The sequence below is a fragment of the Azospirillum sp. A23 genome (assembly GCF_042938965.1).
In the GTDB taxonomy this organism is placed as follows: Bacteria; Pseudomonadota; Alphaproteobacteria; order Azospirillales; family Azospirillaceae; genus Azospirillum; species Azospirillum melinis.
In genome coordinates this window covers 1,512,542-1,569,896 of record NZ_CP170667.1, presented here as the reverse complement: position 1 = coordinate 1,569,896, position 57,355 = coordinate 1,512,542, and the positions used below count along the sequence as shown (strand labels likewise).

Below are 57,355 nucleotides of genomic sequence, written 5' to 3'. Positions count from 1 at the left end.
CCTGGCTCTGTGTCGGTTCGCCGGACCACCTCGATGGTGAAGTCGAGGAAGGCAGCCTTGTCCATCAGCTTCTTGCGATCATAGGCGCTGTCGGCGAAGAGATGCTTCATCCACGGCCAACGCTTGCGCATCGCCTCCAGAATTTTCTGGGCTCCGGCAGAGTCGGAGATGTCAGCCTTGGTCAGGTTCACCATCAACAGGCGGCCATCGGTGTCGACCGCGATGTGCCGCTTGCGCCCATTGATTTTCTTGCCCGCGTCATAGCCACGCTCCGCGGTGGCGGCGGGAGCTTTCACCGATTGGCTGTCCACAACCCCGGCGCTCGGACTGGCCTCGCGTCCAGCCCGTTCACGGTCGATCATCAACGCCACGTCGTGGATCGTCTGAAACAGCAAGCGCCGCAGGAGATGCCGAAACCACCAATACACCGTCTGCCACGGTGGGAAGTCCTTCGGTAAAAGCCGCCAGCCACAGCCCGTCCGAGCCAAGTAGCGCAAGGCATTCAAGATTTCCCGAAGGTCCACCGACCGCGGACGGCCGGTGTTGGCCTTCTGCGGCATCAGCGGCTCTATCAGACACCATTCCTCATCGGTCAGGTCCGTCGAATACCGCTTCGCCTTCTTCTCGATCCTGGCCATTCGGCTGCGCGTCGCTTCGGTCCACATCCGAAGTTTGAATCATATCACGCCGGCACAGCCAACCCTTTTCAAACGGTCTCTAAGAGCGCCTAACAAAACGGGATTTGGGCTGTTGGGAGGGGCATGGCTGCACCTCTCGTCTCCGACGCCCTGTGGGCGCTGATTGAACCGCTGCTCCCTCCGGAGCCGCCCAAGCCGAAGGGCGGGCGACCCCGGCTGGACAACCGCGCGGCGCTGACCGGCATCCTGTTTGTACTGCGCTCCGGCATTCCCTGGGAATTGCTGCCGGTGGAGATGGGCTGCGGCTCAGGCATGACATGCTGGCGCCGGCTGCACGAATGGCACCAAGCCGGTGTCTGGGAACGCCTGCACCGTGTCCTCTTGGATCGGCTGGGCTATGCCAACGCGATCAACTGGGAGCGAGCCGCCGTGGACAGCGCCGCAGTCCCGGCAAAAAGGGGGGCGCCGGGCCGAACCCGACGGACCGTGGCAAGCCGGGTTCCAAGCGCTACATCCTCGTTGATGCCAACGGCATCCCGCTGGCCGTGAGGATTTCTCCAGCCAACCGGCATGACAGCAAGTTGTTGGAGGAAGTCGTCGATGCCGTGCCGGCGATCCGGCAATGCGCGGGTCGCCCACGACGACGCCCAACCAAGTTGCACGCTGACAAGGGCTATGATTTCGCCTTCTGCCGGCGGGCGTTGCGACGGCGGGCCATCATTCCGCGCATCGCCCGCCGCGGCATCGAGAACAGCGAGCGCCTGGGCCGACACCGTTGGGTCGTCGAGCGTACCTTGGCCTGGTTTGCCCGCTTCCGCCGCCTCGCCGTCCGTTACGAGCGGTGCGCCGACATCTTCACCGCCTTCCACCACATCGCCGCCAGCCTCATCTGCTGGCGCTTCGTCCAGAGATGGTTCTGTTAGGCGCTCTTAGCCTCGGTCGTCCGCTTGGAGGGCGGGGTGGAAACGAGACTTGTCTGCTGCTTTTCCATCGATACCGTGCATCCGGTCGCCAGGACAAAGGCGACGACGACCATTCTTCGTTTCATTGTTATCAACCTGTCGGTCAGCCGTGGGAATGTCGTTAGCGTAGGAGGGGCTCCAGGTTGGCCGCGAGACGATCCAGCAAAGAATTGCAGGTTTCCCGAACGAAGCCGCTTTTTTTATGAATAAGCTGAATTCGCTCGGTGGTCAAATACCTTAGCCGGCTGTGACACTTCCGGCGATGATCGAGGATCTAAAACGGCGTGTTGGGAAGCGGCTACGGGCTTTGAGAGAGCGCCGCGGACTCACGCAAGAGCAGTTGGCCGAAGCCGTCGACTGCAGCGTCGACACTGTTGGGAACATTGAGCGTGGTCGGACCATCGCCGCATTGGAAACACTGGACCGACTATCGCGTCATCTTGCAGTGCCAATATCGGACTTTTTCGATGATGGAATTCCGATGTCACCGACGAGAGCCGGAACGGAAGCGCAGATTCGCGATGTGCTCCGCACTCTCAATGACCGAGAAGCGGAAGCAGCATTGAGGTTAATCGAGACCCTGCTTTTGGTCCGATCGGACCAGACCAAGCGGTCTCGCTGAGCGGCATGTAGAATATAATTTTGAGCACCTAATTATCCCGTGATTTAGGGGCCGAGACGGGGACGAGTTTGCTTACGACGGGGTAAGGGTTTTACTTATAGACCGCTATCTTCGTTGCCATTTATGCCAAGAGCTGCATAGAGCGCGGTCTTTCCGACCTTGATCCGCGCAGCGACTTCACGAACCGTGAGACCTTGAGCGAGGAGCGCCTTTGCTCGGCGGAGCTTCTCCTCTGTCACCACTGGCGTGCGCCCGCCCTTCCGGCCACGAGCGACAGCAGCGACCAAACCGGCACGGGTCCGTTCCCGGATGAGATCACGCTCGAACTGGCCGAGAGCGCCGAAGATGTGAAACACCAGCCGGCCGCCGGGTGTGGTCGTGTCGATCGCTTCGGTCAGCGACCGAAAGCCGACGCCACGAGACTCCAGCATGTTCACCGTTTCGATCAGGTGCGGAAGAGATCGGCCGAGACGGTCCAGCTTCCAGACCACCAGACTGTCGCCGACCCGTGCGAAGGCGATGGCTGCCGCCAACCCAGGTCGATCAGCCTTGGCTCCGGATGCTTGATCCTGAAAGACCCGCTCGCAGCCTGCCTTGGCCAAGGCGTCGAGTTGCAGAGCCGGATCCTGATCAGCGGTCGAGACTCTGGCATAGCCGATGTTCGCCACCGCCCGCTCCGTTTGTCCGGAAACCCGTCCGACAAACTATGTGTCCGAAAAGCCGTCGTCAACGCGGGTTTCCGGACACTTTGGTGCTTGACCGTCAAACGGCGAGATACTGTTGGCGAATCATTTAAAACGAATTCGTCAGGGATCTTCCTGAAGTTCAGCCGCATACCGAGGCGTAACAGACTGGATGGCGCAGGCTGCGGGACGGAGTCAGGGAGCAACGGTTGACGCGGGTGAAGTGATTGGAAATTTCGCCATGTCGCTGCACTCCCAGCCGTCTGTCCCCTTGATCCCGGAAGAAACCGCCCGTGTCGCCCGCGCCGCCTTTCCGAGGGGAAATCCTTATCTGACACTGCGCGATGATCTCGGTCCAGCTTTCATGGACAGGGACTTCGATGACCTCTATCCCAAACGCGGCCGGCCGACCTATCCCCCCTGGCGACTGGCGCTGGTGACGCTCCTGCAGTTCCGCGAGGGGCTGAGCGACCGCCAGGCGGTCGAGGCGGTGCGGGCCCGCATCGACTGGAAATACCTGCTCGGCCTGGATCTGACCGACGCCGGCTTCGATCACAGCGTCCTGACCGAGTTCCGCGGCCGGCTGCTGATCGGAGGCGCCGAGGAACGCCTCCTGGAACGGGTTCTCGATGCCGGCCGGGCGCAGGGCCTGCTCAAGGCCCACGGGCGACAACGGACGGACTCGACCCATGTGCTCGCCGCCGTCCGGGACCTGAACCGGTTGGAACTTCTGGGCGAGACGTTGCGCGCAGCACTCAACGCCCTCGCGGCCAGGGCCCCCGCGTGGCTGCGCGGTGTGGCGCTCCCGGTCTGGTATGAACGCTACAGCCGGCGGATCGAGGACTTCCGGTTGCCAAAGACGCCGGCCGAGCGGGCGGCCCTCACCGGTGAGATCGGCGATGACGGCGTTCGGCTTCTCGCCGCGCTGGACGGCCCGGAAGCGCCACCGGGGGTGGCGGCCATGCCGGCCATCGAGGCGCTCCGGACGGTCTGGCGCCGCCATTTCGAGAAGACGCCGGATCCCGGCGATCCATCGGGGGCCGGGCGGGCACGATTGCGGCCCGTGAGCGGGCGAGGTGGCGAGGACCGGCTGGAATCCCCCTACGACACCGACGCCCGGTACCGCAGCAAGAACGGCATGGAGTGGACCGGCTACATGGTCCATCTCAGCGAGACCTGCGATGACGACGCGCCGCGCTTGATCGTGCATGCCGATACCACGGCGGCCAACGTTCACGAAGCCATGCGGACCGAGCCGATCCACGTGGCCTTGGCGGCCAAGGGGATCGCGCCCGCCCTCCATCTGGTGGATTTGGCCTACGTCAGCGCGGCCCACCTCGTGACAGCCCGGGAGATGTTCGCGATCGACCTCGTCGGTCCACCCCGGAAGAACCTGAGTTGGCAGCAGCGCCAGGGCAGCGGCTTCCGCGCCGCCGATTTCCGGATCGACTGGGAAGCGAGGCGTGTCCTCTGCCCGCGCGACAAGCAAAGCCAGAGCTGGCGCGACTACAGGGACAAGTCGGGGAGCCCCTATGTCAAGGTCCGGTTCAATCCTGCCGACTGTCGGGCCTGCGAGGCGCGCGCAGTGCACCCGAGCGACCGGTGAGACGTGGGGGCGCACTCTCAGGCTACGGCCGCGTGACGAGCACGAGGCGTTGGCGGCAGCCCGGGCGCGGAAGGAAACAGGCAGTGAACAGCCACTCTACGCCTTGCGCCAGGGCGTGGAAGGCACCTTGTCCCAAGCGGTGCGCGGCTTCGGGCTGTGCCGCGCCCGGTACAGGGGTATCGCCAAGGCCCATCTTCAGCACGTGGCCGTCGCGGCGGCCCTCAACCTCGACCGGATCGCCGCGTGGCTGCGAGGGCGGCCACTCGCACCAATCCGCCGCTCCCGCTTTGCCGCACTGGCCGCTTGACCGACTGACCTTGTCCTATTCTCGTACAATTTCTTGTTCAATTCGTTTCAAATGATTCGCCAACAGTATCCGGCGGCTTGACGGACGGTATTCGAAGTCGCGGGTGGCAATCATTCGCCAGGAGCGCCATCTGCATTGCGGCAAAAGGATCTCAGTACCCCTCCATTGGGAGTGTACAGGCGGATATGAACGAGAAATCCATTTGGCCGCGAAATGTTCAAGTGGCAAGCTTTGCCTTTCCGCGGCTCCAGCGCCAAGCACGGAGCAGCAATGGGAGTTTGGAAACTCAACCTCTTTGGCGGCTTTGACCTTAGAACGCCAGCGGGCTCGCCGATTGCCCTGACCGTCAGGAAGGCCATGGGCCTGCTGGCGTACTTGGCTCTGCGTCCGGATCGGGCGCTCTTCCGTGAAAAGCTGGCCGGCCTGTTGTGGGGGGACAGCCCAGACGCCCAGGCACGGAGCAGCTTGCGCCAGGTGATCGCCACCCTGCGCCGGACGCTCACCGACGACGGCGCGCCGGTCCTGAATGTGCAGGGCGAGCTGGTGGCGCTGGCTCCCGGCACCATCCAAACCGACGTAGCAGCGTTCGAGCGCGCAGTAGCCGAGGGAACGCCGGAGACACTGGATGAGGCCGTCGCCCTCTACCGTGGGGAATTGCTCGATGGCCTGTCATTGCAGGCGGAAGCCTTTGACGATTGGCTGATGGTGGAGCGGCAGCGCCTGCGCGAATTGGCGCTGGCCGCGCTGGGGCGGCAGCTCGACCATGCGCTGGCGGGCGGCGCCACCGAGGCCGGAGTGCGCACCGCCTTGCGCCTGTTGACGCTCGATCCGCTTCAAGAGACGGCGCATCGTGCGCTGATGCAGCTCTATGGTCGCCAGGGGCGGTACACGGTGGCGCTGAAGCAGTATCAGCTCTGCCGTGCCATGCTGGAACAGGAACTCGGCGTCCTGCCCGAGCCGGAGACCGAGCGCGTGTATCGTGCGATCCGCGAGCGCCGTAACGCCCGTGCCCGGCAGGAGCATGCAAGTCCAGTAGTTCCAGGTCCGGCAGTGCCGTTGCCGATGGAGGCGCCGCCAGATGCTCCCCCACTGTCCGGAGCGCTTGGCCGCGGGATGCGGCACGGGACGATCCTCTGCGTGTCCCTGGCCGGAATGGAGCAGGCTGGCGCGACGCTCGATCCGGAGGAGGCGCACGCCTTCGCCAGCAGCCTGTTCGACCGCATCGGCGGCATCGTCGCCGATTATGGCGGCGAGACGCTGCGGCACGTGGGGGATGTCGCCCTGGCCGCCTTCGGCATGCGGCGAGCCTTCGGCGACGAGCCATGGCGCGCGGTGCGCGCCGCCATGGAGATCCACGCCAAGCTTGGGGGTATGGCTGGAACACACATGGTGACGGTGCGGGCAGGGGTCGCCTGCGGCATGGTGGTGGTGGACGGCGCGGGCGGGCACAGCGTCACCGGACGGGCCATGCACGACGCGCCCCGTCTCGCCGCACAGGCCGCGCCGGGCAAGACGCTGGTGTGCGACGGGGTGCGCGGTGCATTGGACGGACGGATCGCTGTGGCGCCGCGCGCGCCGTCCGATGACGGGCGGGACGCCTGGCTGCTGACCGGCCTGCACAGCGTGGATGTGGAGCTTCCGCAGCGTCCACTGATCGGGCGTCAGGCGGAACTGCGCCAATTCGGCGCGGCGCTCGCCGCTTGCCGGGAAACCGGTGGCGGCACCACGATCCACCTGCGCGGTGAGCCGGGGATCGGCAAGAGCCGTCTGATCGAGGAGTTCAAAAGCATCGCGGCGGCGCAGGGCGTGCGCTGCGCCGCCGGAGCGGTGATCGGTGTCGGTGTCGGCCGCGGCCAGGACGCGTTGCGGTCGCTGATGCGCAGCCTCGCCTCGCCGCCGAACGACCTCGACCGGCTGATCGCCGAAGGGCGCCTGCCGGAGAGCGCGCTGGTCCATCTTCTCCCGCTGATCGACCGGCCGCAGCCACCGGACCTGCGCCGGATGTACGAGGCCCTGGACCACCCCGCGCGTGACCGTGGCCGGCGCGCCGCCATGGGCGACCTCGTACGGGTGCGCAGCGCCGGGCAACTCGTGCTTCTGGTGGTGGAGGACGTCCACTGGGCGGACGCGCAGACGCTGTCCTATCTGGCGATGCTGGCGGGGGTCGTTGCCGATTGTCCGGCCGTGCTGACGCTGTCGACACGGGCCCAGGGGGATCCGCTGGGCGCGGAGTGGCGCGCCCAGGTCGCCGGCGGGCCGGTGCTGACGCTCGATCTGGCACCGTTGCGCCGGAACGAGGCGCTGAAGCTTGCGGCGCTCTACGCCGACCCTTGCGATCCGCATACCGAGAGATGCGTGCAGCGGGCCGGCGGAAACCCGCTGTTCCTGGAACAGCTGCTGCACAGCCGGGACAACTCCGCGGCCGTGCCCGGAACCATCCACGGCATCGTGCTCGCCCGCACCGACGCGCTGGCCCCGCGCGATCGGCAGGCGTTGCAGGCGGCGTCCGTCCTCGGTGCGCACTTCGCGCCGGACACCCTGCGGCACCTGATCGACGACCCCGATTACAGCTGTGCGTCGTTGATCGAACAGGCGCTGCTCCGCCCCGATGGGGAGTCGTTTCAGTTCGCCCACGCCCTGGTGCAGGAAGCGGTGTACGGGGCACTGCTCCGCTCACAGCGCACCGACTTGCACAGGCGTGCCGCGCTCTGGTACGCGGAACGCGATCCGGTGTCGTACGCCGAGCATCTGGACCGGGCCGAGGACCCGGCCGCCGCCACGGCCTACTGCCAGGCGGCCGAGTCCTGCGTTGCCAATTTCCGCTTCGAGCGGGCTATGGCGCTGACGGAGCGCGGGCTGGGGTTGGCCGCCACGCCGCAGGAACACTTCGCGCTCGCCTGCCTGCAAGCCGAGGTTCTGGATTGCCTTGGCGAGGTGCTCCGGGCGTCGGAGGCCTTCGCCGCAGCCCGTTCGCTGGCCACCGGCGACGCCGAACGCTCCCGCGCCTGTCTTGGACTGGCGACGGCCAAGCGGGTGAGCGACGATCTGGACGGCGCCATGTCGGCGCTGGCCGAGGCGGAGGAGGCGGCGGTGCGTGCCGGGCTTCCGGCCTATCGGGCGCGCATCCATAACATGCGCGGCAATCTGTGCTTTCCCCGTGGTGACCTGGAGGGGTGCCTGCGTGAGCATCAGGCGGCGCTGGATTGGGCAAGGCAGTCGGGCGACGCGGAACTGGAGACGGCAGCGTTGGGCGGGCTCGGCGACGCGCATTATGCCCACGGCCGCATGGCGACGGCGCACGAGCACTTCACCCGCTGCGTTGCCCTGGCGCGTCAGCAGGGTCTGCGGCGGGTCGAGGTGTCGAACCTCTACATGGTCGCGATCACGCGCCTTTACCTCAACGACCTGCACGGTGCCGTCGAGGATGCCCGTACGGGAGCGCGCGCGGCGCAGGCCATCGGCCACCGCCGGGCCGAGCTGCTGTCGCACATCTGCACTTACGAGATTCTCTTCGAACTGGGGGAGGTGGGCGCCGGACGTGACCATCTGGCCCGGGCGTGGGCCTTGACGCAACAACTTGGCGCGCGGCGGTTCGAGGCCGAGCACCTGCTGTACGAAGCGAGGCTGGAACGCGCCGCCGGCAATCCGGGAGCGGCCTGCCCCCTGCTGAATCGCGCTCTTGAGATGGCCCACGAAACCGGGCCGGGTTACATCGGGCCGTCCATCCTGGCGGAGTTGGCATTGTGCGGCGACGACCCGGCGGCCCAGCGTGCGGCACTCGCCGAGGGGGAGGGGTTGCTGGCCTGCGGCAGCGTCGGTCACAACCACCTGCAGTTCTACCGCGAAGCCATCGACACCGCGTTGGACCTTGCGGATTGGGCACTGGCGGATCGCTATGCCGACGCATTGGAGGAGTATGGGAGCAACGGGCGAATGCCCTGGTGCACGCTGTTCGCGGCGCGCGGCCGGGCGCTCGCCGCCTGGGGGATTGGCCGGCGCGACGCGGAGGCCCGCGCGGCACTCCTCCGCGTGCTGGAGGAATGCCGGCGCCTCGGCTACGTTCCGCCCGTCGGGCGGCTGGAGGCGGCATTGCGCGGTTAGGCCCGCGTCAGGTGCGCGCGTGGTACAGCAGCGCCTCGCCGGTGTGGCGGATCAAAGCATGCGGGACCACGGCGCGGCGGTCCGTCACCATGAAGCCCTGTTTCTGGAAGAGGCGCCGCGAGGCCGTGTTTGCCGCGAAGACGATGGCGCTCATCCCGTCCAGCGCCTCGGCTCGCGCCCGCTCGCGGGCGACGGCCAGCAGGCGGGTGGCGATGCCGCGCCGACGGAATCCGTCCTGCACGCCGATTCCGGCAATGTACAGGCTGCCGGGAAGCTCCAGTTCGGCGTAGGGGCGGAGAATGGGATCGGCCTCCGTCTCCACCGCGTTGGCACGCGGCGGCATGGCAAAGGCGAGCAGAAAGCCGACGACCGCGCCGTCGTGTTCGGCCAGTACGGCGTTGCCATAGCTGAACCCCACACCCTCGCGGGCGTAGCGTCGCGTGCCGACATCGAGCAGGTCTTCGTCGGGAGCGGCGAGCGTGCTCCAGATGTAGTCGGCAACGCCGTCCGCGGCAATGCGGATCAATTCGGCGATGCGGCGGCTGTCCTCGCGGTGCGCCGGCCGGATGATGAGTGCGGTGAGGGGTGCGGTTTCGCTCAGCATGGAAGAGCCTCCGTTCGACGGTTCGATGCTCCGGGTTGCGATGCTCCGTCTTGCCGGACCTCGCGTCAGCCCGGCGTGCGCGTCGCCGTGAAGCGAGCGTGAAAACGCGTTCCCGGGCACGGAGAGTGAACTTTCACGCTCCGCTCCGCAGCGGTTTCACGCCCGGGTCACGCCACCTCGTCAGAAAGGCAGCAACCGCAACGTTTTTCAGGAAGTGATGACCATGACGCTGCACGACACCCGCGGCCTTGCCGTGTCCACCCGCAACCGGTCCGCGCTGGAGCGCTACGAGGCCGCCGTCGACCTGCTGAACGGCTATTACCTCGACTTCATGGCCGTCATCGACGGGGCGTTGGAGGAGGATCCGGGCTTCGTGATGGGCCATTGCTTCAAGGCAGGCGTCTACGCCACCTGCAATGAGGCTGCCGTCCAACCCGAACTGCGCCGTTGCGTCGAGGCGGCGGAGGCGTTGTCGGCTGGCGCAACCGATCGCGAGCGTGCCCATATTGCCGCAGCACGGGCGTGGCTGGAAGGCGATCTGGAGCGTTCCGCCGCCCTCTACGGCCGGATCGTGCAGGAGCACCCGCGCGACATCCTGGCTCTGCAGATCGCCCACGTGGCCGATTTCTTCCTGGGCGAATCCCGTATGCTGCGCGACCGTGTGGCGCAGGTTCTGCCGCACTGGGACGAGAGCGTGCCGGGCTTCGGCTATGTGCTGGGCATGCACGCCTTCGGGCTGGAACAGACCAACCTTTACGGCCGTGCCGAGGAGTCCGGACGGTGGGCGCTCGCCCTCAACGACCGCGACCCGTGGGCAATCCACGCCGTGGCGCACGTGATGGAAATGCAGGGCCGGATCGGCGAGGGTGTGGAGTGGCTGGAGACCCGGCGGGCGCAATGGGCCGACAACAATGCCTTCTCTTACCACAACTGGTGGCATCTGGCGCTGTACCACCTGGAGCAGGGCGAAACGGAGCGGGTTCTGTCGCTCTACGACATGCACATCCGGTCGAACCCGGCATCGACAGCGTTGGAACTGGTCGATGGGTCGGCCTTGCTCTGGCGCCTGCATTTGCGCGGTGTCGATGTGGGCGACCGCTGGCGTGACGTGGCCGATTGTTGGGAACGGGCCGCCGCCGACGGCTTCTACGCCTTCAACGACACGCATGCCATGATGGCGTTCGTCGCCGATGGCCGTGATGACGCCGCTGATCGCACCCTCGCCGCCCAGGAGCAAGCGGCACGGCGCGGCCAAGCCACCGGTGCCATGATGGCGCGTGATGTCGGCTTGCCGGTGTGCCGGGCTCTGCGGGCGTTCGGCCGGGGCGAGTACCGGACGGCGGCCGAGTTGCTCTACGCGGTGCGCACCCGCGCCCACCGTTTCGGTGGCAGCCACGCGCAGCGCGACATCCTCGACCTGACGCTGGTCGAGGCGGCGATCCGCAGCGGCGACCTGCCGCTCGCCCAGGCGCTGACCGCCGAGCGCAGCGACCTGAAGCCCTCCAGTCCGGCAAACCGCTCGCTCACCGCGCGGGCGATGGGGATGGCCGAAGGTCGCGGCAGCACCGGACAGCCCAGCAGGACGGTGCTGCCTCAAAACTGCGTGGTCATGTAAAACTGACGGCAGGAAGCATGGTCCGGAGACGCAATTTACGCCTCCGGACCTTTGGCTGACCTGACATCCGACTCGTTCCCATGAAGGCTGTCCGTCAAAGGGTGGGATACTGTTGGCGAATCATTTGAAACGAATTGAGCAGGAAACTGTACACGAATAAGGCAGGGTCGGTTGATCAAGCGGCCAGTGCGGCAAAGCGGGAGCGGCGGGTCGGGGCGAGTGGCCGCCCTCGCAGCCTACCGCAAGGCACTGATGAACAACGGAATCGTCCAATCGATGAGCCGTAAAGGCAACTGCTGGGACAACGCCCCGATAGAAAGCTTCTTCGGCAGTTTGAAAGCGGAACTCGTTCATGGCGCCCGCTATCCAACGCGCGACGCCGCTCGCAGGGACCTGTTCGCCTACATCGAAGGGTATTACAATCGCCAGCGACTGCACTCGGCTCTCGGCTACATCACCCCGGACCAAGCCGAGCTTCGAGCCGCTTAACCCGGCGTCCTTTCTGCCGGGGAAAGGTCAATACGCTCGCCGACCATTCCGGCGGGCGGCATGATGGCCCCCCCCCCCCAGGTTTGAGACGGTTTCGTCGCAACTATAGCTGTGCGCTGTCCTGTTTTCTCAGCCACGTTTCGATCACAGACGGATTGACAACGTATTCAGGCACCCGCCACTCTGCCACCGCTAGAAGGTTCTCGCAGAATGCCTCCGGCAGGCGCATCTGAGACTCTACCGTATGTCCTACCATGTGTGGGGTAAGGATGGCGTTTGGAAGGTCGCGCAGCGGACTATTCTCTTTCAACGGCTCTGGGTCGAACACATCGAGGGCGATGCGCATAGCAGGTCGCTCTGCGGCGAGCGCGGCGAGTGTATCGTCGGGGACGATGCCGCCCCGCGTGATGTTGACAAACACCACGTCCGGTTTCATCCGGCGCAATGCGTCAAGATCCAGCATTCCTCGTGATTCAGGATTGAGCGCAGCCGCCATGATAACGACATCGCTTGTCGCGAGCACCTCATCGAGGCTCTGCGCGGCGACATATGCGGGCATCGGTCGCGTCGTGCGCACCGAGGCGACGAGCCTCACACCCCATGCAGACAGCCGTTCCGCGATAGCCTGTCCAATTTTGCCAAAGCCTATCAGGCCAACTTTCTTTCCCATGAGCATCCGCGCACGGACCTGCGAGGGACGCGGCAGGTTTTCGCGAAGGTAGCGCTCAGTGCCATGAAGGTCATAGAGCGAAGCCAGCGTGAAGAGAACTGCGGCCTCGGCCATGCTGACGGAGTTTTCCGTAATTTGGCCATTCGCCACGAGTATGCCGTTTGCTGTCGCGGCCGAAACATCGAACCCTTCGACCCCTGTGACCGGGGAAACCAATGCGCGCAAACGCGGCATCTTGGCAAACAACTCCCGGTCGGCTGTAAAGCTTGAGGACGCGCCAAGGATTTCCAAAGACTGCAGCGCGTCAACTGCGGCAAGCAGGTCCTTTCGCGTTAAGAACCGCGCCACAATATGGCCGCGCCGTTGCAACTCGTCATGGGCTAGATTGAAGAATCGATCAAAGGATGACGCTCCTACTAAAGCAACAATCAAGATTTTAGCCTCCACATGAGTTACCCGGACAATCCTAGTTTGCGGGTTCAACCACTCAAGACCGAGATGAACGTTATAGTTGTAGACCGCAAAAAGACCTGTCTAAATCGCACATCTTCGTTTGGTGTGTACGAACACAGAAATCCAGTGGATCTCACGGCCGATCACCCCGTCGTCCATGAAACCTATTTCGCCACCTCGCCGAGCCACTTATCAGCGGCAACGTCAATGTGATCCACCACTGTTCCGAAAAAGAACTGTCAACGAGTCATATTTTGTCGACACCGCCTTGATTGTCCCGCGGGACAAGATCGATTTTCCTGCCGCCGTTTCCGGCGACTGGCTTTTTTGCCCTGCTAACCCTTGCAATCGGCACGAGAAGATGGCAATCCCGAAAAATCCAGCTTCTAAGCCAATTCATTTAATCTAGTACCGGCGACCTCGCGCCTCACCTTCGGGCCATGATTGGCTGGAGAACTCAAAGCATCTGCTGACCTATAGAAACGGATAGCTCGGCTCCTGATCAACGGACTTAATTTACCACAACTGCACCGTCTATCGATACCTGTCCTGGTGGCTGAAACCGTCTCAAACCTGGGGGGCTGAGGTGGCCCTGGAAATTCGGTTCTCCCGCACTTTTCGTGGATCAGGCTGCGAGCAGGACGCGACGGCGCAGCAGATTGAAGCTGGCGCGTCCATACATCTGCCGCTTGATGAGCTTCAGCTTGTTGACTTGTCCCTCCGCCTGTCCGCTGCTCCAGGGCATGGTGAGCGCCGCCTTGACGGCTGCCTCGTCCTGCCTCACGCCGGCGGCGAAAGTTTCGACGGCTGGGATGCCGCAGGACAGTGCGTCAGTAAGCCAATTGTCCAAAATGGCGGAGGGGTTGGCAGGACGCGCATCCGATCGCACTCCACAGCGTCCGATCAGTTCAGCGAAGCGGCGAACCAAGTCGCGCCCCTTGGCGACCTCCGGGTCCTGCGAAATCCGGGCGAGGGCCTCAGTTGTGGCGGTGTCGATGCCCTGCGGCGCCTGCACCAGCCGCCATGCCAGTTGCCGGGGCGAGATCAGGGCGGGGAATGGACCGGTAGCGGAGGTTGATGCGGTTTCGGTGGGGCCGGGGCGCCACTTGTGCGGCGTGAACTTGGCAGGAGTGGTCCGCCGCTGGTTCAGCCAGCGGCGGACCTGCTTGGCCGATCCGGCAAAGCCGCGGTCTTGGAGTTCCCGCCACAGCGCCGCGGCATTCTCGTTGCCCTCGGCCAGACGGGCTTCAAGGTACTCACGATGCAGGGCGAGGATACCAAGCCCGGACTCCCGCACGACCCGCTCAGGAAACTGCTGCGCGTGGGCGTAGCTGCGCACAGTACCGCGGGCGAGCCCCATCGTCCGGCTGATCGTCAGCAGCTTCTCGCCAGCCGCGACACGCCGCCGAACCTCCTCATACAAGGCATGTCGCCGGGCACGACTGTCCGCCGTCGCGGCGGCTTCGGCCCGACTGCGCGGATAGCCCCCAACGCGCCGTGCCACGGCTCCGCCCGAAACCGGCGGCAGGCGGCGCAAACGGCCGTAAACGCCGGCTAGCCAGCGTTCAACCATCTGCCGCAGGTTTTTGGAGCAGGTGCCACCGATCAGCCACCTGAACCGCCCGGGGAGCGCCCAGGGCACTGCCGCGGGCATACTCGGTGGAACGGTCGCGGGCGATCACCGTGACCGTGCCACGGTCGTTGAGCCACTCCGTCAGCGTCTGGGCTGTGCGGTCGGGCAGCAGATCAACCACGCGGTGTGTCTCCAAATCAACCAGGATAGTGCCGTAGCTCCGCCCTTTCCTCAGCGCCCAATCATCCACGCCCAGCACGCTGGGCAGCGCGTACTCCGGCAGGGGAAGTGCGCGTACCAACCGCAGCACAGTGTCGGCGCTGCTCGGCATGCCGAGACAATGCAGCAGTCTTGCGCCGGCTTCCCCGCACAGGTGGCGCCGACCCGCGCTTGCGCGCCGGCGAGCCGCCGGGTGCGGCGTGCTCTCGGCGACAGAAGCTCCGGCACCGGTTCAGCGAAGGTCCGGCGTGGGCAGATCGGGTTGCGGCAATAGAAACGACGAACGAGAAGGTCGATGTGGACGGCGCTCCCCAGGCTCGGAAGGTCAGCTGGATGCCGATGGTACCGGCTGTGAACGGATTGGCTCGGCTGTTGACAGGATGGACAGCATGCATGGGAGTACTTGACCTGGGCAGCCACATGAAGACCAGCCGCACCAACAGGTTCAACTGTTACGACACGGCAGTCCGGGATCACAAAAAGCTCTTGCATGCTTCATTACATGGGATCTCCGGATGGCGCCGGCTCCAACGTCATCAGCCTGATCCACGAAAAGTGCGGGAGAACCGAATTTCCAGGGCCACCTCAGAACTCTTGGAGAACCGGCGCAAGCGCATGAGTTCCTTGCTTGCCCATGCCGACACGGCGGTCAAGGCGTGGGCGGAAGGAGCAGATAGGAAGCTCGCGCAGTGGGCGGATGCCGAACGCAAAGCGGAGCGGGAGCGCAGCCAGCGTGAGCAATCCTTCGAATGACGGAGCCGCGGTCCTTGAGACCATCGCTCGCCGGCAAACGCATTCGAAGATTAGGAGGGCAGTCCCCTAAAATGTGAGGAAGCGGGGGCTCTGCCCCCGCACCCCCGGGGTATTTCGACACCGACCTTGACTTAATGTCTCTTCAAGCAAAACATGAGGTGCGGTACAGGCTGGGGAGCCGATGACCGCCACCGACCTTGACGCCCCCTGGCCAGAGTGCCAGGGGCGTTTGGTCCGACTCCCGCTTTTTACATTGCCTTGTACTGGACCGCACGGGTCCATTCTGGAGATTGTTCCGGAATGGGCGCCGTAACTCTGCACAACAATTTCTAGGCTGTTTGATGCTGCGATTGGCCGTCGTCGGCCTGTGTAAGCTCGAGGCTTGAGATAAGTAAGGTCTGCCATCTAGCGACCGCTATCGTGAACAGCAGATGCTAAAAAGCTGCATCCGAGATAACCACGGCATCCACCGTGTGCCAATGCGACCGCTGGCCGGCCTTCAGCAGGAAATAGATGGCCGTCACCGCCCCGCGCCCGCCATCGCCCGGCGCACGGTAGGTCTCGGCGTAGAAGCCCCCTTCCGGATGAGGCTGCAACCCCAGCAGGTCGATCAGCCGTTCGGCGGTCGGCGCATCGTCCGTCATCGCGTGCTCCGCGCCGCCATGCCCAGCCCCTCGCGCAGTTCGGGCAGCAGCATCGCTCCCAGCATGGCGATCACCGGCAGCACCGCATAGTCGCCCTGGGCCGCCGCGTCGATCAGTTCGCGGGCGCTGTGCAGCTCGATCCGCATGTCCTCCAGATCGCCCTGATCGGGTTCCGCCACCTTGCGGGCGCCCTTGGCGTGGAACATGTGGCAGGTGCTGCCCCTTGAGTTTGCCCCGACGACGAAGCCGCCCAGCGCCGTCCAGTCGTCGGCGGCATAGCCGGTCTCCTCCAGCAGCTCGCGCCTGGCGGCGGTCAGCGGGTCCTCGCCGGGCTCGATGGCGCCGGCGGGGAAGGTCAGGCTGACGCGGCGCGGCCCATGCTTGTAGGTGCGCAGCATCACGACCTTGCCGTCCTCGGTCTCCACATACATCAGGGCGAAGTCGGGCTGGTCGATCTGGTAGAAATTCTCCACCGTCCGCCCGTCCGGCAGCTGGACCGTCTCCGCCCGCACCTTCAGGTACGGGCTGGCGTCCAGCAGCTCGCGGCTGCCGAGCACGTCCCAAGGCTTCTGGTCGCCCTGCTTCTGGTCGTCACCCTTCCGGTCGTCGCTCATGCGGCGCTCCCGTAAGGCGGCTGGGTGTAGCCGGCGGGGGAGAGGGTAAAGATCTCGCAGCCGTCCTCGGTGATGCCGATCTGGTGCTCGAACTGCGCCGACAGCGAGCGGTCGCGGGTGACCGTGGTCCAGCCGTCGGACAGGATCTTCACCTCCGGCCGGCCGGCGTTGATCATCGGCTCGACCGTGAAGACCATGCCGGGACGCAGCTCCACGCCGGTGCCGGGCTTGCCGAAGTGATCGACGTGCGGGGCGCCATGGAAGACCTGCCCGATGCCGTGGCCGCCGAAATCGCGCACGACCGAGCAGCGCGCCGCCTCCGCCATCGTCTGGATGGCATGGCCGATGTCGCCCAGATGGTTGCCGGGCTTGGCCTGGGCGATGCCGGCCATCATGCAGCGCCAGGTCAGGTCGACCAGCTTGCGCGCCTTCACACCGATCTTCTCGCCGACGAAATACATGCGGCTGCTGTCGCCGTACCAGCCGTCCAGGATCACGGTGACGTCGACGTTGACGATGTCGCCCTCGATCAGCTTCTTGTCGTCGCTGGGGATGCCGTGGTTGACGACATGGTTGGGCGAGATGCAGCTGCAGGCCGGATAGCCCTGATAGCCCAGCGTCGCCGGAATGCCGCCGCGGTCGCGCTGGAACTCCTCGATCAGCTTGTCGAGTCGCCCTGTGCTGACGCCCGGCACCACGAAGGGCGCGATGTAGTCCAGCGTCTCGGCCGCCAGCCGGCAGGCCTTGCGCAGCGCCGCGAACTCTTCCGGACCGTGCAGAACGATCCGCCGTCCATCCCTGTCCATCAAACCGTCATCCGTCACGTAAATCCTCTGACCATCCTTCGGCTGCTGCGACCATCCGCAGACAGCGAAACAAGCTATCACGGCACCCGTCTGAAAAAAGCCCCTGCATTCCACCCCTGCAATCGTAGGATTCGGCGGAACGGCTTGCTATATGTGGCGGGCCCTATCCCCATTGGACTACCAGACCTTTGGCGAAGCCCACCACCCGATATGTCTGCCAGGCCTGCGGCGCTTCCTTCCCCAAATGGGCGGGCAAGTGCGACGCCTGCGGCGAATGGAACAGCCTCGTCGAGGAGGCCGCGCCCGACAGCGCGCCCAAGGGGCTGGGCGCGGCCCGCGGCCGCCGCATCGACTTCGTCGGGCTGCACGGCTCCAGCGAGGCACCGCCGCGGCGCATGACCGGCATCGCCGAGTTCGACCGCGTCTGCGGCGGCGGGCTGGTCCCCGGCTCGGCCATCCTGATCGGCGGCGATCCCGGCATCGGCAAATCGACCCTTCTGCTCCAGGCGATGGCCCGGCTGTCGCAGGACCACCGCTGCGCCTATGTCTCGGGCGAGGAGGCGGTCGATCAGGTCCGCCTGCGCGCCCAGCGGCTGGGCTGCGCCACCGCCCCCGTCGATCTGGCGTCGGCCACCAGCGTGCGCGACATCGTCGCCTCGCTGGACGACGCCAAGGGTCCGGAGGTGATCGTCATCGATTCGATCCAGACCATGTATATGGACAATCTGGACAGCGCCCCCGGCACCGTCGCCCAGGTCCGCGCCAGCGCGCAGGAGCTGATCCGCGTCGCCAAGCGGCGCGGCGTCGTCCTGCTGCTGGTCGGCCATGTCACCAAGGAAGGCATGATCGCCGGTCCCCGCGTGCTGGAGCACATGGTGGACACGGTGCTCTATTTCGAAGGCGAGCGCGGCCACCAGTTCCGTATCCTGCGCGCGGTGAAGAACCGCTTCGGCCCGACCGACGAGATCGGCGTGTTCGAGATGGGCGACGCCGGCCTCGGCGAGGTCGCCAACCCGTCCGCCCTGTTCCTAGCCGAACGCCGCGGCGACGTGTCGGGTGCCGCCGTCTTCGCCGGGATGGAGGGCACCCGCCCCGTGCTGGTCGAGGTCCAGGCGCTGGTCGCCCCGTCGCCGCTCGGCACGCCGCGCCGCGCCGTGGTCGGCTGGGATTCCGCCCGCCTCGCCATGGTGCTGGCGGTGCTGGAGGCGCGCTGCGGCGTGCAGATCGGCGCCAACGACGTCTATCTGAGCGTGGCGGGCGGCCTGCGCATCACCGAACCGGCCGCCGACCTCGCCGTCGCCGCGGCGCTGGTGTCGTCGCTGACCGGGGAGCCGGTGCCGGCCGACACGGTGGTGTTCGGCGAACTCGGCCTGTCGGGCGAGGTCCGCGCCGTGAGCCAGACCGACACGAGGCTGAAGGAGGCGGCGAAGCTCGGCTTCTCTTCCGCCATTTTCCCGGCCCGGCGCACCGGCAAGAAGAGCAGCCGCGGCGACAACGGCTTAAAGACGGTCGAACTCCAGCAGTTGGGTGAGCTGATGCCGCTGTTCCAGCCGCAGGGTTCCTCCGGCCGGCCGCCGTCGCGCCGCGGCCATGACGACAACGACACGCGCCGCTCGCGCGACGACGAGTACATCTGACCAACCATCCGCCATCAATCGGCACCTCATCAATCGGTACAGGCAATCGGCACAGGGGTCATGGACACTCTTCCCGTCAATCCGGTGGACATCGTCGTCATCGCCGTGCTGCTTCTGGCCGCACTGCTCGCCTTCAGTCGCGGCCTCGTCGCCGAACTGGTGTCGGTCGCCGCCTGGGCCGGTGCGGCGATCGTCACGCTCTACGCGCTGCCCCATGTCCTGCCCTATGCGCAGATCTACATCCGCTTCGAGATGCTGGCCTATGCCGCCTCGGCGGTCGGCATCTTCATCGTCGCGCTGATCGTGCTGTCTCTGCTGGGGCGCAGCCTGTCGCGCGGGGTGCAGGCGTCGGCGCTGTCGGCGCTGGACCGCACGCTGGGCTTCGCCTTCGGTCTGGTGAAGGGTGGGATTCTCGTTTCCATCGCCTACCTCTTCTTCCTGTGGCTGGTGCCGAACCAGGCCGAACAGCCGGTCTGGCTCCAGCAGGCTAAGACCCGGCCCTTCCTGGCGATGGGGGCGGAAACGCTCTACGCCTTCGTGCCGGAAAATCTGCGCAAGGAAGGTCTCGGCCAGATGGACATGGCGCGCGACCGTGCGCGTCAGGCGATGGAGGCCAAGCAGGCGCTCGACCGCCTGTCGACGCCGGTGCCCAGCCCCGCGAAGACCGGGGGTGCGCAGGCGCCCGATACCGGTTATAAGGACCGCGATCGCGCCGATCTTGAAAGGCTGATGCAGAACAACGCCCGCTGAGCTTGACCGCTCGGTTTTGGCGCGATCGACGTTTGTGGGACCGTAGTTTTTTCCGTTGCATGTGCTGACGCGCGCCGACGGCGCCTCTTGGACGAAGGACTTCTGGTGATGCTGACGACGCATCCGTTCGACGACGACAAGCTGCGCGAAGAGTGCGGCGTGTTCGGCATCTACGGCAACCCGCAGGCGGGCGCCATCACGGCGCTGGGCCTGCATGCCCTGCAGCACCGCGGGCAGGAGGCGGCGGGTATCGTCAGCTTCGACGGCGGCCGTTTCCACCTCCAGCACACGCTGGGTCTGGTCGGCGACCATTTCAGCTCCGAGGCGATCATCGCCAAGCTGAAGGGCGGCAGCTCCATCGGCCATGTGCGCTACGCCACCACCGGCGACACCTCGATCCGCAACGTCCAGCCGCTCTATGCCGACTTCGAGTTCGGCGGCTTCGCGCTGGCCCACAACGGCAACCTGACCAACGCCCAGGTGCTGCGCCGCCAGCTGGTCCGCCGCGGCTGCCTGTTCCAGTCCTCCACCGACACCGAAGTGATCGTCCACCTGATGGCGACCGCCCGCGGCGGTTCGCCGGTCGACCGGCTGATCGAGGCGGTGCGTCAGGTCGAGGGCGCCTTCTCCCTGGTGGCGCTGACCTCCAAGGAGGTGATCGGCGTGCGTGACGCGCTCGGCGTCCGTCCGCTGGTGCTGGGCCGGCTGGGCGACACCTACATCCTGGCGAGCGAGACCTGCGCCTTCGACATCGTCGGCGCCGACTATGTCCGCGACGTCGAGCCGGGCGAGATGATCGTCATCGACGACAGCGGCCTCCACAGCCTGCGCCCGTTCCAGCCGCAGCAGCGCCGCCTGTGCATCTTCGAATACATCTACTTCGCCCGTCCCGACAGCGTGATGGAGGGCACCTCCGTCTATCAGGCGCGCCAGCGCATCGGCCGTGAGCTGGCCCGCGAGGCCGGCGTGCCCGCCGACGTGATCGTGCCGGTGCCGGACAGCGGCGTGCCCGCGGCGTTGGGCTACGCCCAGGAAGCCGGCGTGCCCTTCGACCTCGGCATCATCCGCAACCATTATGTCGGCCGCACCTTCATCGAGCCGACCGACCAGATCCGCCATCTCGGCGTGAAGCTGAAGCACAACGCCAACCGCGCGATGATCGAGGGCAAGCGCGTCGTGCTGGTGGACGACAGCATCGTCCGCGGCACCACGTCCAAGAAGATCGTCGAGATGGTGCGCGCCGCCGGGGCCAAGGAGGTGCACATGCGCATCTCCAGCCCGCCGACCTCGCACCCCTGCTTCTACGGCATCGACACGCCGGAGCAGGGCAAGCTGCTGGCCCACCGCATGACGGTGGAACAGATGCGCGAGTTCATCCAGGCCGACAGCCTCGCCTTCATCTCGCTCGACGGCCTTTACCGCGCTATGGGCGACGAGAAGCGCGACCCGGCGAAGCTCGGCTACTGCGACGCCTGCTTCACCGGCGACTACCCGATCCCGCTGACAGACGCGCTGGACCAGCCGCCGGTCGAGTCGAACGTCCCGGTCCGCGCCTGACGATCATCCCTCTCCCGGCCACGGGGGAGGGATTTTCATATGTAAACGAACAATAATCCCAGGAAACGAGTCGTCCCCATGTCCCGTCTCTCCGGCCGCATCGCCCTCGTCACCGGCGCCTCGCGCGGCATCGGCGCCGCCGTCGCCAAGCGTTTCGCCGCCGAAGGCGCCCATCTGGTTCTGGTCGCCCGCACGGTCGGCGGGCTGGAGGAGACCGACGACGCCATCCAGAAGCTCTCCGGCCAGTCGGCGACCCTGGTGCCGATGGACCTGCGCGACTACGACAAGATCGACCAGCTCGGCCATGCGCTCTACCAGCGCTTCGGCAAGCTGGACGTGGTCGTCGGCAATGCCGGCGCGCTGGAGGCTCTCGGCCCGGTCGCCCAGTACGATCCGAAGCTTTGGTCGCGGGTGATGGACCTGAACGTGACGGCGAATTACCGGCTGATCCGCTCGATGGACCCGCTGCTGCGCGCGTCGGGCACCGGCCGCGCCATCTTCGTGACGTCGGCCGCCGCCAAGGCGCCGCACCATTACTGGATGCCCTACGGCGCCAGCAAGGCGGCGCTGGAGATGATCGTGAAGACCTACGCGATGGAGGTCGCCTCCTCCACTGTCCGCGTCAACCTGCTCGACCCCGGCGTGGTGGCGACCAAGCTGCGCACGCAGGCCTTCCCCGGCGAGGACCCGACGAAGGTCGCCCAGCCCGACGACGTGACCGAGCGCTTCGTGGAGCTGGCCGAGGCGGGGTGCGAGCGGCATGGAGAGTTGGTGCTGGGTCAGTAACAACTCACCTCCCCAAATCCCCCTCTCCCCCCGGGGAGAGGGTCGGGGTGAGGGGGAAGCACCTGCCGCACGTCTTCGGCTCCGCCGAACCCCCTCATCCTAACCTTCTCCCCGCTTTCGGCGGATCTTCGATCCGCCTGTCGCGTCAGCGCAAACGAAGTTTGCGCGTGAGCAGGGGGGAGAAGGGATCTCCGAGAAATCAGCGCACCATCCCGCGCAGCCGGTACAGTTCCTCCAGCGCCTGCCGCGGCGTCAGGCTGTCCGGGTCGATCCCCGCCAGAGCCTCTTCCACCGGCGACGGCCCCGCAGGCGTCGCTGCCACCGCCGCTTCGGCCTTCGGCGCCGGCCGTTTCAGCGCCGCGCTGAACAGCGGCAGATCCTCGGCCAGCCGGTGGATCGTCGCGTTCTGGTCGCCCGATTCCAGCAGCTTCAGCACCTCGTCGGCCCGCCCGACCACCGCCGGCGGCAGGCCGGCCAGCTTGGCGACGTGGATGCCATAGCTGCGATCCGCCGCGCCCGCCGTCACCTCGTGCAGGAACACCACGTCGCCCTGCCATTCCTTGATGCGCATGGTGTGGCAGGACAGCGCCGGCAGCTTCGACGCCAGCATCGTCAGTTCGTGATAGTGCGTGGCGAACAGCGCCCGGCAGCGGTTCATGTCGTGCAGATGCTCGACGCAGGCCCAGGCGATGGACAGCCCGTCGAAGGTCGCGGTCCCGCGCCCGATCTCGTCCAGAATCACCAGAGCCCGCGCGCCCGACTGGTTCAGGATCGCCGCCGTCTCCACCATCTCCACCATGAAGGTCGAGCGCCCGCGCGCCAGATCGTCGGCGGCGCCGACGCGGCTGTAGAGCCGGTCGACCACCCCGATATGGGCCTGTTCCGCCGGGACGAAGCCGCCCATCTGCGCCAGGATCGCGATCAGCGCGTTCTGCCGCAGGAAGGTCGATTTACCGGCCATGTTCGGACCGGTCAGCAGCCACAGCCGGTTGTCCGTCGCCAGATCGCAGTCGTTGGCCACGAACGGCCCGCCATGGGCGGCGTCCAGCACCGCCTCCACCACCGGATGCCGCCCGCCCTTGATCGAGAAGGCGAGGCTGTCGTCCACCAGCGGCCGGCTGTAGCGCCGTTCCTCCGCCAGTTCGGCCAGCGAGGTGGCGACGTCCAGCGCCGCCAGCGCATGCGCCGCCTGGGCGATGGCGTCGGCCTTGCCGGCGACCACCTCGACCAGCCCGGCGAACAGCTCCAGCTCCACCGCCAGCGCCCTGTCGGCGGCCTCCGAAATGCGCCGCTCCAGATCCGACAGCTCCACCGTGCCGAAACGCACGGCGTTCGCCATGGTCTGGCGGTGCATGAACACCTCGCGGCCCCGCTCCGACATCAGCTTGTCGGCATGAGCGGCGGTGACCTCGATGTGATAGCCCAGCACATTGTTGTGCTTGACCTTCAGCGACGGCACCCCGGCGATCTCGGCATATTTCGTCTGGAGGCCGGCGATCAGCCGCCGGCTCTCGTCGCGCAGCGTCACCAGCTCGTCCAGCGCATAGCTGTAGTCCCGCGCGATGAAACCGCCGTCGCGGGCCAGCAGCGGCAGCTCCGGCGCCAGCGCCTGGGTCAACTGGTCGACCAGTTCCGAATGCGCGCCCAGCCGCTTGTCCAGCGCCGCCAGCCCGTCCGGCAGCGGCATGGCCCCGGCCAGCAGATCCCTGATCAGCCCGGCCTGCCGCAGCCCGTCGCGGATCGCCGCCAGATCGCGAGGCCCCCCCCGGCCCAGCGTCAGCCGCGACAGCGCCCGCTCCAGATCGGGACAGCTGCGCAACGCCTGCCGCAGCTCGGCCCGCAGCCGCTCACCCATCAGCGCGAATTCCACCATGTCGAGCCGGCGGCCGATGGCGACGGGATCGGTCAGCGGCGAGGTCAGATGGGCGCAGAGCAGCCGGGCGCCGGCCCCCGTCACCGTGCGGTCGATGGTGGCGAGCAGGCTGCCGCGCCGCTCCCCGCTCAGCGTCCGCGTCAGTTCCAGATTGCGGGCGGTGGAGGCGTCGATCTCCATCACCGCCCCCGGTCCCAGCCGGCGCGGCGGCGACAGCCGGGGCACGCGCCCCTTCTGCGTCAGCTCGACATAGCCGACCAGGGCGCCGGCCGCCGCGACCTCCGCCCGGCTGAAAGTGCCGAAGGCGTCCAGCGTGCCGACGCCATACTGGGTCAGCAGGCGCTGCTTGCCGTTCTCGCTGTCGAATCGCGGGTTGGGCTGCACGGTCAGCCGCGACTTCCAGTCCGTCCACAGCTCGAACAGCTCCGGCGTCTGGCTCAGCTTCTCCGAGATCAGCACCTCCTGCGGGTCGAGCCGCCCCAACGCGGCTCCCAGCCCGGTGCGTTCCACCGGCTGCACCACCAGTTCGCCGGTCGACATCTCCAGCCAGGCCAGCCCCAGCCCGCCGGCCGTCTCCGCCACCGCCGCCAGCCAGTTGGAGGAGCGGGCGTCGAGCAGGCTGTCCTCGGTCAGGGTGCCGGGGGTGACGATGCGGATGACGCCGCGCTTCACCACCGATTTGCCCCCGCGCTTCTTCGCCTCGGCCGGGTCTTCCATCTGTTCGCAGATGGCGACGCGGAAGCCCTGGCGGATCAGGCGCTGCAGGTAATTCTCGTGGGAATGCACCGGCACGCCGCACATCGGGATGTCTTCGCCCAGATGCTGACCGCGCTTGGTCAGCGCGATGTCGAGCGCCGCCGCGGCATTGACCGCATCCTCGAAGAACATCTCGTAGAAGTCGCCCATCCGGTAGAACAGCAGGCAATCGGGATGCGCCTGCTTGATCTCCAGATACTGCGCCATCATCGGCGTGGCGTCGGGCGGGATGACGATTTCTGCGATGTCGGACACGGGAACCACGGAGCCTTGGATGGGTGTTGTTTCGGATGCGCACCCTATCACGGGATATGCAGCCGCGGGATAGGCGGCTTTGCCGAGCCTGGGACAATGGCACGTGGGACAATAGGGCGCGCACGAACGACTCGGGTCCAGGTCCCTGTTGCGGTTGACGGGCGCGCGCAGTCGGTCGCTACAATAGGGAAAGCTGAAAAATAGGGAGACGGCCATCATGACGCAATCGACCGGGCAGACCGTGCCCGCCGCCACACCAGCCGAGGTGCGGGAGGTCGTTGCCCTCTTCGCCACCCGCGCCGCGTTCGACCGCGCGGTGGAGGCCCTGCTGGCGGCCGATTTCGACCGCGCCGACCTGTCGGTCCTGGCCAGCCACACCTCGCTGGAGGCCGCCGACCCGAAATACCGGCCGCGCGACGAGGCGCTGACCGGTCTGGTGGGCGAGCTGAAATACGCCTTCCCCCTGACCACTGCCGGCCTGATCGCCATCGTCGGCGGCCCCATCGAGGCGGCGCTGGCGGCGCTGGTCGCGGCCGGTGTCGGCGGCGTGGCGATCAAGGACTATCTGGACGAGCTGACCAGCCATCCCAAGCCCGACGAGTTCACCCGCGCGCTGGAGGCCGGCGGCATCATCCTGTGGGTGCGGGTGGAGACGGCGGAGCGCGAGGCCCAGGCCTCCGCCCTGCTGGATCGCGAAGGCGGTGGCAACGTGCATGTGAGCGTCCGCGGCGCCTGACGGAGGGACGGGCAGGGGGTAAGGCAGGCGGTGTAAGGCAGGCGGCGTCAGGCGGTCAGGTTCATCACGGCGCCGCGCTTGGCGTCCTGTCCCGTCAGCTTCCGCTTCAGCTCCTCGGCGATTTCCTTCTCGACCGCCTCCCGCTTGTCCGACGGCATCGACTTCAGGTCGTCCTCGGTCATCTTGTGACGGGCGAGCCAGTCGTCGCGGATCCGCTCGGCCGGCGTCTTCTTCGATTCCTTCAGGAAGGCGTTGACCGCGTCGGTGTCGGTGGTGGGCCCGGCACTGCTGCCCCAGCCCTTGCGCTCGGCCGCCGTCTGCGACTGGGTGTAGAGGGAGTTCGAATAGCCGCTGTAGCCGTTGACTTGCATCGCGGTGGTCCCGCTGTCGGTTGCGCCGCCGCCGGACAGAACCTGCCGGCAGTGCAGAACGCGATGCAATTTCAACGCCGAACGGAAAATCTTTCCATTTCAGGGGCTTGAGGGGTCTTCCGGGGCGGCGGAACCTGCCGCCGGGCAAGTTCTGCCGGCCCATTCCTGCCGGTTCCTGCCTTCGCGGACCCTTCCCGTCAAGCCGCGGCGGCCTGCCGGCGTTTCGGGGTGTCGACCATCCGCAGCCCGTGCGCCCGGTACTGTGCCTGGACGATGGACGCCCATCCCATGCGGATCAGCGTCAGCTTCACCCCGTCCGACAGGTCGTCGCCGGTGACGAGGTCGGTCACCTGCCACATCAGCGTGTCGTCCACCGACCGCGGGAACATCGCCGCCACCCGCAGCAGCCGCGCCATCAGCGCCGCCACCGTCTGCCGACCCAGCCCGCGTTCGGCCAGCGCCAGCGCGTCGTTCAGCGCCGCCAGCTCCCGCCGTCCCTTCAGCGATGTCTCCTTCGCCGATGTCTCCGCCGCGCGTCCCGTGCTCGTCCGGCCGGTCATGGCCCGTCTCCTGCGATACCGTCCATGGTGACCAGTCTGGCCCCGCAACCGGGGAGGCGCTGTGACGGCCGTCACAACCGGGGTCACATGCAGGGGCCGGGACCCTGGTTTTCCAGTGCGGGCGTGCTACCTGAAGGCTTTACCGCTATAGTGCGGCCGTTGCGGCCATCCGGATCGCCTGCACGCCGCTTTAGAAGCCGAGGTTTTTCCCGACCGATGCTGTCCCGCTCCAAGGCGTTGCCCCCGCCAGAGTCGCCCGCGCCCGCCATCCCGAACAAGCGCGCCATCATCTCCCGCCGCAAGCTGTCGGGGGAGCTTGAGGATCTGGTCGCCGAGCACGGCACCGGCGACAAGCTGCGCCCGGCGCTGATCGCCTGCCTGCGCAAGTCGCTGGCCGAGGGCAGGGCGGAGGTGCGGCGGCGCTTCGACGCCGGCGGCTCGGGCGAGCAGTGCGTGCGGGAAAACTGCTACCTCGCCGACCGCGTGGTCGGCACGCTGGCCGACTTCACCGTCCGCTTCATCTTCCCCACCGCCAATCCGACCTCGGGCGAGGTGTTCGACGTGGTGGCCACCGGCGGCTACGGCCGCGGCGAGCTGGCGCCCTTCTCGGATATCGACCTGCTGTTCCTGCTGCCCTACAAGCGCACGCCGCGGGTGGAGCAGGTGGTCGAATACATGCTCTACATCCTGTGGGATCTGGGGCTGAAGGTCGGCCATGCCGTGCGCAGCATCGACGAGTGCATCCGCCAGTCCAAGGCCGACGTCACCATCCGCACGGCGATCCTCGAATCCCGCTATCTCTGGGGGCCGGGCAAGCTGTTCGCCGAGTTGCGCAAGCGCTACGACAAGGAGGTCGTCGCAGGATCCGGTCCCGAATTCGTCGAGGCCAAGCTGGCCGAGCGCGACAACCGCCACCTGAAGATGGGCGACAGCCGCTATGTGCTGGAACCCAACCTGAAGGACGGCAAGGGCGGCCTGCGCGATCTCCAGACCCTGTTCTGGATCGCCAAGTATCTCTACCGGGTCGAGGGGGTGGACGAGCTGGTCGGCAAGCATGTGCTGACGCCGGAGGAGGCGCAGCGCTTCGCCAAGGCGCAGAACTTCCTGTGGACCGCGCGCTGCCACCTGCATTACCTGACCGGCCGGCTGGAGGACCGCCTGACCTTCGACGTCCAGACCAGCATCGGCGCCGCCATGGGCTACACCGACCATGCCGGCACCAAGGGCGTCGAGCGCTTCATGAAGCATTACTTCCTGGTCGCCAAGGATGTCGGCGACCTGACGCGCATCTTCTGCGCGGCGCTGGAAGCGGAATCGAAGCGTCCGCCCAAGTTCAACCTGCTGCGTCTGGCCTCGGTCGCCCGGCGCAAGGACGTGGACGGCTTCATCGTCGACGGCGAGCGGCTGAACGCCCGCAGCGACAAGCAGTTCAAGGAACAGCCGATCGACATGATCCGCCTGTTCCACACCGCGCAGATGAACGACATCGACATCCACCCGGCGGCGCTGCGCTCCATCACCCGGTCGCTGTCGGCCATCGGCCCGAAGCTGCGCAACGATCCGGATGCCAACCGGCTCTTCCTCGACATCCTGACCGGACCGAAGGATCCGGAGATCACGCTGCGCCGCATGAACGAGGCGGGCGTGATGGCCCGCTTCATCCCCGATTTCGGCCGCGTCGTCGCGCAGATGCAGTATGACATGTACCATGTCTACACGGTGGACGAGCACACGCTTTTCGCGCTCGGCATCCTGCACAAGATCGCGTCCGGCGAGCATGCCGACGAGCTGCCGCTGTCGACCGAGGTGATCCACAAGGTCGTCTCGAAGCGGGCGCTCTATGTCGCCGTCCTGCTGCACGACATCGCCAAGGGCCGCGGCGGCGACCATTCGGTGCTGGGCGCCCGCGTCGCCGAAAAGCTCTGCCCGCGCCTCGGCCTGACGGCGGAGGAGACGGAGACGGTGGCGTGGCTGGTGCGCTGGCACCTCGCCATGTCGCACACCGCCTTCAAGCGCGACCTGGAGGACGACAAGACCGTCCGCGACTTCGTGGCGCTGGTCCAGTCGCCGGAACGCCTGCGCCTGCTGCTGGTGCTGACGGTGGCCGACATCCGCGCGGTGGGGCCGCAGCGCTGGAACAACTGGAAGGCCACGCTTCTCCGCGAACTCTACAACCGTTCCGAAGAGCTGATGTCGGGCGGCATGACGGTGGAGGGCCGCGGCCGGCGTATCCAGGCCGCCCAGGCCGCACTGCGCGCCGAGCTGACCGACTTCGACGAGGCGGCCTTCGAGCATCACAAGGGCCTCGGCTACCCCGGCTACTGGCTGGCCTTCGACACCGACACGCTGGCCCATCAGGCCCGCATCGTCCGCGAGGCGGAGCGCGAGCAGCGCCCGCTGACGGTGGAGACGCGCGTCGACCGCGGCCGGGCGGTGACGGAGGTGACGATCTACGCCACCGACCACAGCGGCCTGTTCTCCCGCCTCGCCGGGGCGCTGGCCGCCAGCGGTGCGGACATCGTCGATGCCCGCATCTTCACCATGACCAACGGCATGGCGCTCGACGTCTTCTCGGTGCAGGACGCCGCCGGCGGCGGTGCCTTCGAGAGCGGCGACAAGCTCGCCAAGCTGTCGGTGATGATCGAGAAGGTGCTGTCGGGACAGTTGAAGCCGCTGAACGACCTGTCGACCCGCCGCACGTCCCATGCCAGCCGCACCCGCGTCTTCCATGTGCCGCCGCGCGTGCTGATCGACAACAATGCCTCCACCACCCACACGGTGATCGAGGTGAACGGCCGCGACCGTCCCGGCCTGCTCTACGACCTGACCCGCGCCTTGTCGAACCTGACCCTGCAGATCAGCTCGGCCAAGGTCTCGACCTTCGGCGAGAAGGCCATCGACGTCTTCTATGTGAAGGACGTCTTCGGCCTGAAGGTGACGCATGACGGCAAGTTGTCCAAGATCAAGGAACGCCTGCTGAGCGCACTCGACGACCCCACCGGCGACGCCCCGCCCCCGGCGGCGGTCAAGCGGACCCGGACCAAGGTGACGGGGGCTTAGAACCTCTCCCTCGGAGCGGTAACCCTCTCCCCGGGGGGGAGAGGGGACAGACCCCAGAAACCGACGCTATCACGGCGCCATGAACACGCTGGCGTGCTTGCCGGCTTCGCCGCTGCCCAGATCCTTGGCGATCACCGCGACATCCGTCGACCCCGACTTCACCGCCGCCGCCGGCACCTTCACGAACACCCGGAAGGTCGCCACCGAGTCCGCCTCCGCAGTCAGCGTCAGGCTGCCGCCGCTGCCGGCCGCCTCATCCCCCGCCACCGACAGGTGCGCGTCGCGCAAGCCCTCGAAACTCACCGCATAGCTGCGGGCGACGTGCGTCTTGTTCAGCACCTTGATGGTGTAGGCGTTCTGCACCGACCCGTCGGACAGCGTCACGAACAGCGGCGCCCGGTCGCGCAGTACGCTGACGTCCAGCGTCGGCCGCAGCATCAGCGCGATGCCCATGGCGCAGAGCACGACCAGCATGATCAGCGAATAGATCACCGTGCGCGGTCGGACCAGCTTCACCCGTTCCGGCTTGCCGTCGATCTTGGCGATCTGGTTCGACTGGGTGTCGAAGCGCACGAGGTCGATCGGCCGGCCGATCTGCCGCATCACGTCGTTGCAGGCATCGACGCACAGGCCGCAGCCGATGCAGGAGATCTGCTGGCCCTCGCGGATGTCGGTGCCGGTCGGGCAGACATGGACGCACTGCTTGCAGTCGATGCAGTCACCGAGCCCCGACGCCTGCCGGTCGTCCCAGCTCTGCGACTTGCGCAGCGGCGCCCGGCCTTCGCCGCGCCAGTCCTCGTAGGTGACGAGGAAGGTGTCCTCGTCCACCATCGCCGACTGGAAGCTGCGCCACGGGCAGACATAGATGCAGATCTGCTCGCGCGCCCAGCCGGCGAAGAAATACGTGGTGAAGCTGAACAGCGCGATGAAGGTCGCCACCCCGCTGGTGATCTCGCCGTGCAGCAGTTCGCCCATCAGCGTCGGCGCGTCGTTGAAATAGAACACCCAGGCCCCGCCGGTCAGCAGCGAGATGGCGACCCACGCCGCATGCTTGGCGGTCTTGCGCGCCAGCTTCGCACCGGTCATCGGCGCCTTGTCCAGCCGGATGCGGGTGGTGCGCGGGCCTTCGATCTTGCGCTCCACCCACATGAACAGGTCGGTCCACACCGTCTGCGGGCAGGCATAGCCGCACCAGATGCGCCCGGCCAGCGTGGTGGCGAAGAAGATGCCGAAGGCGCCGAGGATCAGCAGGCCGGTCAGGTAATAAACCTCCTGCGGCCAGATCTCGATCCACAGGAAATAGGCGCGCCGCCCGACCATGTCGATCAGCACCGCCTGGTCCGGGATGCCCGGCCCGCGTTCCCAGCGAAGCCACGGCGTGATGTAGTAGATCGCCAGCAGGACGATCAGCACCGCCCATTTCAGCTGCCGGAAGCGCCCCTTCACGTCGGCGGCATAGACCTTGGGCCGGTCGATGAACCAGTGGCGTCCCGGTTCCTCCTGCGGCCCGGCGTGGGTTTTGGCAGCGTGCTTGCCGGCAGGTTCGGGGCGGCGGGTGAGAGTGGTGTCTTCTTGGCGAAGGGACATGGCATCTTTCCTCGGCCGTCAGCGGCACGGGTGGCGTCAGCGTCGTCCCTTCTCCATAAGACTTCCGTGATGGAGCCGCATTGCGCAATGTCAATCCGGCCCCGGTTTTCTCCGCCGCCGCCCTCAAACGGTCTCAAGCGGTCTGGCCGCGCAGTTCCGCCAGCCCGTCGTGATAGGCGCGGTCGAACAGCGCTTCCAGCCGGGCGTCGGTCCCGCGCAGGCCGGCGACCACAGCATGGGCCCATTCGAAATACTCGACCTTGCGCGACAGCGGCCAGTCGGCGGGCGGGCTGTGCGCCATCGAGCGCAGGTTCGACACCTTGTCGGCCAGCTTCACCAGCTTCGCGCGGGTCGAGGCATGGGGGGCGGCGTCGATCTGGTGCTGCTTGCGCTCGGCCTTCGACATGCGCTTGTCGTCGGTGGTCTCGGCGACGACCTGCACCACCTCGGTGCCGAACAGCTGCTCGATCTCCTCATAGCTGGCGTCGGTGTCCTCCAGCGTGTCGTGCAGCAGCGCGGCGATCACCACCACCGGGTCCTTGCCGGCCGTCGCCTCCGCCACCAGCAGGGCGACTTCCGACAGGTGGTTGACGTAGGGCTCGGCGCGCACGCCCTTGCGGCGCTGATCGATGTGCTTGTGCGCGGCGAAATCCAGCGCGCGGGCGAAATCGAGGAGGGGGGCGCCTGTAGAGGAGGCGTTTGGCAGGCTCATGCTGTTCTCTCGGCTGGGGCATTGCTTTATTCTCCGCCCCGGGAACTCCCGATGCCGAAGGACCGCGCCCATGTTCACGTCATTCTTCTTCGATCTGCGCAAGGCCGGCGTGCCCGTCTCGCTGACGGAGTACCTGACGCTCATGGAGGCCATGAAGCAGGGCACCGCGTCCTTCCGCGTCGAGGATTTCTATTATCTCAGTCGTGCATGCTTGGTTAAGGACGAACGCAACCTCGACCGCTTCGACCGCGTCTTCGGCGCCACCTTCAAGGGCCTGACCGACGAGACTTCGGCCGCCGACGAGGTTCCCGTCACCGACCTGCCGGAGGAGTGGCTGCGCAAGCTGGCCGAGCGCTTCCTGACCGACGAGGAGAAGGCGCAGGTCCAGGCGCTGGGCGGCTGGGACAAGCTGATGGAGACGCTGGCCCAGCGTCTGGCCGAGCAGAAGGGCCGGCACCAGGGCGGATCGAAATGGATCGGCACCGCCGGCACCTCACCGTTCGGCGCCTACGGCTACAACCCGGAGGGCGTGCGCATCGGCCAGCACGAGAGCCGCCACCGCCGCGCCGTCAAGGTGTGGGACCGCCGCGAGTTCAGGAATCTCGACGACCGGGTGGAGATCGGCACCCGCAACATCAAGGTGGCGCTGCGCCGCCTGCGCAAGTTCGCCCGCAGCGGGGCGGCCAGCGAACTGGACCTGCCCGGCACCATCCGCGCCACCGCCAACAACGCCGGCTGGCTCGACCTGAAGATGGTGCCGGAGCGGCACAACACGATCAAGGTGTTGCTGTTCCTCGACATCGGCGGCTCGATGGACGACCACATCCGCCTCGTCGAGGAGCTGTTCTCCGCCGCCCGCAGCGAGTTCAAGCATCTGGAGCACTTCTACTTCCACAACTGCGTCTATGAGGGCGTCTGGCGCGACAACGCCCGCCGCCACACCGAGCGGCTGTCGACCTGGGACGTGCTGCACACCTATCCCGCCGACTACAAGCTGGTCTTCGTCGGCGACGCCGCCATGAGCCCCTACGAGATCGTCTATCCCGGCGGCAGCGTCGAGCATTGGAACGAGGAAGCCGGGCAGGTGTGGATGCAGCGCCTGCTGTCGGTCTACGCCAAGGCGGTGTGGCTGAACCCGACCCCGCCGCAATACTGGGACTACTCGGAAAGCACCCGCCTGCTCCAGCGCCTGATGGGAGGACGCATGTTCCCACTGACGCTGGAGGGGCTGGACGGGGCTATGCGGGAGTTGGGGAGGTGAGTGCGCGCACTGCTCGTTAAGGTATGTGGGAGGATGAGTATCGATAATTTTATTGCGCGCAAATGTTGGTTAAAAATACCTGAATACGATACAACATTGACAACTTAAAGTAACTTAGAGAATTCTCGAAGGGGGTAGCCTTTTTGGAGAATTAAAGTGATAAGAATAATCTCTTTGGCAGCGTTGCTGGCGTTGACCCTGTCAGCTTGTGGTCCTCAGATGCCGCCGCTCAACTTCTCAGTGCCGAATGTCGGCCCGTCCCAGGTCAAACTCGACGCGGAAGTCAAATCGATCACGGTTGCGATTGCACGCCCGGACGAGGCGACGGGCGAGTTGCCGAACGGATTGGAAATCGTCCCTCCGATGTGGAAGACGTCCCTTGAAGAGGCGTTGACGAAGATGGCGATCTTCAAGGACGATGCGCCGAAGAAAGTGTCCATTTCGGTCAAGGTGCTCAAGGTCAACATCCCTGGATTCGGTGGCGAGTTCACGACCGAGACCGGTGCGCGTTACGAGATCATCGACCGTTCCAACGGTTCGATAGTCCTCACGACGGACGTGAACAGCAAAGGCACGGTTCCCTTTGACTACGCGTTCGTCGGCGCGGTCCGCGCCCGTGAAAGCATCAATCGTTCGGTCCAGAACAACATCCTGCAGTTCCTGCAGCAGCTCGAAACGACGAAGCTGAATCAGCCGATGATTCCGGCGACCGGCGTTCCTGCGCCCGTCCAGGGCAAGGGAGTGCCGACATCGTGACCGGCCGCGGGTTATTGCTGCTGTCGGTTCTCGGTGCCTGTGCCATGGTGACGGCATGCGCGCCGAACATCTCGCCGGACAGCTATGCGGCGGGTTCGGTCGGGCAGGTTAATCGGACGGTCCGTGGCTTGGTGGTCAGCGCCCGCCCGGTTGCCATCGGCGGGACCCAATCCGGTCTGGGTGCCGGTGCCGGCGCTGTCGCCGGTGGGGCCGCCGGTTCCTCGATGGGCAGCGGTCCCCGCGGCAACATCATCGGTGCAGTGGGGGGCGCGCTGGTCGGCGGCGTGATCGGCGCGATGGCGGAGGACGCTGCGACTCGCCAGGATGGGATGGAGTATGTCGTCCAGACCGACAACGGTGCCCTTCTGACCGTCGTCCAGGGCAACGCCCCTGCGTTCGCCGTCAGTCAGAAAGTTCTCGTCCTTTACGGGTCGCGTTCGAGGATCATTGCCGATCCCACCTGACGGTAACGCTGGCGGGGGCGCACGCCTCCGCCGGCCGGTCTTCGCTGTGCTTCCGGTAATGTATCATCGCCACGCCGACGACTGGCGATGACACGCAGGCTGGCTTTTTGAAGCCAGTCATGGACAGGACTTTGAGCCGCATTGTAGGAATAAATACCAAATTCCTACGGAGCGCTCCCATGCCCGACTGCCTGTCCCCCGCCGCCCACCCCACCGATCACTTCCCCCGCTGGGCCGAGGAGCCGCCGGTTCCGCCCGAAGGCTTCCTCGTTCCCGGTTCGCGCTTTCACGAGGAACAGTGGGTGATGGCCGCCGGCATGCTGGCGCGCGGGGCGTCCTTCCAGCAGGTCGCCCGCGCCATGGGGTGCAGCCGCACCACGCTGTGGCGGGCCTATTATGGGTCGCAGGCGTTCCGCCATCGCGTCTGGTGGGAGCGGCAGGCGCTGAACCGCGAATCGGAGCTTCGGCTCGGCTCGCTGCGCGCCCTGGTGACCGAGCAGATCGAGCGGCTGGTCTCCGCCGGCGATCCCTCCACCGTGCGCTGGCTGGCGGAGCGGCTCGGCCTGTTCAAGGACTTCGACGATCTCGCCGCCAAACAGACCGCCGCCCGGCAGGACCAGCCGGTGCCCTTGGCCACCGCCGAATCCACCGCCGCCGAGTCCACCGCCGCCGAACCCGCCGTCCCGCTCCCCGGCCTCGACGACGACAGCATCCCCGGCGCGATCCGCGAGCACAATCCGCCCGACCCGAAGGTGATCGCCGCCATCGTCGCCCGGCCGGAGGCGGAGGGGCCGAAGGGCGTCTATCCCTGGACCGTCAACCCCGACGATCCCTATCCCAACCTTGGCTCGGCCCTGGAGCGCCAGGGCGGGGAAGGGGCGTTCCCCCGCCGCCGCTGAGCGGATGCGACAGTTGAACGCCGCCCGGAAAACGGTTCACGGCGTTTCAAACGTTCCATCCGCGGCAGCGCCGGTATCCCGCCCCAAACCGCCGCCTCACACCGCCGCCTGTTCGATCAGCCGGTTCGCCAGCGTCACCTTCTGCGCCAGCGTCGTCGCCAGGATGCGGTGCAGGACCAGCGCCAGTTCCGGGTCCTCGCGCTCCAGCCGGGCGAGCGTCGCCGCGGTCAGCCGGTGGATGGTGGCGGGGGTTTCCACCACCACGTCTGCGCCGCGGGTCTGGCCCAGCAGCAGGGCGATCTCGCCCACCACCGCCCCGGCGGTCATGGTGCGCAGCCGCAGGCTCCGGCCGTCGGGCAGGGCGATCTGCACCTTCACCCGGCCGCGCCCGATGATGAAGACGTCGCTGGCCGCCTCGCCGGCGCGGATCAGCACCTCGTCCGGCTCCAGATGCAGGGTGTCCAGCGCCGCCACCGCATCGGCCAGCCGGGGGTGCGGGCCGGTCATCGACTCCAGATGGCGCAGCAGCGGCGCGTCCACGCCGCCGCCATCCGCGCCGTTTCCGGCCAGCAGCGCCTCCTCGCAGGATTCCAGCGCATGATCGAGGTCGGACGCACGGCGCAGCACCGGGTCGCGGTCGGGGTCCAGGCCGCAGTTGCGGAAGGCGTCCTCCACCGCGTCGGGCAGGGCGCTCAGCACCAGCGTGGCGCCGGCCGCCTCGATCAGGTTGCGGATGCGGCGGAACACCCCGGCGGCGGCCGAGTCCATACCCTTGATGTGGTGGAAGTCGATGATCAGGAACCGCAAGGGCCGCGACCCCGCATCTCCGCTGGCCCGCTCCAGCCAGTCGCGCACCGGCCCGACGATCTGCTCGGCGGTGCCGAAGAACAGATACCCTTGCAGCTGCATCGCCTCGATGGCCGCTCCGGCGCCGGTCAGGTGCAGGCTGGCCGCCGGGCTGCGGTCGACCCGGCTGCGCAGCTCCGCCCCGCTGTGCCGGCCGCGGATCACCGGCAGCCGGGAATAGCTGTAAACGAACATCGCCAGCGACACCGCCAGACCCAGCGCCAGCCCCTCCATGAAGCCGATCCCGGCAATCGCCAGAACCACGGCCAGCACGATCAGCCACTCCGTTCGCGGCAGCCGGCGGCGCGCCTCGATCAGCCACTCCTGCAACAGCTCGACGCCGAGGAACAGGATCAGCCCGGCGGTCAGGAACACCGGCGTCACCGACACCAGCCACCCCGCAACGAACAACCCGCCCAGGATCACCGCCGCGGTCGCCAGCCCGGCGCCGCGTCCGCTGGCGCCCATCCGCCCGGCCAGCAGGGTCATGCCCAGCCCGACATAGCCGGACGGCCCGCCCAGCGCGCCTGCCAGCAGGTTGGCCGCCCCGGTGCCGCGCAGCTCGGCGTCGGCGTCGATGTCGCGCCCCTGCGCCAACTCGATCCCGCTGACATTCAGCAGAAGGCCCAGCATGCCCAACACCGCGACCGAGACCATCGCCGGCAGCGCCGCCGCCACCCGGCCCCAATCGGCCAGCGCCAGCACCTCCGTCGGCACCGGCAGGCTGAACCCGCCGTCGCCCGCCACGCCGGGCAGCCAGCCCCAGCCGCGCGCCTCCTCCGCCGTCACCCCCAGCAGGGGCAGCCCGGCATGGAAGGCCAACGCCGTCGCCAGCAGGACCAGCGGCATGGTGAAGGGGCTGTCGCTGCGCCGCATCGCCAGCACCAGCAGTCCGGCCAGCCCGACCGCCGCCACGGCGGTGACCGCCACCATCGGCGCCGCCAGCCCGGCGATGCCGGCGCCCAGCCCATGCCGTCCGCTGACCATCGCCAGTGCGCCTTCCACCAGCAGCCAGCCCGACCCGGCGAGGAAGCCGGCCACCACCGGATAGGGAAAGAACCGCACCAGCCGCCCCAGCCGAAGCCGCCCCACCGTCCAGAACAGCAGCCCGGTCACCAGCGTGCTGCCGCCCAGGATGGCGAAGGCGGTGGCGATCCTCACCCCCTCCGGCGCGCTCTCCAGCCCGGCGGCCATGGTCGCTACGGTGGAGGCCAGGATGGCGACGCCGGTTTCCTGCACCAGCGCCACGGAGTTGGGCTGCGTGCTGCGCAGGGCGACCAGCAGCGCCAGGATGGCGGCGCTCAGCAGCACCACGCCGACCCCGGCGCCCAGCCCGGCCGCCAGCGGCCCGGTGAACAGCAGCGCGGCAATCGCCAGCCCGTTGCCCAGATTGTCGATGCCCGCGATCAGCCCGATCATCGCAGATGCGATCGGGCGCCGGCCGGGATGCGCAGGGTGGCCGGTGGAAGGCTTCCGAATGGGGGCGTCGCTCATGATGTCGCGTTCGGTCCGGCTGATCGGTCGGGTCTTGTGCAAAGGCCTGCGTCACGGCGGCGGACCGCCATCACCGGTGCAGCAGTGACCGGAATCCTGCTGCCCAGGCAAGCAATAAGCGGTGATGAATTGTGCTGCGCCACCCTGCATTGCGCCAGCCGGTTCGTCCCCTGCGGATCGACGGTGCTCCGGCCCGGCCGGGAGCGGGCACGGCAACATATGTTCATGCGTGTGATTGCATTGCAAAGATCAATTATCAGGAATCATATCTCTCGATATATGACGTTATCGAGGGAGTATTTCATGAAGCATGCATATTTGCTGGGCTTGCTGGTGCCCCTGGCGCTGGGCGCCGCAACTGGCGCCGCAACGGGCGCGCTGGCCGCCACCGCCGCCAAGGACGCAACGAAGGATGTCGGGGAGCCGGCCGGCGAAGCCTTCGGCAATCCGCCGCTGCTGACCAATTCCGAATCGCCGCGCGTCGGCTCTCTCCTGATGCGCCAGCCGCAGGCGACCGCCCGCCCGCACGCCGGGCAGGCGCGCAATTACGATCTGTTCGTGTCCTTCACCGACGGCTATATCCGCAACCCCGCCCAGGGCCGTCCCGACGCGGTGCGGCTGCGCAGCTACCGCGGCACCAACGTCGACCCCAACCATCCCTATGTCGCGCCGACCATCGAAGCGACGCCGGGCGACACGGTGCGAATCAAGCTGCACAACGAGCTGCCGGCCGATCCGGACTGTACCGGCCAGCCGGCGGCGGACATCAACAAGCCGCACTGCTTCAACGGCACCAACCTGCACAGCCATGGCGTCTGGGTCAGCCCGACCGGCAACAGCGACAACGTCCTGATCTCGCTCAATCCGGGCGTCGATTTCGAATATGAATACAACATCCCGGCCGACCATCCGGCCGGCACCTTCTGGTATCACCCGCACCGCCACGGCTCCACCGCCCTCCAGGTCGGCAGCGGCATGGCCGGCGCGCTGATCATCCGCGGCGACCGCCCGCCGACGCGCGAGGCCAACGGCGATCTCGACACCCTGCTGACCAGCCCCAGGGGCGTGGCGATGACCGACCGGGTCCTGCTGTTCGAGCAGATTCCCTACGCCTGCACCAAGGACGGCAAGCTGAAGACCAATGCCGACGGCTCCATCGACTGGAGCTGCGCGCCGGGCGAGGTGGGCGAGGTGGTGTCCTACGACCAGTTCGGTCCGGGCACCTGGGAGCAGTCCGGGCGCTTCACCACCGTCAACGGCCGCGTCCGTCCGATGTTCGCCAACGCCAGGACCGGCGAACCGGAGCGCTGGCGCCTGATCCATGGCGGCGTCCGCTCCCCCATCACGGTGGAGTTCCGCAAGCTCGACCCCACCGGCTTCTTCCAGAGCGAGAAGACCCTGTCGGCCGCCGGCCAGGACCGCTTCGCCAAGGAACGCTGCGTCGGGCAGCCGGTGCCCTACATCCTGGCGGCCTCCGACGGACTGACCATGGAGGAAGGGCAGGTGCGCACCAGCGTGCCGATGCAGCCGGGCTACCGCGACGACCTGCTGGTCAACTTCCCCGAACCCGGCATCTACTGCGTCATCAACAAGCCGTCCGCCGCCAACGCCAGCCCGGACCAGACCGCCACCTCGACCGGCGTGCTCGGCTTCGTCCGGGTGAAGGGCGACCGCATCGTCAAGGACCCGGTGAAGGAGACCATCCGCCGGCTGACGGTCAACGCGACGAAATACGCGCCGTCGGTCGCCAAGGAGGTCATCGACGGGCTGACCGCCCGCTGCTTCGCCAAGACGATGGTCGATACCCCCTATTGCCCGCGCTTCTCGAAGTTCACCGCCCACCGGCCGATCACCGAGCATGAGGTGATGCACCAGCCCAAGCAGGAGCTGACCTTCTTCATCAACCTGCCGCCGGAAGGGGGCAAGCGCACCAACGCGCTGTTCCAGGTCGCCGACAGCTTCGAGGTGGTGGAGAATCCCGACGGCACCTATGGCCCGAAGGGGGCGGCCGCCTACCGGCCGAACGTGGACAACCGGCCGGTGGTGCTGGGCACCGCCCAGCAGTGGGAGCTGGCCTCCTACTTCGTCAGCCATCCCTTCCACATCCACGTCAACCCGTTCCAGATCGTCTCGGTCATCGGTCCGGACGGCCGCGACGTCAGCGAACCCGGTTCCGGCGATCCGGACTATGCCGGCATGAAGGGCGTGTGGAAGGACACCATCTGGGTGAAGAGCGACAACAGCAGCGCGCTGACCTCCGCCGAGCCGCCGAAGGGCGTCTACAAGGTGACGGTCCGCACCCGCTACGAGCGCTTCATCGGCGAGTATGTGCTGCACTGCCACATCCTCGACCATGAGGACCAGGGCATGATGCAGAATGTCAGCATCGGCGTGCCCGATGGCCGCGGCGGCGTCGCCGGGGCGCATCACTGACCGGACGCGCGCACTCCCCGCTTCCGCAATGTCCGGAGCGGGGAGTGCGCTCCCCCCGATGCTGCGATCCGCCGCTGCCTCCAACCATTGAAAAAGGCCCCTGTTTGCGTCTACGGTCGCGCGTCCCCTTGGAGTGAGTGCATGCGCGATATCACCCCCGTCACGGTCGCACGCGGCGACGGCATCGGCTCGGAGATCATGGATGCCGTGCTTTATGTGATGAATGCGGCCGGCGCGCGGCTGAAGGTGGAAGAGGTTCCGGCAGGCGAGGCCGTCTACAAGCGGGGTCATCCCGGCGGGCTGGATGCCGCCGGCTGGGGATCGATCCGCCGCACGCGGGTCTTCCTGAAGGGGCCGATCACCATGCCCCAGGGATACGGCAACAAGTCGCTGAACGTCGTCGCCCGCACCACGCTGGGCCTGTTCGCCAACGTCCGCCCCTGCGTCTCCTACCACCCCTATGTGCGGACCCGGCACCCGCGCATGGACGTGGTCATCATCCGCGAGAACGAGGAGGACCTCTACGCCGGCATCGAGCATCGCCAGACCGACGACGTGATCCAGTCGGTCAAGCTGATCTCGCGTCCGGGGTCGGAGCGCATCGTCCGCTATGCCTTCGACTTCGCCCGCTCCAACCACCGGCAAAAGGTGACGGCCTTCGTCAAGGACAACGTCATGAAGATGACGGACGGGCTGTTCCTGAAGATCTTCTACGAGATCGCCGCCGATTACCCGGAGATCAAGGCCGACCACATGATCGTCGACATCGGCGCCGCCCGGCTGGCCGACCAGCCGGAGCGCTTCGACGTCATCGTCACCCTGAACCTCTACGGCGACATCGTTTCCGACATCGCCGCCCAGCTGACCGGCTCGGTCGGGCTGGCCGGTTCCGCCAACATCGGCGAGACCTGCGCCATGTTCGAGGCGATCCACGGTTCGGCCCCGATGATCGCCGGGCAGGGCATCGCCAACCCCTCCGGCCTGCTGATGGCCGCCGTGATGATGCTGGTCCATATCGGCCAGGGCGACATCGCCGCGCGCATCCACAATGCGTGGCTGAAGACCATCGAGGACGGCATCCACACCGCCGACATCTATGCCCGCGGGCTGGGCCGTGTCCGGGCCGGCACCGCCGCCTTCGCCGAGGCGGTGGTGGAGCGGCTGGGTCAGACCCCGGTCACCATGCCGCCGGTGGGCTATTCCACCGCAAGGCCGGCCTATGACGGCATCAACCGGCTTTCACCGCGCGTGCGTGCGCTGAAGGAACTGGTCGGGGTGGACATCTTCCTGCATTGGTCCGGCGGCCTGCCCGACGATCTGGCGGAGCTGGTGCTGCCGCTGTCGACCGATGCACTGAAGCTGACCAGCATCTCCAACCGCTCGCAGCGGGTCTGGCCGGACGGCAATGCCGATGTCTTCTGCACCGACCATTGGCGCTGCCGCTTCCTGTCGCAGCAAGGCCCGGTGCAGCATGGCGCCATCGTCGAGCTGCTGGGCCGGCTGGCCGCAGCTGGGATCGACTTCACTCAGACCGAGAATCTCAGCAATTTCGACGGCAAGGCCGGCTTCTCGTCGCCGGGCCAGTGATCCGATGGGCGGAGTGGGAATAAAGCGGCAGGGCAGGGCGTCATGACTGACGACGACGCCATCCCCGGACCCGACATGAGCCCGCCCGACATCGACGACCGCGCCATCGCTGCGCATGTGCCGCGGCTCCGGCGCTATGCCACCGCTTTGGTGGGCAACCGGCCGGACGCCGACGATCTGGTGCAGGACTGCGTGGAGAAGGCGCTGGCCAACCGGCATGCGCTGCGGGACCCGTCGAAGCTCGGCGGCTGGCTGATGACGATCCTGCACAACCTGCACATCTCCAGCCAGCGCGGCCGGCGACGGCGCGGGGCCGAGGTGCCGGTGGAGGATCTGGCCGACGATCTGGCGCTGAGCGCCCCGCCGGCCGACCGTGGGGCGGTGCGCGACTTCGTCCGCGCCTTCGCCCAGCTGACCGACGAACACCGCACCATTCTGCTGCTGACGGGAATGGAGGGGCTGTCCTACCGAGAGGTGGCGGAGGTCTTGGAGTTACCGATCGGGACGGTGATGTCGCGGCTGGCCCGGGCGCGCGAAAAATTGAGGGTCCTGCTGGACGGTGGAACCCAGCAGGTCGTCAGGAGGATCAAGTGATGAGCGGCTTCAGCAATCCCGTGACCGAAGCCGAGCTGCATGCCTGGCTGGACGGCGAATTGCCGGAGGAACGGCAGGCCGCTGTCGAACGCCACCTCGCCGACCATCCGGAGGTCGCCCAGCGCTTCGAACGCTACCGTGCCCAGCGCTCCCTGCTGGGGCAGAGCTTCGGTCCGCTGATCGAGCAGCCTCTGCCCGACCGGCTGACCCCGCCCTTCACCGCCCGCGACCATTCCGAGAAGCCGGCTCCTGTCCGTGGCCGTGCTGTCTGGTGGGGAACGGCGATTGCCGCCTCCCTTCTGGTGTTCATCGCCGGCGGCGCCAGCGGCTGGCTGATGCGCGACCGCATCGGTGCGCGGGCCGAGCCACCGACCGCCGCCTTCATCGCCGATGCCGTCGCCGCTCACCGCGTCTTCTCCGTCGAGGTCCGTCATCCGGTCGAGATCGGCGTCGATGAGGAGGCGCATCTGGTCAACTGGCTGTCCAAGCGGTTGGGTAAGAATATGCGTTGCCCAAAAGTCACACGAGGGGGTTACCAACTGATCGGCGGCCGGCTTTTGGCCGATTCCGCTGGACCTGTTGCAATGTACATGTACGAGGATGCGGCCGGGCGTCGCATCACGTTGTATATCCGCCCCTCTCCCAACACCTCCGGTTCAGCGTTCCGGTTCGCCCAGGATGGTGGCGTCCGCGCTTTGTACTGGCAGGACAATGGGTTGGCGCTGGCCGTCGCCGGAGAGACCGATCGGGATACCCTGTCCGGCGTCGCCGAGGAGGTCTATGGCGCGTTGAATTCGTGAGTCTACCCACGGACTTATCAACAGGAATGTTGCCGCGCCCCCCTATCGTCCGCGGCCGTCATCTGGTAGCTTCCTCACCGGCTGGCACAAAATGTTGCGGCTTATGGAAAACGGCACTAGACCGTGACCTGTTTGCCACAGCATAACCGGACACCGGATCGGGAGTACTCGGGGATGAGTTGGACGGACGAGCGGATTCAACAGCTCAAGGATCTCTGGTCCCAGGGTTTGAGCGCGAGCGAGATCGCCGACATTCTGGGAGACATCACCCGCAACGCGGTCATCGGCAAGGCCCATCGCCTGGGCTTGTCGGGCCGGCCGTCGCCAATCAAGAAGAAGCCGACCCGCGGCGCCACCATCCTCGCTCTGACGGAGCGGATGTGCAAATGGCCGGTCGGCGACCCCAAGCACCAGGATTTCCACTTCTGCGGAAAGACCGCCCTGCCGGGCATGCCCTATTGCGCGGAGCACGCCGCTCTGGCCTATCAGCCGGCGTCGGGCAGCAAGAAGCGTGAAGAAGACCGCAACGTCGGCGCCGCCTGACAGTTTGGCAAGATACCCAACAAAAAAGCCCGCTCTCGGGGGAGAGACGGGCTTTTTGTTGAATGATTTGTGGGCCGGCTGGTTGCGCGGGAAGGAGCCCTATCGGACCTCCGCCGCATCGCGCAGCATCAGAACCATCCCCTTATGGCCGGCGACCAGCATCGCCGCCCCGGCCGGCCGATCCGGTCCTTCGACCGACCACAGCGTGTCGCCGACGAACACTCGCCCCTGTCCGTTGATGATCGGCTCGCTCAGTGTCACCGCACGGCCGACCAGCTGACCGGCGCGGTCGTTGATCCGGGCGGCATCGCTTTCCGACGACGCATTGCGGCGGCGCGCATGGACCATCGCGACGGCAACGGCAGCCCCGGCGGCGATTGTGAAGAATCCGGCCTCGTTGACCAGCCCCCAGTCATGCCAGAGCGCGGTGACCAGCCCGGTCAGCATCGCCGCCCCGCCGAACCAGATCAGGAACAGGCCGGGGATCACCAGCTCGGCCGCGATCAGCACAGCGCCCAGCGCTCCCCAAAGCAGAGGCGACATCCGTCACTCCCCATCCGCAGCGGATGCGGTCGGCGGCACCGACCAGGGATTGCGCTTGGCGGCGGCGGGAGGCTCCGGCGGTCTCGGCGGGGTCGCTTCGCGCAGCAACTCGCCCAGACCCGAGAGGGCACCCGCCACACCGGCCAGTTCCACCGGCAGGATCATCGTCTTCTGGTTGGGAGAGGCGGCGAAGGCCTTCAGCGCCTCCATGTATTTCTGACCGAGGAAATAGCCCAGCGCCTGGTTCGAACCCTGCGCCACCGCTTCCGACACCAGCCGCGTCGCCTTGGCTTCGGCCTCCGCCAGCCGTTCGCGCGCCTCTGCCTCCAGCTTGGCGGCTTCCAGCTTGCCCTGGGCGATGCGGATCTGGCTTTCCTTCTCGGCGTCCGCTTCCAGAATCTGGGCGCGGCGAAGGCGTTCGGCCTTCAACTGCCGGCCCATCGCCTGAACGATGTCGTCGGGCGGCGTGATGTCGCGCAACTCGATGCGGGTCACCCGCACACCCCAGGAGGCGGTCGCCTCATCCACCGCACGCAGCAGGTTGGCGTTGATCGCCTCGCGCTGGCTCAGCAACTCGTCGAGGTCCATGGAGCCCATCACCGTCCGGGTGGTGGTCATCGCCAGCGTCTGGATCGCCCGCTGCAGGTCGTTGACCTCGTAGGTCGCCTTCATCGGGTCCAGAACCTGGAAATAAAGCACCCCGTCGGCGGTCACCGCGGCATTGTCCTTGGTGATGACGCTCTGCGACGGTACGTCCACCACCGTCTCGCGCATGTCCACCTTGGCCCGGATCGAGCTGATGACCGGAAAGATCACGTTGAAGCCGGGATGCAGAGTCTCCTGATAGCGACCCAGCCGTTCGACGATGAAGTTGAAGCCCTGGGGGACCGTGCGGACGCTCGTGATCGCCAGAATGACGACCAGCACGAACGCCGCGATGACCAGAATGCCGAGTTCCATCAATCGCCGCTCCTGACATGGACGGGCACCCTCGCAGACGCCCTCACACCCCCCCATCATGAGCCAATTCGGAGAGGCTGCAAATGCCGCCCCCGTCGCAACAGCGTGTCTCAGTAATCCTGGGTGTCATGCTTCAGCCGCACCAGTTCGCCGTTCAACAGCGACAGCATCAGCTGCACCACCATTTCATGGACGATCACGGTGTGGTGGTTGCCGGTCTCCTGCATTGCCTTGCGCAGCGATTCCCGCACCGCCGGCACACCGGTGACATCGATCAGCACATCCAGACCGTCACCCAGCTCCGCCAGATCGTGGAAGTTGGTGGTGGTCTTCACGCCCCGGTGTTCGGCAAGGCGCATGCCCGGCGCCTTGGGATCGAGATCCGCCACACCCAGCAGTTCGACGAAGGGAGCGGCCAGCAGCTTGAGCAGCAGCGGCGTTCCTGTCTCGCCGGCACCGATGACGGCGACGCGGAACAGATCGTTGGACATCGGGTTTGTTCCTTTTCAAATTCGGACAAGAAAAAAGCGGGGAGCCGAAACTCCCCGCTCGAACCCTAGCCGAGCCGCAGTCCGGTTTGACCCGGACGCGGCGTCGCACCCTGTGAAGAAAGCGCCGGCTGAAGACGACGCCGGCCTTACGACCAGGCGGCCATCTTCTTTTCCAGGTTGTCCGACAGCTTGTCCAGGAACTGCTTCGTGGTCAGCCACGGCTGCTGCGGGCCGATCAGGATGGCGAGATCCTTGGTCATGAAGCCGGACTCGACGGTCTCGACGCAGACACGCTCCAGCGTCTGGGCGAACTTGATCACGTCCGGGGTGTCGTCGAACTTGCCGCGATACGCCAGGCCCTGGGTCCAGGCATAGATCGAGGCGATCGGGTTGGTCGAGGTTTCCTTGCCCTTCTGGTGCTCGCGGTAGTGGCGGGTCACCGTGCCATGGGCGGCCTCGGCCTCGACGGTCTTGCCGTCCGGCGTGACCAGGACCGAGGTCATCAGGCCCAGCGAGCCGAAGCCCTGCGCCACGACGTCCGACTCGACGTCGCCGTCGTAGTTCTTACAGGCCCACACGAAACCGCCTTCCCACTTCAGGGCCGAAGCGACCATGTCGTCGATCAGGCGATGCTCGTAGACCAGGCCCTTGGCCTTGAACTGGTCGGCGTAGGTCTCGTCGAAGATCTTCTGGAAGATGTCCTTGAAGCGGCCGTCATAGGCCTTCAGGATCGTGTTCTTCGTCGACAGGTAGACCGAGTAGCCGCGCTCAAGGCCGTACATCAGGCTGGAGTGGGCGAAGCCCTCGATCGAGTCGTCGAGGTTGTACATGCCCATCGCCACGCCGGCGCTGGGGTAGTCGAACACCTCGTGCTCGATCTGGCTGCTGCCGTCGGCGGCTTCCCACTTGATCGTCATCTTGCCCGGACCGGGGACGACGAAGTCGGTGGCCTTGTACTGGTCGCCGAAGGCGTGACGGCCGATGATGATCGGCTTGGTCCAGCCCGGAACGTAGCGCGGAACGTTTTCGCAGACGATCGGCTCGCGGAAGACGGTGCCGCCCAGGATGTTGCGGATGGTGCCGTTCGGCGACTTCCACATCTTCTTGAGGTTGAACTCCTTCACCCGAGCTTCGTCCGGGGTGATGGTCGCGCACTTCACGCCGACGCCATACTGCTTGATGGCGTTCGCGGACTCGACGGTGACCTTGTCGTCGGTCTTGTCGCGGTTCTCGATGCCGAGGTCGTAGTACTTCAGGTCGATGTCGAGGTAGGGCAGGATCAGCTTGTCTTTGATGAACTGCCAGATGATGCGCGTCATCTCGTCGCCGTCGAGTTCGACGACCGGATTGGCTACCTTGATCTTGGTCATGGGTGCGAGATCTCCCCGAACGGGTAAGGGCGTTGTCATTCCTTGGGAGCCGGGCGCGTCGTCCAGCGGGCGCTTGTTGCCGGGGAGCATGCCGCATGGGTGGCTCCCCGGTACCCCGGGCGGAAATCAATCGCGGTTATATAGCATCGCCCCGTGACGGAAAGGAAGGCACGGCGGTGGCTCAGGCGTCGATGTCGCACGATTCCGCTTGCAACACGGCCCTGCGCCCGGCCATGATGGTCAATTGGTATTACCGGTTGGCCGGATTGTCGCCCTTTGACGGCGGAATGCCGCGTTGGGGCCGCAAATCCGGCGCTTGGAACGGTCAGGCCGCCGACTCCGGCGTTCGTGAGGGTCGCCGTTCCACCGGAAGGCTGGCCGCCGTGCCGGCAAGGTCGCGTTCCGCATTCAGCATGTAGTCGCGGGTCAAGGGCACTGCCCCCAGCGAGCGTGCGACCTGGACTTGGAACACCATGTGCCCCTGCAGCCGGAAGGCCAGTTCGGCACCGGCCAGATAGAATTCCCACATGCGGCAGAACCGCTCGTCGTACAGGGCCTTGGCATCCTCCCAGCGGTCGAGGAAGCGGGCACGCCAGTGACGCAGCGTTTCGGCGTAATGCAGGCGCAACACCTCCAGGTCGGTGGCGAACAGGCCGGACCGCTCGATGACCGGCAGCACCTCCGACAGGGCAGGGGAATAGCCGCCGGGGAAGATGTATTTGCGGATCCAGGGGTTGGTGCTTGCCGGCCCGTCGAGCCGGCCGATGGCGTGGATCAGGGCCACGCCCTCGTCGTTCAGCATCTCGCGTACCGCCGAGAAGTAATCGTGGTAATGCGGCACGCCGACATGCTCGAACATGCCGACCGAGACGATGCGGTCGAAGGCCCCCCGGTGGGCGGCGGCGAATTCGCGATAGTCGCGCAGTTCGAAGGCGACCCGGTCGGCCAGCCCCGCCTCCTCCGCCCGCTGGCGGGCGACCGCCAGCTGTTCGGACGACAGGGTGATGCCGGTCACCCGTGCCCCGGTGTGCCGCGCCAGATAGAGCGCCATGCCGCCCCAGCCGCAGCCGATGTCGAGCACCCGCATGCCCGGCACGATCAGCAGCTTGGCTGCGATGTGCCGCTTCTTGGCCTCCTGCGCCTCGTCCAGCGATATCCCCGGCTCGGGGAAGTAGGCGCAGGAATACTGCATGTCCCGGTCAAGGAAGAGCTGATAGAACTGGCGTGACAGGTTGTAGTGATGCTCCACATTCTGCCGTGACCGCTGCATCGGGTTGTATTGCTGCACATGGCGCAGCAATGGCGACAGCGATTCCAACGCCCGGCCCAGCGCACCCTGAACCTCGGCGCCGCTCATCAGCATCGCCAGCAGGTCGTAGATGGTGCCGCCCTCAATCGAAAAGCGGCCGTCCATATAGGCTTCGCCAAAACGCAGGCGGGGATTGATCAGCAGGTCGCGCTCGACCCTGCGGTCATGGAGGCGAAGGGTCAGATGTGGAGGACCGGAGCCGATCCGATGATGCTTTCCATCGGCCGTAACAAGATTGAGGGTTCCGTCGCCCTTGGCGGCGGCAAGCAGGCGAACCAGCAGCATGCCGAACTCCTTCCGCGGTGCCGTCCAAGCATCGCGCGCAAGGCGGGGTGCGACAATTCGTCAATCGGTCAGAACTGCTACCCAATTGGGCATTGCTGCCCTATGCGCAGAGTTATGTGCGGCGCCGCTCCGCCGGGCCCTGAATGCGGAAAACCGCCCGGCCCCAGGTGGGGTGGGCGGCTTCCGGACGAGCGGTGCGACGATGCCGCGAGAACCCCGAAGACGTCTTCGGGGCTGCCGCGGCAGAAGGGCTATCAGCCCTCCTCTTCCTCGGTCGCGGTCTCTTCGACGAAGGTCTCTTCCTCGTCGTCGTCGTCGCGCAGGTCGGCGGCGGTGATCATGCCACCGCGCTGGGCCTGCAGTTCGGCCTCTTCAGCCGAACGGGCGACGTTGACCGTGACCGTGATCGACACTTCCGGGTGCAGGACGACGCGCAGCTTGAACAGACCCAGGGTCTTGATCGGGGTGTCGATCTGGACCTGCTTGCGGTCGGTCTTGTAGCCGGCGGCGGTCAGCGCGTCGGAGACGTCGCGGGTGGTCACGGAGCCGTACAGGACGCCGGTCTCGGCTGCCTGACGGATCACGACGACCGTCACCTTGTCCATCTTGGTCGCGACCTGCTCGGCGTCCTTGCGGCGCTCCAGGTTCACGGCCTCAAGGTGGGCCTTCTGCTTATCGAAGACAGCCAGGTTCGCCTTGGTGGCGCGCATGGCCTTCCGCTGCGGCAGCAGATAGTTGCGGGCGAAGCCGGGACGCACATTGACGACTTGGCCCATCTGGCCGAGCTTCTCGACCCGCTCCAGCAGAATAACTTCCATCACTCGTCCTCCTGACCGGGGGCCGCGGGGGAAAACCGGCGGCGCAGCCCGATCCATTGCTCGATCATGCCCAGGCCGACCAAAAGCAGGATCGGCCACCCGAAGAGAAACAGCATCATGTAGAAGCCAACCAGGATCAGCGTTCGCGCCGACTTGCTGCTGGCGAATACATGAACCACCGAAAGCCCGGCGAAGGCGAACGGGATTGCCAGGATGAGGGCCAGATTGACCGCCAGGAACCCGACGGTTCCCGGTACGGCCGACGCCGCAGCGACCGACACCGCGAACAGCGGCGCCAACCAACCCGGCAGCTCCAGCTCGGCCAGACGCATGGCAGGACGCCGGTTGCGGCCGAACCGCATCAGCGCCCCCTGCGCCAGCACCGCGTTGACGATCGTCATGACAAGCCATGAGACCGCAACCAGTCCCGGCAGGACGGCCGCCACCCAGAATGCCTCGGGATCCGGGGCCGGCTGGCCCTGCGAGCGGAACGCCGGCTCGACGACTCGGGCCAGGGTCTGCCGCATCAGCCCTTCGAGCCCACCGGGCTCTCCGAGCGTCAGGATCACCGCGGCGAGCAGCGCCGCCACGCCCATCCCGGTCAGGCCCATCAGGACCCGACCGGGCGGATACCATTCAAGGGATCCATCTTCCCGCGAGCGCGCCAACAGCGACTGCCGCACCACCAGGATTGCCGGAGCAGCCCCGGTCACCAGGTAGGACAGCGCCACCAGCATGCTGCCGGAGGTGCCCAGCAGCACCGCGGTGGCACCGGCCAGACCGGCCAGCGCCACCACCGGAGCCCCCAGCCACAGTCCCGTCAGGAACAGGGGCAGGGGGGCCAGATAGCCCAGGATCAGCGCACCCATCCCGCCGAACGTGACCGACAGGTAGAAGAACGCGCTCGCCAGACCGCCGCCGACGGCGACCACCAGCGGAACGGCCGGACCCAAGGCCATGGAAACCCCTTGAAGAACCTTCACCGAAACAGTTCGGCCGTTGCCGGGCTTACTTCACCACGTAGGGGAGAAGGGCCAGGAAACGGGCGCGCTTGATGGCGCGGGCCAGTTCGCGCTGCTTCTTCGTCGAGACCGCGGTGATGCGGCTCGGGACGATCTTCCCGCGCTCGGAGATGAAGCGGGACAGCAGCTTGACGTCCTTGTAATCGATCGCCGGGGCGTTCGCGCCCGAGAACGGGCAGGTCTTGCGGCGACGGAAGAACGGGCGGCGAGCGCCGCCGGTGCGGGCCGGAGCGCCCGTGGTCTGCTTGTCGGACATTTACGCGGACTCCCCTTCGGCGGCGGCAACGTTTTCCTGGCGACGCGGCGGACGCGGGCCACGGTCGTCGAAGCGACGCGGACCACGATCGCCACGCTCGCCGCGCTCACCACGCTCGTTGCGGCTCTGCATCATCGCCGACGGGTTGGCGTCGAGTTCGTCGACACGCACGGTCATGAAGCGCAGCACGTCTTCGCTGATGCTCATGTTCCGCTCCATCTCGGCGACGGCGGCGGCCGGCGCGTCGATGTTGAAGAGGGTGTAGTGACCCTTGCGGTTCTTCTTGATTTTGTAGGTGAGGGTCTTCAGACCCCAGTATTCGCTCTTGGCGATCGTACCGCCGTTGTCGCGAACGATCTGGGCGAACTGCTCAGAGAGCTGCTCGGCCTGGGCGGCCGAAATGTCCTGGCGCGCGATCAGCACGCACTCGTAAAGTGCCATTGCACTCCCCATGGCTGTTCATGGTCCGGCGCTGCGCCCCATCCCTCATGGATCGGATCAGCCGCCCGGGCCTAGCCGACGGCGGACCGGCGGCAAGGAGTTATGAAGCGGCGCAGTATGCACAGGCCGGCGGTGGTAGCAAGTGGAAAACCTCCCCACCTTTTGGAAAATCTATGCCGGCCATAGGGTGTTGTCCGGATGAACGGGAGTGCTGCCGGGATGAACACCGCTGCGCTTCCCGGGAATGGGCTGGGTAGGGGTGGAGCAAGGGTGGATATCGCGCGGGATACGGTCCGGCGCATTTGACCGAAGTGCAATACACCGCCCCAGGCGCCATGTTGCGATTGCCGCTCCTGGCGGAGCTATGCGTCGAATCGCCCACGCATGCTCCGCCGGCGGCATGACAGCCCGGTGCCTGGAGTAGCCATGCGCAAGAACATGTTGCCGTACCATGTCGTGGAACTGAGAGGGTTGGCCTGCATCCTGCTGGTCGCCTATCACGTGGTCGGCATTCCCGGATCCGGAATGCAGGTGGCGGAGGGGTCGATCTACCGCTACGCCACCGACAGCTTCGAGTTGATCCGTATGCCGCTCTTCACCTTCATCTCGGGGTTGGTCTATGCCCTGAACCCGGCCCGGAGCGACCGGCTGAAGACCTTCTTCGTCAAGAAGCTTCGTCGCCTGGGCTTCCCGTTCCTGGTGGTGTCCGCCATCTTCTATTTCCTGCAGACGCATGCGCCGGGCGCGAACGGAAGTTTCGTTCCCGAGTCGATGTGGCGGATCTACGTCTATCCCTATGCCCATTTCTGGTATTTGCAGGCGCTTTTCCTGATCTTCTCCGTCGTGGCGCTGCTCGATGCGCTCCATGCCATGGATAGACCGGGCGGATTCGTGCTGGCAATGGCCGCAGCGGTGGCGGCCTGCCTGACGGTCCATGTCGAATCGAATATCTTCTCGATCAACGAGGCCTGCTTCCTGTTGCCGCACTTCCTGTTCGGGGTGGGCGTCACCCGCTTCCGGGCGATGGTCCCGCGGCAGACGATGCAGGCGGCGGCCGGAGCGGCACTTGCCCTCGGTGTCGCGCTTCATCAGGCATCGCTGTGGGGGTATCTGCCCCACTTCGGCTGGAACAGCAGCGTTGCCCTGTTGTGCGGCATGGGCGGAGCGGTGACCCTGCTGCATGCCATGCCGTCGAGCCGGATTTTCCGGACCGTCGGCGCCTCTTCCTATGCGATCTACCTGCATCATGCCCTGTTCGCCGCCGGCACGCGGGTTGTGCTGCACCATGTGGATGCCCCGGACGGCGTGATTTTCTGGGGGGCACTGCTTTCCGGCCTGATGGGCCCGATGGTGCTGGAGATGCTGGCGCAGTTCCGGCCATGGACCAGGGTGGCGCTGATGGGCAAGGCATGACCGCAGGCCTTTGATTTGCACTGCGGCAAACGGTGCAAGACCCGGTGAGCGGCACCTCTGTGCGAGCCCACGAACAACCCCTTCGGAATGGCGGTTTTTCGTGGGCTTTCTGCCTCAATACGTGGCGTTTTATCGCACCATTGTCGCTTTGGTCATCGCGCGTCGCTTGACTTGCTCAAAAGTGAGGGTATGACTGTCGCCCAATCCATGGTGCCGCCGCAGGGGCGGGGCGCATTCATCCAGGGTTTCACCGAAGCATGACCAGGGCGTTCGTCTTTCCGGGGCAGGGCAGCCAGGCCGTCGGCATGGGCCGCGAACTCGCCGAGGCGTTCGAAGTCGCCCGTCACACCTTTGAAGAGGTGGACGATGCGCTGAACCAGCGGCTGTCGCGCCTGATGGTCGAGGGCCCCGAGGCCGATCTGACCCTGACCGAAAACGCCCAGCCCGCCCTGATGGCGGTCAGCGTCGCGGTGATGCGGGTGTTGGCGAGCGAGGGCGGTGTCGATCTGTCCAAGCATGCCACCTTCGTTGCCGGCCATTCGCTGGGCGAGTATTCGGCGCTGTGCGCTGCCGGTGCCTTCTCGCTGGGCGACACCGCGCGCCTGCTGAAACTGCGCGGGCAGGCGATGCAGAAGGCCGTTCCGGTCGGCAAGGGCGCCATGGCGGCCCTGCTGGGTGCCGATCTGGATCAGGCGCAGTCGATCGCCGCCGACGCGGCCCAAGGCGAAGTGTGCAGCATCGCCAACGACAATTCGGTCGGGCAGGTGGTGATCTCCGGCAGTGCCGATGCCATCGACCGTGCCATCGCGCTGGCGGCGGAACGCGGTCTGAAGCGCTCCGTGCGTCTGCCGGTGTCCGCTCCTTTCCATTGCTCGCTGATGCAGCCGGCCGCCGATGCGATGGCGGAGGCTCTGGCGAACGTCACGATTTCCGCGCCGGTGGTTCCGGTGGTTGCCAACGTCACCGCCTCTGCGGTGTCCGATCCCAACGCCATCCGCCGCCTGCTGGTCGAGCAGGTGACCGGCATGGTCCGCTGGCGCGAATGCGTGCTCTATATGAAGGAGCAAGGCGTCGAACGGTTGGTCGAGGTCGGGTCGGGCAAGGTGCTCGCCGGGCTGACCAAGCGCATCGACAAGGATATGGCGGCGGTGTCGGTCGGTACCCCGGCCGATGTCGAGTCGTTCCTGAAAACCCTGTGATTGTATCAGCACTCTGATAAATCAGCGTCATGAGGCCATCCATGTTTGACCTGACCGGCAAGTCGGCCCTCGTCACCGGCGCGTCCGGCGGCATCGGCGCGTCGATCGCCCGTGCTCTGCACGCCCAGGGCGCTGCCGTCGCGCTGTCCGGCACCCGCGTTGCCCCGTTGGAGGCCCTGGCCGCCGAGCTGGGCGAGCGTGCCTTCGTCGTGCCCGGGAACCTGTCGGAGGCCGCCGCCACCGAACAGCTGTTCAAGGACGCCGAGGCGGCGCTGGGCAGGATCGACATTCTCGTCAACAATGCCGGCCTGACCCGCGACCAGATCGCCATGCGCCTGAAGGACGAGGACTGGCAGTCGGTCATCGACGTGAACCTGACGGCGGCCTTCCGTCTGTCGCGGGCCGCCATGCGCGGCATGATGAAGCGCCGCTGGGGCCGCATCATCAACATCACGTCGATCGTCGGCGTCACCGGCAACGCGGGGCAGGCGAACTACGCCGCCTCCAAGGCCGGCCTGATCGGCATGTCGAAATCGCTGGCGGCCGAACTGGGTTCGCGCAGCATCACCGTCAATTGCGTCGCGCCGGGCTTCATCGCCACGGCCATGACCGACGCGCTGAACGAGGAGCAGAAGCAGAAGCTGCTCCCGTCTATCCCGGCCGGCCGCATGGGCCAGTCGGACGAGATCGCCGCCGGGGTCGTGTACCTCGCGAGCGAGGAGGCCGCCTACGTCACCGGCCAGACGCTGCATATCAACGGCGGCATGGCTATGATCTGATGAGGATCGGACGGGGCGGCATCGCCACGTGTGAAGAACGGCGCCAACCAGGCTCGCTCGCGGGTGCTGGTCAAGGCTGCTGAAATGTGTTATCGGACGGGGCTTTTCGCGGCAGGACGGCACGTTCTTCGCGTGTTGCTCCGACCGGATTATCCCGAGCGGTTTCAAGGATTGGAAGGTCTTAAAAGATGAGCGACATCGCCGAGCGCGTGAAGAAGATCGTTGTGGACCACCTGGGTGTCGAGGAGTCGAAGGTGGTGGAGAACGCCTCCTTCATCGACGATCTGGGCGCTGACAGCCTCGACACCGTCGAGCTGGTCATGGCCTTCGAGGAAGAGTTCGGTGTCGAGATCCCGGACGACGCCGCGGAGAAGATCCTGTCGGTGAAGGACGCCATCGACTTCATCAAGGCCAACGCCGCCGCCTGATCGGGCCGCGGGCATTGAGCCCCCGAGGGCCAGGCAAACCGCATTTGCAACACCAGCAGCGCGGGGCCTGGCCGTCGACGACCAGATCGTCGACAGTTTATTCGAGGAAAGGTCAAGGAACAGCCTCATGAGACGTGTCGTCGTCACCGGACTCGGTATGGTCACGCCGCTCGGCGTCGGCCACACGCTGAACTGGGAGCGGCTGATTTCCGCAACGTCGGGAATCCGCGGCATCACGGGGTTCGACGCTTCGGACCTGGCCTCCAAAGTCGCCGGGCAGGTCCCGCGCGGAAACGGTGAGGGCGAGTTCAACGCCGACACCTTCATTCCGCCGAAGGACCAGCGGAAGATGGATGACTTCATCATCTTCGCCATCGCCGCGGCGCAGGAAGCAATCAAGGATTCGGGTTGGGTTCCCCAGACAGATGAAGAGCGCGAGCGGACCGGCGTCATGGTCGGTTCGGGCATCGGCGGCCTTCCGGGCATCGCCGACGGCGCCGTCACCCTGCACGAAAAGGGTCCGCGCCGCCTGTCGCCCTTCTTCATCCCGGCCTGCCTGATCAATCTGGCCTCCGGCCATATTTCGATCCAGCACGGCTTCAAGGGCCCCAACCATGCGGTCGTCACCGCCTGCTCGACCGGCGCGCACGCCATCGGCGACGCTGCCCGTCTGATCATGTGGGACGATGCCGACATCATGGTCGCCGGCGGTACGGAGGCGGCGGTCAGCCGTCTCGGTGTCGGCGGCTTCGCCGCCATGCGCGCGCTGTCCACCAGCTTCAACGACACGCCCGAAAAGGCGTCGCGCCCCTATGACAGGGAGCGCGATGGCTTCGTCATCGGCGAGGGTGCCGGTGTGGTCGTGCTGGAGGAGCTGGAGCACGCCAAGAAGCGCGGCGCCACCATCTATGCCGAAGTTGTCGGTTATGGCATGTCCGGCGACGCGCACCACATCTCCGCTCCGGCGGAAGACGGCAATGGCGGTTTCCGCGCCATGAAGGCCGCGTTGAAGCGCGCCGGGCTGAACCCGTCCGATATCGATTACGTCAACGCCCATGGCACCTCGACGCCGCTCGGCGACGAGATCGAACTGGGGGCGGTGAAGCGCCTGTTCGGCGACGCCATGGACAATCTGGCGATGTCCTCCACCAAGTCGGCCATCGGCCACCTGCTGGGGGCCGCCGGTGCGGTCGAGGCGATCTACTCGATCAAGGCGATCAACCACGGCATCGTGCCGCCCACGCTGAATCTCGAAAATCCGTCCGAGAGCTGCATGGGCGTCAATCTGGTGCCCAAGGTGGCGCAGGAGCGCCGCGTTCGCGCCGCGCTGTCGAACTCCTTCGGGTTCGGCGGCACCAATGCCTCGCTGGTGTTCAAGGAATTTGCGTAAACGAAGCGCCGCACCCGCGTTGCGGTTTGCAGTCTTCAAGAGGTGAGCGATGGGCTGGGGTCTCCGGATTTTTGCGGGGACGCTGGTCCTCGCTGTCGGTGCGGCGGGCGGAATCGGCGTCTGGGGCTACCAGCGCTATTCGGCCCCTGGACCGTTGGAGCAATCCGAAACGGTCGTCATCCCGCGTGGCAGCGGGCTGGAGGCCATTGCCATCACGCTGGGCGACTCCGGCGTGATCGGGTCGCCGCTGGTTTTCGCCGCCGCGGCCAAGCTGTCCGGCACCTTCCGTGAATTGAAGGCCGGCGAATACCAGTTCCCCGCGGGAATCAGCATCGAAGGCGTTCTGGAGCAGATGCGCCAGGGCCGTACCGTCGTGCGTCGCTTCACCGTGCCGGAGGGGCTGACCTCCGCCCAGGTGGTCGCACTGCTCGCACGGGAAACCGGACTGACCGGCGATCTGCCCAAGCCGCCGAAGGAAGGCTCCCTTCTGCCGGAGACCTACCACTTCGCCTATGGCGACAATCGCGCCGCTCTGATCGAGCGGATGCAGACGGCGATGACCCAGGCGCTTGCCGAGGCCTGGAAGAACCGCGACCAGAATTTGCCGTTCGAAACGCCGCAGCAGGCGTTGACACTCGCCTCCATCGTCGAGAAGGAGACCGGCATCGCGGCTGAGCGGCCGCGGGTGGCGGGGGTTTTCGTCAACCGGTTGGAAGCCGGCATGAAGCTGCAGTCCGATCCGACGGTGATCTATGCGCTGACCGATGGCAGCGGCGAGCTGGGGCGGGCCCTGACCCGCAACGACTGGAAGTTCGAGTCGCCCTACAACACCTATGTCGCCACCGGGCTGCCGCCGGGGCCGATCGCCAATCCGGGCAAGGCCTCGATCCAGGCGGTGATGAAGCCCGAACGGCACGAGTTCCTGTATTTCGTCGCCGACGGCAGCGGTGGCCATGTCTTCGCCAAGTCGCTGGC

The 57,355-nt window shown here is 66.5% G+C and carries 47 protein-coding genes and 4 pseudogenes (2 of these 51 cut by a window edge); 28 read left to right on the top strand and 23 right to left on the bottom strand.

The features are described 5' to 3' along the window. A protein-coding gene (locus ABNQ40_RS24780; RefSeq protein WP_391347618.1) for an IS5 family transposase crosses the window boundary here: on the bottom strand, window positions 1–665 show its 5' portion. Its footprint begins 160 nt before the window's first position; the window shows 665 of its 825 coding nt (coding positions 1–665); its start codon is at window positions 663–665; its stop codon lies beyond the left edge, outside the window. Between the two features lie 96 nt (window positions 666–761). On the opposite strand from ABNQ40_RS24780, the pseudogene ABNQ40_RS24775 reads away from it, so the two are divergent. After that, window positions 762–1,561 (top strand): annotated as a pseudogene (locus tag ABNQ40_RS24775) (IS5 family transposase). A 301-nt stretch (window positions 1,562–1,862) separates the two neighbouring features. Beyond that, entirely contained in the window at window positions 1,863–2,222 is a 360-nt protein-coding gene (locus ABNQ40_RS24770; protein ID WP_109049267.1) for a helix-turn-helix transcriptional regulator, read from the top strand. Window positions 2,223–2,317: 95 nt separating this feature from the next. Here the strand turns inward: ABNQ40_RS24770 and ABNQ40_RS24765 are convergent, their stop codons facing one another. Further along, a complete protein-coding gene (locus tag ABNQ40_RS24765; protein ID WP_109049266.1) occupies window positions 2,318–2,890 on the bottom strand; it encodes a recombinase family protein in 573 nt (190 codons plus the stop codon). 256 nt (window positions 2,891–3,146) lie between these two features. Between ABNQ40_RS24765 and ABNQ40_RS24760 the strand changes: the two are divergent. Next, a pseudogene (locus ABNQ40_RS24760) lies at window positions 3,147–4,818 on the top strand (IS1182 family transposase). 213 nt (window positions 4,819–5,031) lie between these two features. Continuing rightward, a complete protein-coding gene (locus ABNQ40_RS24755; protein ID WP_109049265.1) occupies window positions 5,032–8,919 on the top strand; it encodes a BTAD domain-containing putative transcriptional regulator in 3,888 nt (1,295 codons plus the stop codon). A 7-nt stretch (window positions 8,920–8,926) separates the two neighbouring features. Here the strand turns inward: ABNQ40_RS24755 and ABNQ40_RS24750 are convergent, their stop codons facing one another. Beyond that, window positions 8,927–9,523 (bottom strand): GNAT family N-acetyltransferase, encoded by a 597-nt coding sequence (locus ABNQ40_RS24750; protein WP_109049264.1) that lies wholly within the window; start codon window positions 9,521–9,523, stop codon window positions 8,927–8,929. A 223-nt stretch (window positions 9,524–9,746) separates the two neighbouring features. On the opposite strand from ABNQ40_RS24750, the gene ABNQ40_RS24745 reads away from it, so the two are divergent. Then, entirely contained in the window at window positions 9,747–11,138 is a 1,392-nt protein-coding gene (locus ABNQ40_RS24745) for a tetratricopeptide repeat protein (RefSeq protein WP_391347612.1), read from the top strand. 234 nt (window positions 11,139–11,372) lie between these two features. Next, a pseudogene (locus tag ABNQ40_RS24740) lies at window positions 11,373–11,627 on the top strand (integrase core domain-containing protein); the annotation flags it as partial. Between the two features lie 103 nt (window positions 11,628–11,730). Here the strand turns inward: ABNQ40_RS24740 and ABNQ40_RS24735 are convergent. Both ABNQ40_RS24735 and ABNQ40_RS24730 read right to left on the bottom strand, forming a co-directional pair. Continuing rightward, on the bottom strand, window positions 11,731–12,729 hold the full coding sequence (locus ABNQ40_RS24735; RefSeq protein ID WP_158285564.1) for an NAD(P)-dependent oxidoreductase: 999 nt from the start codon (window positions 12,727–12,729) through the stop codon (window positions 11,731–11,733). A gap of 646 nt (window positions 12,730–13,375) precedes the next feature. Continuing rightward, window positions 13,376–15,034: pseudogene (locus tag ABNQ40_RS24730) on the bottom strand (ISL3 family transposase). On the opposite strand from ABNQ40_RS24730, the gene ABNQ40_RS24725 reads away from it, so the two are divergent. After that, window positions 14,963–15,295: a hypothetical protein gene (locus tag ABNQ40_RS24725; protein WP_199235627.1), complete on the top strand. Its 333-nt coding sequence runs from the start codon at window positions 14,963–14,965 to the stop codon at window positions 15,293–15,295. The pseudogene ABNQ40_RS24730 and the gene ABNQ40_RS24725 sit on opposite strands and share 72 nt — an antisense overlap. 434 nt (window positions 15,296–15,729) lie before the next feature. On the opposite strand, the gene ABNQ40_RS24720 is transcribed toward ABNQ40_RS24725, so the two are convergent. Genes ABNQ40_RS24720 through map form a run of 3 tightly spaced genes read right to left on the bottom strand, consistent with a single transcriptional unit; the run spans window position 15,730 to window position 17,359 of the window. Next, window positions 15,730–15,939, bottom strand: a complete 210-nt coding sequence (locus tag ABNQ40_RS24720) for a cupin domain-containing protein (RefSeq protein ID WP_391347608.1) — start codon at window positions 15,937–15,939, stop codon at window positions 15,730–15,732. After that, on the bottom strand, window positions 15,936–16,553 hold the full coding sequence (locus ABNQ40_RS24715) for an NUDIX hydrolase (RefSeq protein WP_109049262.1): 618 nt from the start codon (window positions 16,551–16,553) through the stop codon (window positions 15,936–15,938). Before ABNQ40_RS24715 ends, ABNQ40_RS24720 begins: the two co-directional genes overlap by 4 nt. Then, window positions 16,550–17,359: a type I methionyl aminopeptidase gene (gene map, locus ABNQ40_RS24710; protein WP_109049261.1), complete on the bottom strand. Its 810-nt coding sequence runs from the start codon at window positions 17,357–17,359 to the stop codon at window positions 16,550–16,552. The genes ABNQ40_RS24715 and map overlap by 4 nt, the downstream gene beginning before the upstream one ends. Before the next feature lie 188 nt (window positions 17,360–17,547). Between map and radA the strand changes: the two genes are divergently transcribed. From radA to ABNQ40_RS24690, 4 genes are all read left to right on the top strand, one after another. Then, window positions 17,548–18,996, top strand: coding sequence for a DNA repair protein RadA (gene radA / locus ABNQ40_RS24705; protein ID WP_109049260.1), 1,449 nt, complete (start codon window positions 17,548–17,550; stop codon window positions 18,994–18,996). Window positions 18,997–19,056: 60 nt separating this feature from the next. Further along, a complete protein-coding gene (locus ABNQ40_RS24700; RefSeq protein WP_109049259.1) occupies window positions 19,057–19,746 on the top strand; it encodes a CvpA family protein in 690 nt (229 codons plus the stop codon). A 108-nt stretch (window positions 19,747–19,854) separates the two neighbouring features. Beyond that, window positions 19,855–21,303: an amidophosphoribosyltransferase gene (gene purF / locus ABNQ40_RS24695; RefSeq protein ID WP_199235297.1), complete on the top strand. Its 1,449-nt coding sequence runs from the start codon at window positions 19,855–19,857 to the stop codon at window positions 21,301–21,303. Window positions 21,304–21,381: 78 nt separating this feature from the next. Beyond that, complete coding sequence (locus ABNQ40_RS24690; protein WP_109049257.1) at window positions 21,382–22,089, top strand: SDR family NAD(P)-dependent oxidoreductase; 708 nt, start codon at window positions 21,382–21,384, stop codon at window positions 22,087–22,089. Between the two features lie 199 nt (window positions 22,090–22,288). On the opposite strand, the gene mutS is transcribed toward ABNQ40_RS24690, so the two are convergent. After that, complete coding sequence (gene mutS / locus ABNQ40_RS24685) at window positions 22,289–24,928, bottom strand: DNA mismatch repair protein MutS (RefSeq protein ID WP_109490680.1); 2,640 nt, start codon at window positions 24,926–24,928, stop codon at window positions 22,289–22,291. A 262-nt stretch (window positions 24,929–25,190) separates the two neighbouring features. Here mutS and ABNQ40_RS24680 point away from each other — a divergent pair, with 262 nt between their 5' ends. After that, window positions 25,191–25,709 carry a hypothetical protein gene (locus ABNQ40_RS24680; protein ID WP_109047659.1) on the top strand — a complete coding sequence of 173 codons (519 nt, stop codon included), beginning with the start codon at window positions 25,191–25,193 and terminating at the stop codon, window positions 25,707–25,709. A 47-nt stretch (window positions 25,710–25,756) separates the two neighbouring features. Here the strand turns inward: ABNQ40_RS24680 and ABNQ40_RS24675 are convergent, their stop codons facing one another. Then, complete coding sequence (locus ABNQ40_RS24675) at window positions 25,757–26,080, bottom strand: hypothetical protein (RefSeq protein WP_146255394.1); 324 nt, start codon at window positions 26,078–26,080, stop codon at window positions 25,757–25,759. Window positions 26,081–26,277: 197 nt separating this feature from the next. Then, window positions 26,278–26,640 carry a hypothetical protein gene (locus tag ABNQ40_RS24670; RefSeq protein ID WP_109047661.1) on the bottom strand — a complete coding sequence of 121 codons (363 nt, stop codon included), beginning with the start codon at window positions 26,638–26,640 and terminating at the stop codon, window positions 26,278–26,280. A gap of 216 nt (window positions 26,641–26,856) precedes the next feature. Here ABNQ40_RS24670 and ABNQ40_RS24665 point away from each other — a divergent pair, with 216 nt between their 5' ends. Next, window positions 26,857–29,700: a [protein-PII] uridylyltransferase gene (locus ABNQ40_RS24665; protein WP_109047662.1), complete on the top strand. Its 2,844-nt coding sequence runs from the start codon at window positions 26,857–26,859 to the stop codon at window positions 29,698–29,700. A 69-nt stretch (window positions 29,701–29,769) separates the two neighbouring features. Here ABNQ40_RS24665 and ccoG read toward each other — a convergent pair whose 3' ends face one another. Beyond that, on the bottom strand, window positions 29,770–31,287 hold the full coding sequence (gene ccoG / locus ABNQ40_RS24660; RefSeq protein ID WP_109047663.1) for a cytochrome c oxidase accessory protein CcoG: 1,518 nt from the start codon (window positions 31,285–31,287) through the stop codon (window positions 29,770–29,772). 133 nt (window positions 31,288–31,420) lie between these two features. Further along, the gene (locus ABNQ40_RS24655; protein ID WP_109047664.1) at window positions 31,421–31,999 is read right to left on the bottom strand and encodes an HD domain-containing protein; all 579 of its coding nucleotides are present in this window, start codon (window positions 31,997–31,999) and stop codon (window positions 31,421–31,423) included. 70 nt (window positions 32,000–32,069) lie between these two features. Here ABNQ40_RS24655 and ABNQ40_RS24650 point away from each other — a divergent pair, with 70 nt between their 5' ends. The 4 genes from ABNQ40_RS24650 to ABNQ40_RS24635 all read left to right on the top strand — a co-directional run bounded on the left by ABNQ40_RS24650 (window position 32,070) and on the right by ABNQ40_RS24635 (window position 35,379). Next, window positions 32,070–33,260: a VWA domain-containing protein gene (locus ABNQ40_RS24650; RefSeq protein WP_109047665.1), complete on the top strand. Its 1,191-nt coding sequence runs from the start codon at window positions 32,070–32,072 to the stop codon at window positions 33,258–33,260. Window positions 33,261–33,434: 174 nt separating this feature from the next. Next, window positions 33,435–34,016 (top strand): hypothetical protein, encoded by a 582-nt coding sequence (locus ABNQ40_RS24645; protein WP_199235221.1) that lies wholly within the window; start codon window positions 33,435–33,437, stop codon window positions 34,014–34,016. Beyond that, window positions 34,013–34,480: a glycine zipper 2TM domain-containing protein gene (locus ABNQ40_RS24640; protein ID WP_247879522.1), complete on the top strand. Its 468-nt coding sequence runs from the start codon at window positions 34,013–34,015 to the stop codon at window positions 34,478–34,480. The genes ABNQ40_RS24645 and ABNQ40_RS24640 overlap by 4 nt, the downstream gene beginning before the upstream one ends. Before the next feature lie 179 nt (window positions 34,481–34,659). Continuing rightward, the gene (locus ABNQ40_RS24635) at window positions 34,660–35,379 is read left to right on the top strand and encodes a hypothetical protein (RefSeq protein ID WP_109047666.1); all 720 of its coding nucleotides are present in this window, start codon (window positions 34,660–34,662) and stop codon (window positions 35,377–35,379) included. A gap of 96 nt (window positions 35,380–35,475) precedes the next feature. Here the strand turns inward: ABNQ40_RS24635 and ABNQ40_RS24630 are convergent, their stop codons facing one another. Then, a complete protein-coding gene (locus tag ABNQ40_RS24630) occupies window positions 35,476–37,644 on the bottom strand; it encodes an SLC26A/SulP transporter family protein (protein ID WP_109047667.1) in 2,169 nt (722 codons plus the stop codon). Between the two features lie 378 nt (window positions 37,645–38,022). On the opposite strand from ABNQ40_RS24630, the gene ABNQ40_RS24625 reads away from it, so the two are divergent. The 5 genes from ABNQ40_RS24625 (at window position 38,023) to ABNQ40_RS24605 (ending at window position 43,676) form a co-directional block, all read left to right on the top strand. Next, window positions 38,023–40,152 (top strand): multicopper oxidase family protein, encoded by a 2,130-nt coding sequence (locus ABNQ40_RS24625; protein WP_109047668.1) that lies wholly within the window; start codon window positions 38,023–38,025, stop codon window positions 40,150–40,152. A gap of 141 nt (window positions 40,153–40,293) precedes the next feature. Further along, window positions 40,294–41,739 carry an NADP-dependent isocitrate dehydrogenase gene (locus tag ABNQ40_RS24620; protein ID WP_109047669.1) on the top strand — a complete coding sequence of 482 codons (1,446 nt, stop codon included), beginning with the start codon at window positions 40,294–40,296 and terminating at the stop codon, window positions 41,737–41,739. 42 nt (window positions 41,740–41,781) lie between these two features. After that, on the top strand, window positions 41,782–42,333 hold the full coding sequence (locus ABNQ40_RS24615) for an RNA polymerase sigma factor (protein ID WP_109047670.1): 552 nt from the start codon (window positions 41,782–41,784) through the stop codon (window positions 42,331–42,333). Beyond that, on the top strand, window positions 42,333–43,133 hold the full coding sequence (locus ABNQ40_RS24610; RefSeq protein WP_109047671.1) for an anti-sigma factor: 801 nt from the start codon (window positions 42,333–42,335) through the stop codon (window positions 43,131–43,133). Before ABNQ40_RS24615 ends, ABNQ40_RS24610 begins: the two co-directional genes overlap by 1 nt. 174 nt (window positions 43,134–43,307) lie before the next feature. Beyond that, complete coding sequence (locus ABNQ40_RS24605) at window positions 43,308–43,676, top strand: GcrA family cell cycle regulator (protein WP_109047672.1); 369 nt, start codon at window positions 43,308–43,310, stop codon at window positions 43,674–43,676. Window positions 43,677–43,775: 99 nt separating this feature from the next. Here the strand turns inward: ABNQ40_RS24605 and ABNQ40_RS24600 are convergent, their stop codons facing one another. The 9 genes from ABNQ40_RS24600 to rpsF form a co-directional block, all read right to left on the bottom strand. Continuing rightward, window positions 43,776–44,219 (bottom strand): NfeD family protein, encoded by a 444-nt coding sequence (locus ABNQ40_RS24600; RefSeq protein ID WP_109047673.1) that lies wholly within the window; start codon window positions 44,217–44,219, stop codon window positions 43,776–43,778. Window positions 44,220–44,222: 3 nt separating this feature from the next. Next, entirely contained in the window at window positions 44,223–45,179 is a 957-nt protein-coding gene (locus tag ABNQ40_RS24595) for an SPFH domain-containing protein (RefSeq protein WP_109047674.1), read from the bottom strand. Between the two features lie 110 nt (window positions 45,180–45,289). Continuing rightward, window positions 45,290–45,670, bottom strand: coding sequence for an oxidoreductase (locus tag ABNQ40_RS24590; protein ID WP_109047675.1), 381 nt, complete (start codon window positions 45,668–45,670; stop codon window positions 45,290–45,292). 146 nt (window positions 45,671–45,816) lie between these two features. Continuing rightward, entirely contained in the window at window positions 45,817–47,040 is a 1,224-nt protein-coding gene (locus tag ABNQ40_RS24585) for an NADP-dependent isocitrate dehydrogenase (RefSeq protein ID WP_109047676.1), read from the bottom strand. 325 nt (window positions 47,041–47,365) lie between these two features. Beyond that, on the bottom strand, window positions 47,366–48,634 hold the full coding sequence (locus tag ABNQ40_RS24580; protein WP_247879523.1) for a cyclopropane-fatty-acyl-phospholipid synthase family protein: 1,269 nt from the start codon (window positions 48,632–48,634) through the stop codon (window positions 47,366–47,368). A 254-nt stretch (window positions 48,635–48,888) separates the two neighbouring features. Then, window positions 48,889–49,452 carry a 50S ribosomal protein L9 gene (gene rplI / locus ABNQ40_RS24575; protein ID WP_109047677.1) on the bottom strand — a complete coding sequence of 188 codons (564 nt, stop codon included), beginning with the start codon at window positions 49,450–49,452 and terminating at the stop codon, window positions 48,889–48,891. Further along, complete coding sequence (locus tag ABNQ40_RS24570) at window positions 49,452–50,411, bottom strand: DUF2232 domain-containing protein (RefSeq protein WP_109047678.1); 960 nt, start codon at window positions 50,409–50,411, stop codon at window positions 49,452–49,454. Before ABNQ40_RS24570 ends, rplI begins: the two co-directional genes overlap by 1 nt. A gap of 49 nt (window positions 50,412–50,460) precedes the next feature. Next, window positions 50,461–50,730: a 30S ribosomal protein S18 gene (gene rpsR, locus ABNQ40_RS24565; RefSeq protein WP_012974291.1), complete on the bottom strand. Its 270-nt coding sequence runs from the start codon at window positions 50,728–50,730 to the stop codon at window positions 50,461–50,463. After that, entirely contained in the window at window positions 50,731–51,171 is a 441-nt protein-coding gene (gene rpsF / locus ABNQ40_RS24560; protein ID WP_109047679.1) for a 30S ribosomal protein S6, read from the bottom strand. Between the two features lie 426 nt (window positions 51,172–51,597). On the opposite strand from rpsF, the gene ABNQ40_RS24555 reads away from it, so the two are divergent. The 6 genes from ABNQ40_RS24555 to mltG all read left to right on the top strand — a co-directional run. Next, window positions 51,598–52,584, top strand: coding sequence for an acyltransferase (locus ABNQ40_RS24555; protein ID WP_109047680.1), 987 nt, complete (start codon window positions 51,598–51,600; stop codon window positions 52,582–52,584). 257 nt (window positions 52,585–52,841) lie between these two features. Continuing rightward, window positions 52,842–53,783 carry an ACP S-malonyltransferase gene (gene fabD / locus ABNQ40_RS24550; RefSeq protein ID WP_109047681.1) on the top strand — a complete coding sequence of 314 codons (942 nt, stop codon included), beginning with the start codon at window positions 52,842–52,844 and terminating at the stop codon, window positions 53,781–53,783. 41 nt (window positions 53,784–53,824) lie between these two features. After that, window positions 53,825–54,562, top strand: a complete 738-nt coding sequence (gene fabG, locus ABNQ40_RS24545) for a 3-oxoacyl-[acyl-carrier-protein] reductase (protein ID WP_109047682.1) — start codon at window positions 53,825–53,827, stop codon at window positions 54,560–54,562. Window positions 54,563–54,750: 188 nt separating this feature from the next. Next, window positions 54,751–54,990, top strand: a complete 240-nt coding sequence (locus ABNQ40_RS24540; RefSeq protein ID WP_014247969.1) for an acyl carrier protein — start codon at window positions 54,751–54,753, stop codon at window positions 54,988–54,990. A 127-nt stretch (window positions 54,991–55,117) separates the two neighbouring features. Continuing rightward, window positions 55,118–56,380, top strand: a complete 1,263-nt coding sequence (gene fabF, locus ABNQ40_RS24535; RefSeq protein ID WP_109047683.1) for a beta-ketoacyl-ACP synthase II — start codon at window positions 55,118–55,120, stop codon at window positions 56,378–56,380. A 49-nt stretch (window positions 56,381–56,429) separates the two neighbouring features. Then, window positions 56,430–57,355, top strand: partial view of an endolytic transglycosylase MltG gene (gene mltG, locus ABNQ40_RS24530; protein WP_109047684.1) — the 5' portion only. 82 nt of this gene lie beyond the right edge of the window; the window shows 926 of its 1,008 coding nt (coding positions 1–926); it begins with the start codon at window positions 56,430–56,432; its stop codon lies off the right edge, out of view.

Bases quoted from the DNA above. Each gene is read 5' to 3' on its own strand.
- ABNQ40_RS24615 (WP_109047670.1), top strand. From the start codon at position 41,782: ATGACTGACGACGACGCCATCCCCGGACCCGACATGAGCCCGCCCGAC.
- rpsF (WP_109047679.1), bottom strand. From the start codon at position 51,171: ATGGCACTTTACGAGTGCGTGCTGATCGCGCGCCAGGACATTTCGGCC.
- ABNQ40_RS24750 (WP_109049264.1), bottom strand. From the start codon at position 9,523: ATGCTGAGCGAAACCGCACCCCTCACCGCACTCATCATCCGGCCGGCG.
- ccoG (WP_109047663.1), bottom strand. From the start codon at position 31,287: ATGTCCCTTCGCCAAGAAGACACCACTCTCACCCGCCGCCCCGAACCT.
- ABNQ40_RS24725 (WP_199235627.1), top strand. From the start codon at position 14,963: ATGAAGACCAGCCGCACCAACAGGTTCAACTGTTACGACACGGCAGTC.
- ABNQ40_RS24630 (WP_109047667.1), bottom strand. From the start codon at position 37,644: ATGATCGGGCTGATCGCGGGCATCGACAATCTGGGCAACGGGCTGGCG.
- ABNQ40_RS24570 (WP_109047678.1), bottom strand. From the start codon at position 50,411: ATGGCCTTGGGTCCGGCCGTTCCGCTGGTGGTCGCCGTCGGCGGCGGT.
- ABNQ40_RS24655 (WP_109047664.1), bottom strand. From the start codon at position 31,999: ATGAGCCTGCCAAACGCCTCCTCTACAGGCGCCCCCCTCCTCGATTTC.
- ABNQ40_RS24720 (WP_391347608.1), bottom strand. From the start codon at position 15,939: ATGACGGACGATGCGCCGACCGCCGAACGGCTGATCGACCTGCTGGGG.
- ABNQ40_RS24650 (WP_109047665.1), top strand. From the start codon at position 32,070: ATGTTCACGTCATTCTTCTTCGATCTGCGCAAGGCCGGCGTGCCCGTC.
- ABNQ40_RS24585 (WP_109047676.1), bottom strand. From the start codon at position 47,040: ATGACCAAGATCAAGGTAGCCAATCCGGTCGTCGAACTCGACGGCGAC.
- rpsR (WP_012974291.1), bottom strand. From the start codon at position 50,730: ATGTCCGACAAGCAGACCACGGGCGCTCCGGCCCGCACCGGCGGCGCT.
- ABNQ40_RS24770 (WP_109049267.1), top strand. From the start codon at position 1,863: ATGATCGAGGATCTAAAACGGCGTGTTGGGAAGCGGCTACGGGCTTTG.
- fabF (WP_109047683.1), top strand. From the start codon at position 55,118: ATGAGACGTGTCGTCGTCACCGGACTCGGTATGGTCACGCCGCTCGGC.
- fabD (WP_109047681.1), top strand. From the start codon at position 52,842: ATGACCAGGGCGTTCGTCTTTCCGGGGCAGGGCAGCCAGGCCGTCGGC.
- ABNQ40_RS24555 (WP_109047680.1), top strand. From the start codon at position 51,598: ATGCGCAAGAACATGTTGCCGTACCATGTCGTGGAACTGAGAGGGTTG.
- ABNQ40_RS24595 (WP_109047674.1), bottom strand. From the start codon at position 45,179: ATGGAACTCGGCATTCTGGTCATCGCGGCGTTCGTGCTGGTCGTCATT.
- ABNQ40_RS24600 (WP_109047673.1), bottom strand. From the start codon at position 44,219: ATGTCGCCTCTGCTTTGGGGAGCGCTGGGCGCTGTGCTGATCGCGGCC.
- ABNQ40_RS24610 (WP_109047671.1), top strand. From the start codon at position 42,333: ATGAGCGGCTTCAGCAATCCCGTGACCGAAGCCGAGCTGCATGCCTGG.
- ABNQ40_RS24675 (WP_146255394.1), bottom strand. From the start codon at position 26,080: ATGCAAGTCAACGGCTACAGCGGCTATTCGAACTCCCTCTACACCCAG.
- ABNQ40_RS24715 (WP_109049262.1), bottom strand. From the start codon at position 16,553: ATGAGCGACGACCGGAAGGGTGACGACCAGAAGCAGGGCGACCAGAAG.
- ABNQ40_RS24745 (WP_391347612.1), top strand. From the start codon at position 9,747: ATGACGCTGCACGACACCCGCGGCCTTGCCGTGTCCACCCGCAACCGG.
- ABNQ40_RS24590 (WP_109047675.1), bottom strand. From the start codon at position 45,670: ATGTCCAACGATCTGTTCCGCGTCGCCGTCATCGGTGCCGGCGAGACA.
- ABNQ40_RS24620 (WP_109047669.1), top strand. From the start codon at position 40,294: ATGCGCGATATCACCCCCGTCACGGTCGCACGCGGCGACGGCATCGGC.
- purF (WP_199235297.1), top strand. From the start codon at position 19,855: ATGCTGACGACGCATCCGTTCGACGACGACAAGCTGCGCGAAGAGTGC.
- ABNQ40_RS24635 (WP_109047666.1), top strand. From the start codon at position 34,660: ATGCCCGACTGCCTGTCCCCCGCCGCCCACCCCACCGATCACTTCCCC.
- ABNQ40_RS24665 (WP_109047662.1), top strand. From the start codon at position 26,857: ATGCTGTCCCGCTCCAAGGCGTTGCCCCCGCCAGAGTCGCCCGCGCCC.
- ABNQ40_RS24755 (WP_109049265.1), top strand. From the start codon at position 5,032: ATGTTCAAGTGGCAAGCTTTGCCTTTCCGCGGCTCCAGCGCCAAGCAC.
- ABNQ40_RS24625 (WP_109047668.1), top strand. From the start codon at position 38,023: ATGAAGCATGCATATTTGCTGGGCTTGCTGGTGCCCCTGGCGCTGGGC.
- mutS (WP_109490680.1), bottom strand. From the start codon at position 24,928: ATGATGGCGCAGTATCTGGAGATCAAGCAGGCGCATCCCGATTGCCTG.
- ABNQ40_RS24580 (WP_247879523.1), bottom strand. From the start codon at position 48,634: ATGCTGCTGGTTCGCCTGCTTGCCGCCGCCAAGGGCGACGGAACCCTC.
- map (WP_109049261.1), bottom strand. From the start codon at position 17,359: ATGGACAGGGATGGACGGCGGATCGTTCTGCACGGTCCGGAAGAGTTC.
- ABNQ40_RS24680 (WP_109047659.1), top strand. From the start codon at position 25,191: ATGACGCAATCGACCGGGCAGACCGTGCCCGCCGCCACACCAGCCGAG.
- fabG (WP_109047682.1), top strand. From the start codon at position 53,825: ATGTTTGACCTGACCGGCAAGTCGGCCCTCGTCACCGGCGCGTCCGGC.
- rplI (WP_109047677.1), bottom strand. From the start codon at position 49,452: ATGGAAGTTATTCTGCTGGAGCGGGTCGAGAAGCTCGGCCAGATGGGC.
- ABNQ40_RS24670 (WP_109047661.1), bottom strand. From the start codon at position 26,640: ATGACCGGCCGGACGAGCACGGGACGCGCGGCGGAGACATCGGCGAAG.
- ABNQ40_RS24540 (WP_014247969.1), top strand. From the start codon at position 54,751: ATGAGCGACATCGCCGAGCGCGTGAAGAAGATCGTTGTGGACCACCTG.
- ABNQ40_RS24605 (WP_109047672.1), top strand. From the start codon at position 43,308: ATGAGTTGGACGGACGAGCGGATTCAACAGCTCAAGGATCTCTGGTCC.
- ABNQ40_RS24700 (WP_109049259.1), top strand. From the start codon at position 19,057: ATGGACACTCTTCCCGTCAATCCGGTGGACATCGTCGTCATCGCCGTG.
- ABNQ40_RS24690 (WP_109049257.1), top strand. From the start codon at position 21,382: ATGTCCCGTCTCTCCGGCCGCATCGCCCTCGTCACCGGCGCCTCGCGC.